This window comes from Chamaesiphon sp. (genome assembly GCF_041738855.1).
Classification (GTDB): Bacteria; Cyanobacteriota; Cyanobacteriia; order Cyanobacteriales; family Chamaesiphonaceae; genus Chamaesiphon.
Window position 1 is genome coordinate 1 of record NZ_JBGSPA010000117.1, and the last position, 57,316, is coordinate 57,316.

The 57,316-nt window shown below is 46.8% G+C and carries 56 protein-coding genes, 3 tRNA genes, 2 pseudogenes and 1 CRISPR repeat array (1 of these 62 cut by a window edge); of the genes and pseudogenes, 32 read left to right on the forward strand and 29 right to left on the reverse strand.

All coding sequences use genetic code 11. From position 1 onward, the window contains the following. Positions 1-124 precede the first annotated feature (124 nt). Positions 125-619 carry a chromate transporter gene (locus tag ACEW9I_RS10690; RefSeq protein ID WP_373540325.1) on the reverse strand — a complete coding sequence of 165 codons (495 nt, stop codon included), beginning with the start codon at positions 617-619 and terminating at the stop codon, positions 125-127. 237 nt (positions 620-856) lie between these two features. Between ACEW9I_RS10690 and ACEW9I_RS10695 the strand changes: the two genes are divergently transcribed. Next, positions 857-940, forward strand: a tRNA-Leu gene (locus ACEW9I_RS10695). Positions 941-1,024: 84 nt separating this feature from the next. Then, the gene (locus tag ACEW9I_RS10700; protein ID WP_373540326.1) at positions 1,025-1,807 is read left to right on the forward strand and encodes a TrmH family RNA methyltransferase; all 783 of its coding nucleotides are present in this window, start codon (positions 1,025-1,027) and stop codon (positions 1,805-1,807) included. Between the two features lie 63 nt (positions 1,808-1,870). Here the strand turns inward: ACEW9I_RS10700 and ACEW9I_RS10705 are convergent, their stop codons facing one another. Beyond that, a complete protein-coding gene (locus tag ACEW9I_RS10705) occupies positions 1,871-2,743 on the reverse strand; it encodes a GNAT family N-acetyltransferase (protein ID WP_373540327.1) in 873 nt (290 codons plus the stop codon). 521 nt (positions 2,744-3,264) lie between these two features. Here ACEW9I_RS10705 and ACEW9I_RS10710 point away from each other — a divergent pair. After that, positions 3,265-4,260, forward strand: coding sequence for a GntR family transcriptional regulator (locus tag ACEW9I_RS10710; RefSeq protein ID WP_373540328.1), 996 nt, complete (start codon positions 3,265-3,267; stop codon positions 4,258-4,260). A gap of 11 nt (positions 4,261-4,271) precedes the next feature. Here ACEW9I_RS10710 and ACEW9I_RS10715 read toward each other — a convergent pair whose 3' ends face one another. Both ACEW9I_RS10715 and ACEW9I_RS10720 read right to left on the reverse strand, forming a co-directional pair. Next, on the reverse strand, positions 4,272-4,847 hold the full coding sequence (locus tag ACEW9I_RS10715) for a flavodoxin family protein (RefSeq protein ID WP_373540329.1): 576 nt from the start codon (positions 4,845-4,847) through the stop codon (positions 4,272-4,274). Positions 4,848-4,912: 65 nt separating this feature from the next. Then, complete coding sequence (locus tag ACEW9I_RS10720; RefSeq protein ID WP_373540330.1) at positions 4,913-6,016, reverse strand: alkene reductase; 1,104 nt, start codon at positions 6,014-6,016, stop codon at positions 4,913-4,915. A gap of 262 nt (positions 6,017-6,278) precedes the next feature. Between ACEW9I_RS10720 and ACEW9I_RS10725 the strand changes: the two genes are divergently transcribed. Continuing rightward, the gene (locus ACEW9I_RS10725; protein ID WP_373540331.1) at positions 6,279-6,605 is read left to right on the forward strand and encodes an ArsR/SmtB family transcription factor; all 327 of its coding nucleotides are present in this window, start codon (positions 6,279-6,281) and stop codon (positions 6,603-6,605) included. A gap of 169 nt (positions 6,606-6,774) precedes the next feature. On the opposite strand, the gene ACEW9I_RS10730 is transcribed toward ACEW9I_RS10725, so the two are convergent. Then, positions 6,775-7,941, reverse strand: coding sequence for a histidinol-phosphate transaminase (locus ACEW9I_RS10730; protein WP_373540332.1), 1,167 nt, complete (start codon positions 7,939-7,941; stop codon positions 6,775-6,777). A 229-nt stretch (positions 7,942-8,170) separates the two neighbouring features. Between ACEW9I_RS10730 and ACEW9I_RS10735 the strand changes: the two genes are divergently transcribed. Beyond that, a tRNA-Glu gene (locus tag ACEW9I_RS10735) sits at positions 8,171-8,243 on the forward strand. 120 nt (positions 8,244-8,363) lie between these two features. Next, a complete protein-coding gene (gene rsmH / locus ACEW9I_RS10740; protein ID WP_373540333.1) occupies positions 8,364-9,236 on the forward strand; it encodes a 16S rRNA (cytosine(1402)-N(4))-methyltransferase RsmH in 873 nt (290 codons plus the stop codon). A gap of 141 nt (positions 9,237-9,377) precedes the next feature. On the opposite strand, the gene ACEW9I_RS10745 is transcribed toward rsmH, so the two are convergent. Then, positions 9,378-9,599, reverse strand: coding sequence for a hypothetical protein (locus ACEW9I_RS10745; RefSeq protein WP_373540334.1), 222 nt, complete (start codon positions 9,597-9,599; stop codon positions 9,378-9,380). On the opposite strand from ACEW9I_RS10745, the gene ACEW9I_RS10750 reads away from it, so the two are divergent. Together ACEW9I_RS10750 and ACEW9I_RS10755 are read left to right on the forward strand one after the other, a co-directional pair. Continuing rightward, on the forward strand, positions 9,588-10,493 hold the full coding sequence (locus ACEW9I_RS10750) for a DnaJ domain-containing protein (RefSeq protein ID WP_373540335.1): 906 nt from the start codon (positions 9,588-9,590) through the stop codon (positions 10,491-10,493). The genes ACEW9I_RS10745 and ACEW9I_RS10750 overlap by 12 nt on opposite strands. A gap of 119 nt (positions 10,494-10,612) precedes the next feature. After that, positions 10,613-11,920 carry an ATP phosphoribosyltransferase regulatory subunit gene (locus ACEW9I_RS10755; RefSeq protein ID WP_373540336.1) on the forward strand — a complete coding sequence of 436 codons (1,308 nt, stop codon included), beginning with the start codon at positions 10,613-10,615 and terminating at the stop codon, positions 11,918-11,920. 19 nt (positions 11,921-11,939) lie between these two features. Here ACEW9I_RS10755 and ACEW9I_RS10760 read toward each other — a convergent pair whose 3' ends face one another. Then, complete coding sequence (locus tag ACEW9I_RS10760) at positions 11,940-12,494, reverse strand: tetratricopeptide repeat protein (RefSeq protein ID WP_373540337.1); 555 nt, start codon at positions 12,492-12,494, stop codon at positions 11,940-11,942. Between the two features lie 521 nt (positions 12,495-13,015). Then, on the reverse strand, positions 13,016-13,369 hold the full coding sequence (locus tag ACEW9I_RS10765) for a hypothetical protein (RefSeq protein ID WP_373540338.1): 354 nt from the start codon (positions 13,367-13,369) through the stop codon (positions 13,016-13,018). 264 nt (positions 13,370-13,633) lie between these two features. Here ACEW9I_RS10765 and ACEW9I_RS10770 point away from each other — a divergent pair, with 264 nt between their 5' ends. Both ACEW9I_RS10770 and ACEW9I_RS10775 read left to right on the forward strand, forming a co-directional pair. Continuing rightward, entirely contained in the window at positions 13,634-14,461 is an 828-nt protein-coding gene (locus ACEW9I_RS10770) for a photosystem II manganese-stabilizing polypeptide (RefSeq protein WP_373540339.1), read from the forward strand. A gap of 240 nt (positions 14,462-14,701) precedes the next feature. Beyond that, positions 14,702-15,904 (forward strand): argininosuccinate synthase, encoded by a 1,203-nt coding sequence (locus tag ACEW9I_RS10775; protein WP_373540340.1) that lies wholly within the window; start codon positions 14,702-14,704, stop codon positions 15,902-15,904. A gap of 80 nt (positions 15,905-15,984) precedes the next feature. Here ACEW9I_RS10775 and ACEW9I_RS10780 read toward each other — a convergent pair whose 3' ends face one another. Further along, positions 15,985-16,374, reverse strand: coding sequence for a DUF2358 domain-containing protein (locus ACEW9I_RS10780; RefSeq protein ID WP_373540341.1), 390 nt, complete (start codon positions 16,372-16,374; stop codon positions 15,985-15,987). Positions 16,375-16,701: 327 nt separating this feature from the next. Here ACEW9I_RS10780 and ACEW9I_RS10785 point away from each other — a divergent pair, with 327 nt between their 5' ends. Beyond that, positions 16,702-17,373, forward strand: coding sequence for a DUF3386 domain-containing protein (locus ACEW9I_RS10785; protein ID WP_373540342.1), 672 nt, complete (start codon positions 16,702-16,704; stop codon positions 17,371-17,373). Positions 17,374-17,553: 180 nt separating this feature from the next. Here ACEW9I_RS10785 and ACEW9I_RS10790 read toward each other — a convergent pair whose 3' ends face one another. After that, a complete protein-coding gene (locus tag ACEW9I_RS10790) occupies positions 17,554-18,159 on the reverse strand; it encodes a DUF4291 domain-containing protein (protein ID WP_373540343.1) in 606 nt (201 codons plus the stop codon). Here ACEW9I_RS10790 and uvrB point away from each other — a divergent pair. Beyond that, entirely contained in the window at positions 18,158-20,161 is a 2,004-nt protein-coding gene (gene uvrB / locus ACEW9I_RS10795; RefSeq protein WP_373540344.1) for an excinuclease ABC subunit UvrB, read from the forward strand. The two genes, ACEW9I_RS10790 and uvrB, sit on opposite strands and share 2 nt — an antisense overlap. A gap of 167 nt (positions 20,162-20,328) precedes the next feature. On the opposite strand, the gene ACEW9I_RS10800 is transcribed toward uvrB, so the two are convergent. Both ACEW9I_RS10800 and ACEW9I_RS10805 read right to left on the reverse strand, forming a co-directional pair. Further along, positions 20,329-20,475 (reverse strand): hypothetical protein, encoded by a 147-nt coding sequence (locus ACEW9I_RS10800; RefSeq protein ID WP_373540345.1) that lies wholly within the window; start codon positions 20,473-20,475, stop codon positions 20,329-20,331. Between the two features lie 18 nt (positions 20,476-20,493). Continuing rightward, a complete protein-coding gene (locus ACEW9I_RS10805) occupies positions 20,494-21,360 on the reverse strand; it encodes a WYL domain-containing protein (protein ID WP_373540346.1) in 867 nt (288 codons plus the stop codon). A gap of 165 nt (positions 21,361-21,525) precedes the next feature. Between ACEW9I_RS10805 and ACEW9I_RS10810 the strand changes: the two genes are divergently transcribed. The 13 genes and pseudogenes from ACEW9I_RS10810 to ACEW9I_RS10870 form a co-directional block, all read left to right on the forward strand. After that, positions 21,526-21,726, forward strand: a complete 201-nt coding sequence (locus ACEW9I_RS10810; protein WP_373540347.1) for a hypothetical protein — start codon at positions 21,526-21,528, stop codon at positions 21,724-21,726. A gap of 103 nt (positions 21,727-21,829) precedes the next feature. Then, positions 21,830-22,081 (forward strand): DUF433 domain-containing protein, encoded by a 252-nt coding sequence (locus ACEW9I_RS10815; protein WP_373540348.1) that lies wholly within the window; start codon positions 21,830-21,832, stop codon positions 22,079-22,081. After that, the gene (locus ACEW9I_RS10820; RefSeq protein ID WP_373540349.1) at positions 22,078-22,434 is read left to right on the forward strand and encodes a DUF5615 family PIN-like protein; all 357 of its coding nucleotides are present in this window, start codon (positions 22,078-22,080) and stop codon (positions 22,432-22,434) included. Before ACEW9I_RS10815 ends, ACEW9I_RS10820 begins: the two co-directional genes overlap by 4 nt. Positions 22,435-22,486: 52 nt before the next feature. Then, entirely contained in the window at positions 22,487-24,610 is a 2,124-nt protein-coding gene (gene cas3 / locus ACEW9I_RS10825) for a type I-D CRISPR-associated helicase Cas3' (RefSeq protein ID WP_373540350.1), read from the forward strand. Positions 24,611-24,868: 258 nt separating this feature from the next. Continuing rightward, positions 24,869-25,357 carry a hypothetical protein gene (locus tag ACEW9I_RS10830; protein WP_373540351.1) on the forward strand — a complete coding sequence of 163 codons (489 nt, stop codon included), beginning with the start codon at positions 24,869-24,871 and terminating at the stop codon, positions 25,355-25,357. A gap of 86 nt (positions 25,358-25,443) precedes the next feature. Then, positions 25,444-28,695 (forward strand): type I-D CRISPR-associated protein Cas10d/Csc3, encoded by a 3,252-nt coding sequence (gene cas10d, locus ACEW9I_RS10835; protein ID WP_373540352.1) that lies wholly within the window; start codon positions 25,444-25,446, stop codon positions 28,693-28,695. Between the two features lie 32 nt (positions 28,696-28,727). Beyond that, positions 28,728-29,759 carry a type I-D CRISPR-associated protein Cas7/Csc2 gene (gene cas7d, locus ACEW9I_RS10840; protein WP_373540353.1) on the forward strand — a complete coding sequence of 344 codons (1,032 nt, stop codon included), beginning with the start codon at positions 28,728-28,730 and terminating at the stop codon, positions 29,757-29,759. Positions 29,760-29,761: 2 nt separating this feature from the next. Next, positions 29,762-30,472: a type I-D CRISPR-associated protein Cas5/Csc1 gene (cas5d, locus tag ACEW9I_RS10845; RefSeq protein WP_373540354.1), complete on the forward strand. Its 711-nt coding sequence runs from the start codon at positions 29,762-29,764 to the stop codon at positions 30,470-30,472. Between the two features lie 164 nt (positions 30,473-30,636). After that, positions 30,637-31,449, forward strand: a complete 813-nt coding sequence (gene cas6, locus ACEW9I_RS10850) for a CRISPR-associated endoribonuclease Cas6 (protein WP_373540355.1) — start codon at positions 30,637-30,639, stop codon at positions 31,447-31,449. Next, positions 31,449-32,039 (forward strand): CRISPR-associated protein Cas4, encoded by a 591-nt coding sequence (gene cas4, locus ACEW9I_RS10855; protein WP_373540380.1) that lies wholly within the window; start codon positions 31,449-31,451, stop codon positions 32,037-32,039. The genes cas6 and cas4 overlap by 1 nt, the downstream gene beginning before the upstream one ends. Before the next feature lie 113 nt (positions 32,040-32,152). Continuing rightward, complete coding sequence (gene cas1d / locus ACEW9I_RS10860; protein WP_373540356.1) at positions 32,153-33,160, forward strand: type I-D CRISPR-associated endonuclease Cas1d; 1,008 nt, start codon at positions 32,153-32,155, stop codon at positions 33,158-33,160. Between the two features lie 6 nt (positions 33,161-33,166). Then, on the forward strand, positions 33,167-33,439 hold the full coding sequence (cas2, locus tag ACEW9I_RS10865; protein WP_373540357.1) for a CRISPR-associated endonuclease Cas2: 273 nt from the start codon (positions 33,167-33,169) through the stop codon (positions 33,437-33,439). 248 nt (positions 33,440-33,687) lie between these two features. Then, a CRISPR array of direct repeats spans positions 33,688-35,412; the repeat unit is 37 nt; unit sequence ATCGAAATCGACCTTAAACCCTTACAGGGATTGAAAC. Further along, positions 35,413-35,680, forward strand: a pseudogene (locus ACEW9I_RS10870) (type II toxin-antitoxin system PemK/MazF family toxin); the annotation flags it as partial. A 328-nt stretch (positions 35,681-36,008) separates the two neighbouring features. Here ACEW9I_RS10870 and ACEW9I_RS10875 read toward each other — a convergent pair. Further along, on the reverse strand, positions 36,009-36,227 hold the full coding sequence (locus tag ACEW9I_RS10875) for an HNH endonuclease (protein ID WP_373540358.1): 219 nt from the start codon (positions 36,225-36,227) through the stop codon (positions 36,009-36,011). Positions 36,228-36,437: 210 nt separating this feature from the next. On the opposite strand from ACEW9I_RS10875, the gene alaS reads away from it, so the two are divergent. After that, complete coding sequence (gene alaS / locus ACEW9I_RS10880) at positions 36,438-39,074, forward strand: alanine--tRNA ligase (protein ID WP_373540359.1); 2,637 nt, start codon at positions 36,438-36,440, stop codon at positions 39,072-39,074. 145 nt (positions 39,075-39,219) lie between these two features. Beyond that, positions 39,220-39,828: an SMI1/KNR4 family protein gene (locus ACEW9I_RS10885; RefSeq protein WP_373540360.1), complete on the forward strand. Its 609-nt coding sequence runs from the start codon at positions 39,220-39,222 to the stop codon at positions 39,826-39,828. A 139-nt stretch (positions 39,829-39,967) separates the two neighbouring features. On the opposite strand, the gene recN is transcribed toward ACEW9I_RS10885, so the two are convergent. Then, the gene (recN, locus tag ACEW9I_RS10890; RefSeq protein ID WP_373540361.1) at positions 39,968-41,710 is read right to left on the reverse strand and encodes a DNA repair protein RecN; all 1,743 of its coding nucleotides are present in this window, start codon (positions 41,708-41,710) and stop codon (positions 39,968-39,970) included. A gap of 188 nt (positions 41,711-41,898) precedes the next feature. Between recN and ACEW9I_RS10895 the strand changes: the two genes are divergently transcribed. Then, positions 41,899-43,500, forward strand: coding sequence for a pentapeptide repeat-containing protein (locus tag ACEW9I_RS10895; RefSeq protein WP_373540362.1), 1,602 nt, complete (start codon positions 41,899-41,901; stop codon positions 43,498-43,500). 166 nt (positions 43,501-43,666) lie between these two features. On the opposite strand, the gene ACEW9I_RS10900 is transcribed toward ACEW9I_RS10895, so the two are convergent. Both ACEW9I_RS10900 and ACEW9I_RS10905 read right to left on the reverse strand, forming a co-directional pair. Continuing rightward, on the reverse strand, positions 43,667-44,032 hold the full coding sequence (locus ACEW9I_RS10900) for a clan AA aspartic protease (protein ID WP_373540363.1): 366 nt from the start codon (positions 44,030-44,032) through the stop codon (positions 43,667-43,669). After that, positions 44,029-44,328 carry a hypothetical protein gene (locus ACEW9I_RS10905; protein WP_373540364.1) on the reverse strand — a complete coding sequence of 100 codons (300 nt, stop codon included), beginning with the start codon at positions 44,326-44,328 and terminating at the stop codon, positions 44,029-44,031. Before ACEW9I_RS10905 ends, ACEW9I_RS10900 begins: the two co-directional genes overlap by 4 nt. A gap of 160 nt (positions 44,329-44,488) precedes the next feature. Between ACEW9I_RS10905 and ACEW9I_RS10910 the strand changes: the two genes are divergently transcribed. Then, positions 44,489-45,037, forward strand: coding sequence for a DUF4351 domain-containing protein (locus ACEW9I_RS10910; RefSeq protein ID WP_373540365.1), 549 nt, complete (start codon positions 44,489-44,491; stop codon positions 45,035-45,037). A 171-nt stretch (positions 45,038-45,208) separates the two neighbouring features. Here ACEW9I_RS10910 and ACEW9I_RS10915 read toward each other — a convergent pair whose 3' ends face one another. The 4 genes from ACEW9I_RS10915 to ACEW9I_RS10930 form a co-directional block, all read right to left on the reverse strand. After that, positions 45,209-45,394, reverse strand: a complete 186-nt coding sequence (locus tag ACEW9I_RS10915; RefSeq protein WP_373540366.1) for a hypothetical protein — start codon at positions 45,392-45,394, stop codon at positions 45,209-45,211. 204 nt (positions 45,395-45,598) lie between these two features. Further along, complete coding sequence (locus ACEW9I_RS10920; protein ID WP_373540367.1) at positions 45,599-47,143, reverse strand: glycine betaine ABC transporter substrate-binding protein; 1,545 nt, start codon at positions 47,141-47,143, stop codon at positions 45,599-45,601. Then, positions 47,144-47,908, reverse strand: coding sequence for an ATP-binding cassette domain-containing protein (locus ACEW9I_RS10925; RefSeq protein ID WP_373540368.1), 765 nt, complete (start codon positions 47,906-47,908; stop codon positions 47,144-47,146). A 134-nt stretch (positions 47,909-48,042) separates the two neighbouring features. Continuing rightward, positions 48,043-48,804 (reverse strand): SDR family oxidoreductase, encoded by a 762-nt coding sequence (locus ACEW9I_RS10930; protein ID WP_373540369.1) that lies wholly within the window; start codon positions 48,802-48,804, stop codon positions 48,043-48,045. Positions 48,805-48,832: 28 nt separating this feature from the next. Between ACEW9I_RS10930 and ACEW9I_RS10935 the strand changes: the two genes are divergently transcribed. From ACEW9I_RS10935 to ACEW9I_RS10945, 3 genes are all read left to right on the forward strand, one after another. Next, positions 48,833-48,979: a hypothetical protein gene (locus ACEW9I_RS10935; RefSeq protein ID WP_373540370.1), complete on the forward strand. Its 147-nt coding sequence runs from the start codon at positions 48,833-48,835 to the stop codon at positions 48,977-48,979. 122 nt (positions 48,980-49,101) lie between these two features. After that, the gene (locus tag ACEW9I_RS10940) at positions 49,102-50,976 is read left to right on the forward strand and encodes a histidine kinase (RefSeq protein WP_373540371.1); all 1,875 of its coding nucleotides are present in this window, start codon (positions 49,102-49,104) and stop codon (positions 50,974-50,976) included. Continuing rightward, positions 50,973-51,596: a response regulator gene (locus tag ACEW9I_RS10945; RefSeq protein WP_373540372.1), complete on the forward strand. Its 624-nt coding sequence runs from the start codon at positions 50,973-50,975 to the stop codon at positions 51,594-51,596. The genes ACEW9I_RS10940 and ACEW9I_RS10945 overlap by 4 nt, the downstream gene beginning before the upstream one ends. Positions 51,597-51,762: 166 nt before the next feature. Here the strand turns inward: ACEW9I_RS10945 and ACEW9I_RS10950 are convergent. The 9 genes and pseudogenes from ACEW9I_RS10950 to ACEW9I_RS10990 form a co-directional block, all read right to left on the reverse strand. Next, a tRNA-Asp gene (locus tag ACEW9I_RS10950) sits at positions 51,763-51,836 on the reverse strand. Between the two features lie 220 nt (positions 51,837-52,056). Further along, positions 52,057-53,475 carry an NADP-dependent phosphogluconate dehydrogenase gene (gene gndA / locus ACEW9I_RS10955; protein WP_373540373.1) on the reverse strand — a complete coding sequence of 473 codons (1,419 nt, stop codon included), beginning with the start codon at positions 53,473-53,475 and terminating at the stop codon, positions 52,057-52,059. Between the two features lie 140 nt (positions 53,476-53,615). Next, positions 53,616-54,137: a DUF177 domain-containing protein gene (locus ACEW9I_RS10960; RefSeq protein WP_373540374.1), complete on the reverse strand. Its 522-nt coding sequence runs from the start codon at positions 54,135-54,137 to the stop codon at positions 53,616-53,618. A gap of 76 nt (positions 54,138-54,213) precedes the next feature. Beyond that, the gene (locus tag ACEW9I_RS10965) at positions 54,214-54,723 is read right to left on the reverse strand and encodes a protein jag (RefSeq protein WP_373540375.1); all 510 of its coding nucleotides are present in this window, start codon (positions 54,721-54,723) and stop codon (positions 54,214-54,216) included. Positions 54,724-54,847: 124 nt separating this feature from the next. Then, positions 54,848-56,038, reverse strand: a complete 1,191-nt coding sequence (yidC, locus tag ACEW9I_RS10970; RefSeq protein ID WP_373540376.1) for a membrane protein insertase YidC — start codon at positions 56,036-56,038, stop codon at positions 54,848-54,850. Positions 56,039-56,213: 175 nt separating this feature from the next. Continuing rightward, the gene (locus ACEW9I_RS10975; RefSeq protein ID WP_373540377.1) at positions 56,214-56,633 is read right to left on the reverse strand and encodes a PH domain-containing protein; all 420 of its coding nucleotides are present in this window, start codon (positions 56,631-56,633) and stop codon (positions 56,214-56,216) included. Continuing rightward, positions 56,623-56,994: a ribonuclease P protein component gene (gene rnpA / locus ACEW9I_RS10980; RefSeq protein ID WP_373540378.1), complete on the reverse strand. Its 372-nt coding sequence runs from the start codon at positions 56,992-56,994 to the stop codon at positions 56,623-56,625. The genes ACEW9I_RS10975 and rnpA overlap by 11 nt, the downstream gene beginning before the upstream one ends. Before the next feature lie 21 nt (positions 56,995-57,015). Then, positions 57,016-57,153, reverse strand: coding sequence for a 50S ribosomal protein L34 (gene rpmH, locus ACEW9I_RS10985; RefSeq protein WP_373540379.1), 138 nt, complete (start codon positions 57,151-57,153; stop codon positions 57,016-57,018). Positions 57,154-57,253: 100 nt separating this feature from the next. Next, a pseudogene (locus tag ACEW9I_RS10990) lies at positions 57,254-57,316 on the reverse strand (TROVE domain-containing protein); its annotated part runs 374 nt beyond the window's last position; the annotation flags it as partial.

A 57,316-nucleotide genomic window follows, 5' to 3' on the forward strand; every position in this document is an offset into this window, starting at 1 on the left:
ACTTGTCGGTACATGAGTATTAACACCTTGGACTAGGCTTTAGACCGATCTTAGCTAATTTTCTGGGACTTCGCTCTTCCCGTTATCGATTGAATTCGTCTCCCTTCGCGGGTTATAGTCTTCTTCAGCAAGCCCTATTTATACCCAACAGCCCAAATAAACCGACCGCGCCGATTCCTGCCAGACCTGTGGGGATGTTTTTAATTGCCGATTTACCTAATTTCCAGGTTGCCTGAAGGGTCAAGATCGCTACCACAGGCTTAATTCCGCCAAAGATCGCGATCGCTTGGGGCAGATCCTGTACTCGATTGTACCCGATCGCCAGTCCCCAGACGATCGCCATCGCTGGCAAAATGAAGCACACCCCACCAATAATTAGACCCCACCAACCAGCTCGGATATAGCCGAGATAAATCGCCAACTCGGTCGAACTCGGCCCCGGAATCAAATTAGTCAACCCGACCAGATCGAGAAATTGTGCCTGACTCACCCACTGGCGACGAGTGACAATTTCTGTTTCCAACATGGCAATGTGCGCCGCTGGGCCACCAAATCCGATCGTTCCCAGTTTCAAAAACACTCCAACTAATTCGGTCAGGCGAGAACGTGATGGCGGCATGTTAGGGATAGGGAAAAGGCAGATCGACAGAACTTGTGGGCTGCGGAAATTCGCTCTATTTTAATCGAACGTTACTCGATGCGACACAGCCGAAGCTGCGCGAACGGAATTTAGCTGGGTAATAGCTTGTAGCAATCAGCTCACCGACGATCGATTCCCTTGGATTTTAGATCTACTTGACAAATATCCCCTACACCTTTGATAATAAGTAATTAGTTTGAAAAAATCAAATAATTTGCGTGACTGGCGGAATTGGTAGACGCGCTAGATTCAGGTTCTAGTGTTCGCAAGGACTTCCGAGTTCGAGTCTCGGGTCGCGCATATTTGTCTAAAGTTAACAATTTCAGTAGGCAGCAACCTAGCGTTGCTGTCTACTGTTTTATGGTGTCTCGATCGATATTAACTATGTTGACTAGTACCCAGAATCCACTCATCAAGCAAATCAAAAAACTCCAAGCCGCCAAAGAGCGGCGGGAAACGCAGTTGTGCTTGCTAGAGGGGACGCATCTCATTCAGGAGGCTTGTGCTGTCCGCTACCCCTTGATGAGTGTCTGTTGTACCCCCACCTGGCAAGCCGCTCATCCCGAGTTATGGTCGAGTGTATTGGCGACTAGCGATCGCGTCGAATTGGTCAGTGATGAAGTAATTAGATCGATCGCGACGACCGTCAACCCCGATGGGATCGTCGCCACCGCACCGCGCATGGCACTCTCCCCACCACCCATTCCGGCAAATTTGACACTTGTCTTGGCAACTATTCAAGATCCAGGTAATTTGGGCACGATAATTCGGACAGCAGCCGCAGCAGGTATCGATGGGCTGTGGGTGAGTCAGGATAGCGTCGATCTAGACAATCCCAAAGTCCTCCGCGCTTCGGCTGGGCAATGGTTTCGGCTAGCGATGGGCGTCAGCGACAATCTCAAAGAACTCGTCACCAGTTACCAACAGCAGGGTGTCAGGGTAGTTGCGACTACTGCTAATGCCAAAACTAGTTACTGGGATGTAGACTGGCGATCGCCGACGCTGATTTTGCTCGGCAACGAAGGTGCGGGTTTGAGTCCAGATCTGTCAGCCCTAGCCGATCTTCAGGTCAAAATCCCCATGTCTGCAACAGTAGAATCACTCAATGTATCGACGGCAGCGGCGTTAATGTTGTATGAAGTTCGCAGACAGCAGCAGCTAAGTTAGCAGCCCCATCTCTGGCTGCTTTTGTGTCTACATATCGCTCATCAAACCCCCTGAAATTCGTCTTCAAAAGAGAATGGAAGGTAGAAAAGCACCTGTGGGTCGATTATAGCTGCCGAAACTCATCAACGTCATCGGCTCGACGATCCGTAGCCCCTGCTGCAAGCACCAGCGGAACAGTTGACCATTGCGTGTCGGTAGTAAAAATCCTTGTCCTGTAAACGATCTGGCGGCACCAATCAGTGCTTTTAGCCCTTCATTGCTTTTGCCTACAGCATGACCGAGGAACCCAATCGAAGTAGCATATCCGACGATCGTATCGTCATTCTCGACGACAGTAGCTGTGCCTTGCCCGATCGCCTGACGGAGATCCCGAGATCGATCGAAGCCATGAATCTGCTGACAGAGCCGATCGCAATCTGCTAAATCGTCGGTAGTTGCCAAACGGACTGGATAACCTGGCATTTCCAGTCCCAGTACTTGTCCTTGAATGCACGCTAGTGGCTCCCGCACATCAAAACCCAGCTTGGTGTATAGAGCCAGAGAGTGGTTATTATATGCTGCCTGAACTAGGCGCACACTAGTAAACCCTTGCTGCTCTGCTCGATCTAGTATTGCCGCCATCAGATGTCTACCGATAGTAGCATTTTGACTGCTGGGAGCCACTGTAATCGGGCCGATCCCAGCCACAATCGTCTCTTCCCACAGGAAGTTGCTGCCGACAATTTGCCCGCCCACCTCAGCGATTATTGAATAAATATCCGATCGGGCAAACAGCGGTGATAGCAAGTGGCAAGCCGCATCAACAGAGGGAAAATCTGATGAAAAGTTGTGCTGCTCGGAGATAGTCTTGAAGGCTTCGTGGCAAATTTTACCGCAAGTCTGAGCATCTTCAGGATTGCCAGTCCGTAGTTTTAAAGTTCGATTTGCTGTGGTCATAGTTATCCCCATCGCAATCGTGATTGATTCTGTCATTGCTACTACTCAGTGGCGTAAGTATAAATCTACGCAGTGGAAATTGCCGTTGTTTTCGAGCCAAAAGCTAATGAGATAACACACCGTGAAGGCTGTTTCACAATTTGTAACATGTGTCCTGTTGTCACAATCCTAACATGCAGTGTATAGCTTTTTAACACTTTGTTTCTGTCCACAGGTTTAATTTAGTCTTTGCGGACAAAAGTCACGATCGATCTGATGAATTTAGATTTGTTGGATCGCTTGGATCTGCTCATTGCCGGACATGGGGTTGAACCAAGATTGGCGAAATTGGCGAAATAGCAATTGAATCTTAATTTAACTGCACTGGTTACTCGATGGCGATCGTGTCACTGCTGGTTGTCGTCAGGGTACTCTGAGGATATCAGCCGACATCGCGATCGGTTGCTAGCAGATGCTAATTGAATGCACCAGCAGTTGACAGGACATTTTTATACCGCTCATCTCAATTGCCACTAGTACCAATGCAATTCCATATCCAAACCGATAGCGAAATCCCCGTCTCCAAGCAACTCTACGATCAAATGTTGTTTGCGATCGCCTCTCGACAATTTTCCCCTGGGCATCGATTGCCGAGTACGCGACAACTAGCCATGCAGACAGGATTGCATCGCAACACGATCGGCAAAGTATATAGTCAACTAGAAGGGACGGGATTGGTAGAATCCGTACCTGGTTCGGGGATCTATGTCAAGTCCTTGGGACATGAGAGCAATCATCTCCTGGCTGATTCCCAGATCGATCCCAATCTCTCCGCCATCGATTTAGTCTCGCAAAGTCTCAACACGCTCCTCGCCCAAGGTTATTCCCTCACCCAATCGCGGGAGTTATTCTTGACCGAAATTGATTGGCGGTGGCGGTGTAGTGCCAGAGTCTTTGTGACCGTGCCCCGCGCAGATAGTGGTGCAGGAGAATTGATGCTCCAAGAGTTGCAACAATCGCTAGGCATCCCCGTACAACTTGTCACCTTGGACAAATTGGCATCCCAACTAGCCCAATCTCTCGCAGCAACAGTCGTTACCAGTCGCTATCATATTGGAGTAGTGGAGGCAACACTCGCCAGTAGCGATGTCGTGACGCGATCGATCCGCGTTATCCCAGTCGATATCCAAGACTATGAACAAGAGCTAGCCCTAGTCAAAACTCTGCCCAAAAATAGCTATGTCGGGATCGTCAGCCTCAGTGCGGGTATTCTCGCCGTCGCCGAGATGATGGTACATAGTATGCGCGGTGACGATCTCTTGGTAATGGCTTGTCAAACCAAAGATACCTACAAGCTCAATGCTACAATCCGCCGCGCACACACGATCGTCAGTGACAAAGCCAGTCTCAACATCGTCCACCAAGCGATCGAAGCTGCTGGCGATGACTTGATGCGGATTCCGCAAGTCGTCGAGAGTGAGACTTATATCGGCTTGAAGTCCATCAATCTCCTCAAGCGGGAGTTGGGTTTGATTTAGCGGCTATTGGCTTATTTCTGCCATCGCTGTGTGGCTGTCGCAATGCGATGTCCGTAGCTTTCTGAAGTCACGCGATCGCCTGGCTCGATCGTGGCTGGTGCCCCGCTCATGTCCATATCACTTTGTCCCATGACGCCCATAAATGAGCCGAGCCGATTCATGCCATCTTGTCCGGGCATTTGACCCGCGCCCACCCAGATCATGCTGTGTTGAGCCGCATTGATGCTCAAGTACAACAAGGTGCCCTGCTTGTCACCACTGAGCGAACTAGAGTGAGTAAATCCACCCGCAATTTTGTCTTTCCAGCCTTGAGCAAACCAGATACTACTAGCAGCATCGACAAATGCTTTGAATTGAGCGGCGACACCGCCCATATATGTCGGCGAACCAAACACGATCGCGTCAGCCGCTTGGAGTTTGGCAAAGATTTCATCATCTTTCCAGCGTCCGTTGACAATCTGTTCGCCAGTGATAGGGATTAATTCGACGTTGGTATCTGCAACCTGCTTGGCACCTGTGGCGATCGCTTCAGCCATCAGGTGAGTGTGTCCGGTACCAGAAAAATAGACAATCGCAATATTAGTCATAAGAAACCGATGTGGTAAAGTAGGCTAAAATTCTGAGCTTTGAGTGATGTAAATCCCGATCGATACTAGGCAACTGCCGCTAATACTGGGTAGTCGATATAACCTACCTCATCACCACCATAAAAGGTGGATCGATCGTAGGGCGTGAGTGGTTGTCCGGTGGCAAATCGCTGTGGTAAATCGGGATTGGAAATATACAATCTGCCATAAGCCACCAGATCCGCGTCCCCATCTGCTAGCGTCTGTTCGGCTGTGGTGAGATCGTGTCCCCCAGCACTAATCATCGTCCCCGCGTAAATAGTGCGAAAATAGTGGGTACTCATCGTCATATCTGGATCTACAGCCGTCTCGTTGCCAGCAACGCGCGGTTCGACGATGTGGAGATAGGCGAGATTCAAGCGATCGAGTTGCTGCACTACATAAGTAAATAAAGCCAGCGGATCGCCGTCCGACATCGTGCCGAATGTTCCGCTTGGGGACAAGCGTACGCCCACGCGATCGCTCCCCCAGACATCGACGACAGCCGCGATCGTGTCTAGTAAAAATTTGGCACGATTGGCGATCGATCCGCCATATTCATCCGTGCGGTGATTGGAGCCATCATGCAAAAATTGGTCGAGGAGATAGCCGTTAGCACCATGCACCTCAACGCCATCAAATCCGGCTGCTAAGGCATTCTCGGCAGCTTGGCGATAATCAGCGACAATTTTGGGGATTTCGGCAGTCTCCAGGGCACGAGGGACGACATACGGCTGCGATCCTGTAAAAGTTGCCACCTCACCCTCTGGTGCGATCGCACTTGGAGCGACAGGGCGATCGCCATTGGGCTGAAAACAGGGATGTGAAACGCGCCCGACATGCCACAATTGCAAGAAAATTCGCCCACCCTGCTCGTGAACTGCTTGGGTAACTAATTGCCAGCCAGCGATCTGTGCGGCGGAGTGAATTCCTGGCGTAAATGGGTAACCCTGTCCTTGCGGCGATATTTGGGTGGCTTCGCTGACAATCAGTCCCGCTGTAGCGCGTTGGCGATAATATTCAGCGTTCATCGGTTGGGGTACATTTCCCTCAATGGCTCGATTGCGAGTCAGCGGTGCCATTACGATCCGATTCTTGAGCGGATATGGCCCTAGTTGGGTCGGTTCGAGTAGCTGTAATGAATTACTCACTAGTTTCTCCTTCTAGTATTTCGATAGTTCGACAATCTCGAACTACTAAACTATATCAACTACTATGAGATAATGCAAGTAGTTACCGACACAATAGTCTTGAGTTTTAATGCCCTCGTTGGCGTAGCCTATGTTTTCAAACCGCGAACATCGGCGTTGGCGTTGGCACCGCCTTACCCTTGAGATTACGCAACAAAAATCGAGACGAACGGTAGTATTAGCCAACCCGTAACGTCCCACTCGCCAATTTTTTCACCACATCATGCGTCCGTTTTATCATCCTCAGTGCGAAGATATTTCGCTAGTTGGTTTGTTCTATGCACTTGGAGATCCCGTCAGATTGCAGATCGTGCAGCGACTAGCTGCAACTGGAGCTTTGACTTGCTCGGATTTGGACTGTGATGTTGCCAAATCTACGATGTCCCACCATTTCAAAATTTTGCGAGAGTCGGGGCTGGTATTTACGCGCAAGGAAGGAACGCAGCATATCAATACGCTGAGAGTCGCGGATCTCGACAGGCTATATCCAGGGCTGTTGGCAGTAGTGTTACGCGCTCCGGTTGGGGCTGTTAAATTAATTGATAATTGATAATTGGGCGTTGCTGGATTGAGGTATGATTTAAGGCGATCGATAGTTGATAGTAATGTAGTGGGACGACACGACTAAAATTGTGGGCATTCAGAATCCTTGGTATCAAATACTGGTGCGTTACGGCAGTCGCCTAACACACCCTACATCTACAATACTTGTCTAAAAATCAAGCTAATTGCTCAGTGATTCTGGCAATAGTCCGATCGTTTTCGGCAGGAGTACCGATCGAGATCCGCAAACCACCCCCAGTATGCCGAATCGAGGTGCCATGTTTTTTCAACTGGATGACTAGATCTGCCATTACTAGATCGGGATGGGCGACTCCCCGTAACCGCACATAGAGGAAATTAGCATCGCTGCGCCATACTTTGAGATCGGGCATCTGAGTCAATGCGCTAAATAAGCGATCGCGTTCGCTAATGAGCTGGGGAATTACTGCCAATAACGACTGGCGATGTTGTAATACTAACTCGGCGGCGGCGAGTGAAATACTCGGGAGATTGTAGGGTAATCTCACTTGCTCCAGCGTAGCGATGAGTTGAGGATGTCCCACGGCATAACCCACCCGATGAGCGGCTAGTCGAAAGGCTTTGGAAAATGTCCGTAATACGACCCAATTGGGATGCTGGGCTAGTGCGGCTACTACCGTCTGTTGGCTAAATTCAAAATAAGCTTCATCGATGACTACCAAAATATCTGACGGCAAACTTCGCATCCAGTCCAACTCCGCTGCTGTGAGCGCATTACCTGTCGGTGAATTAGGATTGACCATAAATACTACCCGAATCGGCACATCTGAAGTATCGATCGCCTGTTGAGCCGCCACCAGATCGACTTCAAAATCAACGGCAGATCGATCGATCCCCACCACCGGAATCCCCAAAGTCTGCGCCAAAATCCCATACATGCTAAAAGTCGGCCCGGCGATCGAGATCCCGCCCCCACCACCCACACAAGTCGCAATCAGGAGCGATCGCAATAACTCATCCGAACCATTTCCCACACTAATCTGGTTGGGAAGTATTCGAGCGTCTAGTCCTGCTGATTCTGCCACATAACCCGCGATCGCCTCCTTGAGCCGATAATGCCCACCATCAGGATAACGATTGCTCTCAATCGATGCTACCCACGTCTGCGCCAATTGGTGCTTTAGTTCTACAGGTAGATCGTAGGGATTTTCATTGGTATCTACTCGATCGATCTCGATCGCTACAGATTGTCCTTCTACACCAGCAGGATGCGGCGTGTAGGCTTGCAAACTCCCAAGTTCGCTCCGAATGAAGGGTAAGGGTATGGTAACGCTAGGAGTGGTATCTAGAGGAGTAGTAGTCATATTAAGCGTGGGCAAAGCCTCTTCGAGAACGAGGAGCAGGTTTGAATCCTCATCATAGATCGATCGACAACCTCAGCGGGTAGATCGACTAAATATTCATCCCGATCCGAGCGAAGGGTGTCGCCACATCATCCACCAGCTCATCTAACTGTTAGAGCGCGAAAATAATCTCATCAAGGTATTGACAGCGATTTAAATATCTCGTATATTGATAAGTGTCTGAAAACGCGGCCCCATCGTCTAGAGGCCTAGGACACCTCCCTTTCACGGAGGTAACAGGGATTCGATTTCCCTTGGGGCTACTTAGAAAATAATTTGGAAAAAGAGGCTAGGCAACTAATGTCCAGCCTCTTTTTGCATTCAAATAATTAGCCTAAAGCCTAAGACCCAAAGCCTAAGACCTAAAGCCTAAGACCTAACTTATGGATGCCGATTTTTTGCATATTCCAGTATTGAGCCAGGAACTAGTCACTGGCTTAGAAGTTGTGGCAGGTGGTTGGTATTTGGATGCAACAGTTGGTGGTGGCGGGCATAGCGAACTAATTTTGCAAGCTGCGGCTGATGTGCGGTTGGTGGCGATCGATCGAGATTTGCAAGCTTTAGCAGCAGCTAGAGCTAGACTGGCACTGTATGGCGATCGCGTCGAGTTTTGGCATGGCAACTATGCCGATTATCAACCAGCAGGACGAAAGTTTGACGGGATTATTGCCGATTTGGGCGTCAGTTCGGTGCAGCTCGATCTCGCCGAGCGTGGCTTTAGTTTTCGGCAGGAAGCACCGCTGGATATGCGAATGGATCGCTCTCAAGGGCAGACAGCCGCCGATCTCGTCAATCAGACTACTGAAGTCGAATTGGCAAACATTATTTTCACTTATGGTGAGGAACGGCTATCGCGCCAAATTGCGCGGGATATAGTTGCTGGACGACCATTTGCGACGACCACCCAACTAGCTTATACGATCGGCGGTGCCGTGCCCAAGTCCTATCGTTATGGGCGCATTCATCCAGCGACACGGACATTTCAAGCTCTGCGGATTGTCGTCAATCAAGAGCTAAGTTCGCTGGAGCAATTTCTCGCAGTTGCCCCGACATGGCTCAAGCTGGAGGGTAAGATCGGGCTGATTAGCTTTCATAGCTTAGAGGATCGGATTGTCAAGCATACCCTCCGCGAAAATGAGAGCCTCAAAGTCTTAACCAAAAAGCCCATCATCGCCACTGAAGCCGAATTAGCTACCAATCCCCGCGCTCGATCGGCTAAATTGAGATGGGCGATAAATACAGGCGGTAAGAAGTAGGGATCGATCGCAGCGTGTTATCGATCCCATCCGGTTCGATTGAGCTTAGATCCTCTCTAGTCTTAGTCCGCGCAGGCGGACTTCGGAGCATTAGCGGCGGTTTTAACCGCTGACTGACCGAACCGGATCGATCGCGAGCGACTAAAATTTGGGACAAAAGTGCATATTTGCGCCCAACTGGGCAATATATATATGATGTACCCTCTCACAGTCTGTGGATCGCCAATGACTTCTGAAGTAGCAGCGTGTTTGAGCATCGATCGTTGTCTTGGAGATGACGATCGTGTCTGACTTGCTATCGATGCGGGTATGCTCGAATCCCCTGATTTGGCGTTGCAACGCACTAAATATATGAGTTTTCAACTAGATCGAGGATTGTTTCAGTTTGACTTTATCGATCGACACGCTATTTTGGGTGTGAGTGTAAATGCTGAAAGTATAGATATTCGAGAACGCTATCAAACCGTTGCCAGATTGTTGCATCCTGATACTGCCAAGTGGAAGACTGAAGCGGAGCGACAGTTGGCAGTGCGACTGTTCTCGCGGCTGATTACTCACGCTTATAGTAAGCTCTCTCGACCATCTGAGCTACAAGAGCAGATGATTATGCTAGAACTCCTGAGCAAAAGATCGATCGTGGAAAATAGTCAACTTCAGATCGCCGATCCGCTCTGCCAACAACTTTATCAAAGTGGCAATGACTTCGAGCTAGTGTACGATCGCCTACTAACTCAGATTGCCACCCAACAATATGTAGAATTAGACCACAGCGAACGAATTATCAATCAAATTAGCGAACTAAATCTGGTGTATCTCTTGCGCCGTCAGTTGCAGTCAGTACGCTCTACCCCGCCAGTGGGTGCGACTAACGCGATTTTAGGTGCCATCAAAGAAACAACACCACCAGAGATTGTCAAAGCATCCCCCATCGAGGGTGCGCTCCGCCGCGCGGAAGATTATGTCAATAATAAAAATTGGGTAAAAGCAGTACCAGAACTCCGCGAAGTCATCAGTGTAGAGCCAAATAACGTTCGTGCTCATGCGTTGTTTGGATTGGTATATCTCCACCAGCAACAAATGACAATGGCAAAACTATCCATCAATAAAGCGATGCAACTTGCGCCGCACGATCCGCTAGCACTGCAAGCCAAACAAGAATTCGAGCGCGCCAATAACCCGCGCACTAGCTCGAAGGGTAAAGCTCCAGCCAAAAAAGCTAACGAAGGTATCTTTGGCGGCTTGTTTGGTAAAAAGTAAATTGAGTTGCTAATTAACGGTAACTTAGGTGAAAAAGTAGGGTTAGCGATCGGGATTTGGTATGCTATTAGTCTAACTATTTACCAGCAACGGCAGTCCTGGTTGCCAATCCCAAACAAATGACCGATCGCACTCCCACTGTCTCAATACCCGCACACAGCGATGATTCCCAGCCGCGATTCATCAGAGCCGAGGCGACACCACCGAACTTTTATGTTCCTGGTGCCAGAGATTTATTGCCCTTGGATGTCGCGCAGAAACGGTGGGTCGAAAAAGGCATCCAGAATATCTTCCATCGTTGGGGTTATCATCGGATTATTACCTCCACTCTAGAACGACTAGAGACCCTGATCGCTGGTGGTGCGGTCGATCGCGAGACTGTGATTCAGATTCCCGCTGCCGAAGGTGGGACACTCGGTTTACGCCCCGAATTGACGGCTTCGATCGCCCGTGCGGCAGTCGCGCGGATGGGAGATCTGTATCCCCAAAGATTGTATTACAATGCCAATGTCTTTCGACGTGCCGATCTCGAACATCACGGACGACAACAAGAATTTTATCAAGCTGGCATCGAACTGCTCGGTATCGGTGGGATTCTCGCTGATGTTGAAGCAATTTCACTGATGATGGATTGCCTTACGGGTTTGGGCGTTCCCAATTGGCAACTAATTTTGGGAGAAGCAGGTTTGAGCCGCGCCTTACTAGCTCAATTCCCCAGCGAATTCCGCACTCAGATTCGCCGCTGTCTGGCACATCTCGATCGCGTCACCCTAGAGCAATTACCCTTACCGCCTCAGCAACAGCAGTTGGCTCTGTCACTCCTAGACTTGCGTGGCAATCCGGCTGTAGTATTGACGCAACTAGCTCGACTCGAATTGGATGTAGATAGCCAAGCGACGATCGCGCATCTCCAAACCGTGGTGGAATTATTGACAGCTAGCAGTCCCACGCCACTCCCACTCATCCTCGATCTGAGCTTGATTCAAACCTTTGATTACTATACTGGGATCGTATTTGAAGCAGTCAGCATTCATGAAGATCGTACCTATATCCTGGGCAAAGGCGGTCGCTACGATCGCTTGCTGGCTCTATATCACCCCCAAGGTCAAAATTTCCCTGGCATCGGTTTTGCCCTGAATATTGAAGATTTGCAGCAAGCTTTGCAAACGAGCACCGCCATGCCTCACCACACCGCCACACCCGACTGGTTGGTAGTGGCGACGACACCCACGGCTACCGCTGCCGCGCTCCGCTACGCTCACAAGTTGAGATCTACTCCCGCGCCGATCCGAGTCGAGATGTACCTCAATGATGGCAACTTGGCCCAAATCCGCCAAATCGCGATCGAGCTTGGTACTACACGGATTGCTTGGGTAAGTGCAGATGGTGTCGAGTTAGAGGAATTGGTTGACAAAGTGCTTACCTAGCTAGACTTTGGGCGATCGCTCAAACTTCGTGGACTTTTTCGAGCGTACGTTGATAATCCCACTCTCGATCTTGTTGGCGAAACAGCTCGGCAGCCATCTGGAGGTCTTGACGTGCGCCTTCTCGATTGCCCAGGTACGCACACACCAACCCCCGATTGTAATAAGCTTTGGGGCGGGTAGCGTCGATTTGAATCGAGAGATTGTAGTCATTCAACGCCCCTTGAAGATCTTCCAAGCGATAGCGAACATTGGCGCGGTTATAGTAGTTGGTCGCACTGCGATCGTCGAGTTCGATCGCCCGATCGTAGTCTGCTAGTGCCCCTTGCCGATTCCCGCTCCGGTCGAGCAGCAATCCCCGATTGGCATATGCTTTGGCATGAGCGGGATCGAGTTGAATCGTGCAATTGTAGTCAGCTAAAGCACCTTCGCGATCGCCACCTAAATCGCGCGATCGACCGCGATTATAATACTCACTAGCAGCTTGTGGATGTTGCTGGAATTCAGGTTGAGCATCAATGGGAATGTCCGATTGGTTATCTAGATTATTAGGCATATTTTCAGATTTTAATGTCATCTCAATCGATAGCGCAATCGCACTTAATCCTAAAAAACGTTGATATTGACGAGAGTCTACCTTGGTTACAGCGGCTCAGACGCAGCAACTCCAAATATAGTGAGGCTGCTGGAAACTTGGCGGTCGAGCGTTTTATTACTGTTTTAAAGACAGCATCCGAGCGAGTTTAGAAACTGCAAACTCAAATATTTACACTTTAAACTTTAACAGTTTCAGCAAATACATTGGTCTTCATGACATTAAGTCCAGCCGAATTGCCTAATCTGACATTCTCCTCTGGCTAGAATTCGGAGATATATTGCTGATTTAGACACATACTTCTTTGCCAGTGTCAGATTGGATATCTAGGGTAGAGGGTGAATAGTGAATGGCGATTCGCGCACGCCTTTGTTTCCCGACGGTTTAGCGGATGCGCTCCCGCCTTTGTTCCCCACTGGTCGGGTCACCCGCCCAGTTGACCATGGAAGCGCACCAAGCAGCGAATCGAGACAGTGGATGGTGGATGTGCCATCCGTGAGTTCCTATGGTTCCGATTTTTCGGTGGCTGCCAAATTGGCAAATAGTTCTTGAAGCTTCCAGCGTTGAATGTAGGGCCAGCCGCCATTTTCCTCGATATCACGGAGGAGGGAGTAGAGAGCCTGACGAGTATTTGGCAGTGCCGACTGAAAATAGCCTTGTTGAATCTCGTGATGGAGCTGTTCTAGCGTCCGCAGGAGTTGGAGCAGTGCGACTGGATCTGCCCGATCGCGATCGGCAATGTCATGTATCTTGGTAGTGATTTCAGCTAGATCGGCGATCGGACTAGTTACATTTGCAGCTAATGAGCTGCTTGCTGCCACTTGAGAGGATAAAAATGAGTTTTTTTCCTGATTCATTTAACTATATTTGTCAATTATTTTTAATATAAATTCATGTATTGGGATCGGTGATGAAACCCGATTCCCAATATTTTCAAATCATTTGTGCATAGATGTGACGTGGACGGCACGCGCGTTGTAAAATACCGATCGACAAGACAATTATCTTACTGTGTCTACGGCTCTCGATCGAGCACAACTTTGAAGATTGATGAGATCTGACGGTGCGCGTAGCAGCAAAGACTGTAATAACATAAAATATATCGAAAATCGAGGTCGAACATGAAATTTCGCGGATTAGTCGCCGCTCTACTCGCCATCTGTGTTGGCTTGTTGACGGCTTGTAGTGATGCTCCTGTATCAGCAACAACTGTACTGACGTACGAAGATATTCGGGGTACCGGACTGGCAAACAACTGCCCAGTCGTCGAGGATACCAGTCGTGGTGCAATTCCGCTGGATGCCACCAAGAGCTACCAGTTCATCGACATGTGTATTCAACCCACCAACTACTTTGTTAAAGAAGAACCTCAGAATAAACGTCAGGAAGCTGAGTTTGTAGCGGGTAAGTTGGTCACCCGCGCGACTTCCAGTCTCGATCAGATTAGAGGTACTGTCTCGTTGACTGAAGATCGGACGCTCACCTTCACCGAAGAAGATGGCATTGACTTCCAAGCGATCACTGTCAAAATGCCAGGTGGCGAACTAGTGCCCTTCCTCTTTACTGTCAAAGAGTTGGTCGCAACTAGCAAGCCAGGTGTCGAGAGCATCAATACTTCTACCGACTTTGCTGGTGAATACAAAGTCCCATCTTATCGTGGTAACGTCTTCCTCGACCCCAAAGGTCGCGGCGTAGCAAGTGGTTATGACAACGCTGTCGCACTCCAAGCCGAATCCGAAAGCCGGACGGGTAATCGCGCCAACACCAAACGCGCCACCGCCTCCAAAGGTAAAATCAACTTTGAAGTTGCCAAAGTCAACAGTGAGACTGGCGAAATCGCTGGTATTTTTGAGAGCGAACAAACCTCCGATACGGATTTGGGTGCTTTAGATCCTAAGGAAGTCAAAATTCGCGGTCTTTTCTATGCTCGTCTAGAAACCAAATCTTAAATTAGGGGTTAGGTTTTAGGCTTTAGGCTTTAGGGTCGGGTTTAGATAGTTTGATGGGTGTTGTATCGACTAGGTATGACACCTTTTTTTAGGAGGTCGATCGATGGTTCAATTTTAACTGGCTGGGCGATCGTCAACATCGAGCAATTGACTCGATCGCTAGCTGCGATACCTTCTGTTCGAGCAGCTAACCTCTATTCTCAATCATATTAATTCTTCATTCACAACGTGATATCACCTATGGGTCGTGCTAAAAAAGTCGTGCTTGCTTATTCTGGTGGGGTAGATACCTCTGTCTGTATTCCTTATCTCAAGCAGGAATGGGGTGTTGAAGAAGTCATTACCCTCGCCGCAGACTTGGGACAGGGAGACGAGTTGGAACCGATTCGTCAAAAAGCTCTCACTTCTGGTGCGAGTGTGTCGCTAGTAGCTGATGCTACTGCCAGATTTATCACTGAGTATGCTTTTCCCGCGCTCAAAGCCAATGCCTTGTATGAAAATCGCTATCCACTCTCTACCGCACTAGCGCGCCCGTTGATTGCCAAATTGCTAGTCGAAGCCGCCGCTGAGTATGGCGCAGATGCAGTCGCTCATGGTTGTACGGGCAAAGGTAACGATCAAGTCAGATTTGATGTGTCGATCGCTGCCCTCAATCCTAACTTGAAAGTGCTAGCACCCGCCCGCGAATGGGGGATGAGTCGCGAACAAACGATCGCTTATGGCGAAAAATGTGGTATCCCTTCACCTGTCAAGAAGTCCTCACCCTACAGCGTCGATCTCAATCTGCTAGGACGCAGTGTCGAAGCTGGTGCGCTCGAAGATCCCTGGGTAGAGCCACTCGAAGAAGTGTACGCGCTCACTAAAGCGATCGAAAATACCCCCGATACACCCGAATATATCGAGATTGGCTTTACTTGTGGTGTGCCAGTGAGCATCAATGGGATCGCACTCACTCCCGTCAGTCTGGTTAGTCAACTCAATCAAACTGTTGGCAATCATGGGATCGGGCGGATCGATATGGTCGAAAATCGGCTCGTTGGCATCAAGTCGCGAGAAATCTACGAAGTTCCGGCTCTATCCGTCCTGATTCAAGCTCACCGCGAACTAGAAAGTCTCACCCTCACTGGCGATGTCACCCAGTACAAGCGCGGCATCGAAGAAACTTATAGCAAAATCGTCTATAACGGTCTGTGGTATTCGCCCCTTAAAGCTGCCTTGGATGCTTTTGTCGAACAAACCCAAGCGCGAGTCTCTGGGACTATCCGGATCAAGCTATTTAAGGGCAATGCCATCATTGTCGGACGTCAGTCAGAGTACAGTCTCTACGATATGGACTTGGCTACCTACGGTGCTGATGATAAGTTCGATCACAAGGCTGCTGAAGGATTTATCTATGTGTGGGGTTTACCCACGCGGGTATGGTCGCAGCGGAATAGGCTTTAGGCTCTAGGTGTTAGGTTTTAGGATGCATTCTGAGGCGGTGATGAGGGGCGTAAGCGTCTTAGACCCCTAAAGCCTAATACCTAAAACCTACCCCCTAACTTAAAGTGTTGCTTCAAAACATCTAGTGGCGATCGATCCCAGTAATCAATGTGACTGATAATCAAATCTAGTTCGTTTAATAACAATTCGGTTCTACCAGTGATTTCGATGCGTGGATGCCAAGGTAGCGGAGTATTCCAGCTCAAAGACCAGCGTGTCAAAATCGCTCTGTCTACGCGATCGATCGTGTACAATTCCAAGTGAGGATTTTGAAACCATTTGCGGATAAACGCGATCGTCTGCTTGTAACGATCGAGTCCCCGAAACCGCGATAGTGGATCTTGAAAGTAGACATCTTCGGCATAGATATGATAGCTTTGATCGATCGGAAATCTTGCATAGTCTTGACGCAGAACGGTAACAATATCCATATTTAATGGTTGATTAGATCTGTTTACCTTTCATTTTCTCCCAAAGCTGAGAATTTAACTTCCGCCCATCGCACTCAAAGTCTAGTAATAGCCAATCTCGATCGATCGGGTTAACTCTGGCATCAGGATTTGCCGTTCGAGGGCGAATGCAGTCGCTACAGCACGAAGATCTTGAGCATTGACATTTATGCTAGTCATCTGACCGAACGGCAAGCGGAGAGCACCGCTGTTCTTGGTAATTCATCATCATCCTAGCTTACCAAAGCGAAAAGCCCGCCAAAAATCCTTAAAATAGAATTAAATACCAAACAATCCGGTTAGAACAAGATGACAGAAGCAAAATCTGCACAGGAACTATTTCAGGCTGCTTATGAGAATCGCTATACTTGGGAGCCAAATTTTCCTGGCTACACAGCCGCAGTCACATTTCAACATGGCGATCGGATTTTGAATGGCACTATTGTCGTCAAAGCCAATCTCAGTGCCGAAGTGATGGGTATCGACGATGACGAGGCGCGCGACTCCATCATCGGACAACTCCGCGAAGTCGCCATCCACCGCGTCCGCCGGAGTTTTGCGGATACTCACAGCAAAAATACCTTCAGCTATGGCGAAACCGACGCGACAGGTGCAGTAGAAATCCTCATGGGCGGCAAATCTACAGGCGATCGCTACAAACTCCGCAATAATGAAGTTTGCCACGTTCACCGTCATATTCATGGGGTTATGGTGACGATCGATACCTTTAGCAGTCACGATACTGGTGCGGGTTATCTCTCTCATCGTTATGACTCGATCTACGCCGATCCTGAAACCGGAGCAATCAAGAGCGGTAAAATCGTGTTTGAAGACAATTATCAAAAAGTCGGTGATTATCAAATTCTCAGCCAACGGACGATCCAAGCTGTCGAAGATGGTCAGCCTGTTACTACTGAGTTTAAATTTACTAAGATCGAGTTATTACCTGCTCAAGTCAAAGCTGTCGCAGCGACAGTGTAGAGTTAAATTCGACACATCCCCCAATCCGGTACGGTAACAGCTACGGTTGCCCCACACTCAATACGGTTCGGTTAAGTCCATTTTCTTAGATATTGTCAGTCCGCGAAGGCGGACTTTGCATCACTAGCGGCGGTTTCAACCGCTACCTAACTAGCTAACCGAACCGTATTGGCCCCACACTTAGAGCGGGGCAACCGCATACATCCGTTCACTCGGGATGATTAACTTATCCAAGTCACCCAAATTTTGATATTGTGCGGAGACAAATGCTGAGATATCCTCGATCGAGACTATCCACTCCCGTGCATACAAAGCTAGCATCTCCCCCCGCAAACCTAACTGAATCGCTTTCCGCTCCAATTTACCCCCAGTTGGGCTGTGGTCGGGGTCCCATTGCAATCGGACATCAGAACGCTTGACTGCGCGTTGCCAGTCTTGTTTAGTGGGGTAGAGATCGGGATCGTAAGTAGAGCAGACAGCGTTAGCCAAGATCGTATCGAAGGCTTCGCGCTTAATCTTCACCGCCAAAACCACCTCCTGACCCTCCTTTTGCCCCCAGCCGGAGCGATACATCATCCACAGGAAACTAGGCTTAATCCAGCTCATCCGCGTCAGGCTAAAATGCTCGCCGCCGAAGTAGCCATGAGTCGCTGCAAAATGCCCGATGGTGGGGCGATATGCCTGGTACACAATTACCCCTTCTTCATCAAACTGCGCTAAAATATAACGACCGATTTTAGGCAACTTGGTCTTTTGTTCGATGTAACTGGTGGTGATAAGACGCATGGACGATAACGAATTTCAACTAGAAGCACCATTTAAACCGACAGGCGACCAACCTGCGGCGATCGCGCAGCTTGTCGCTGGGTTAAGATCCGAGCAGCGGTTTCAAACCCTGCTCGGTGCAACGGGTACGGGCAAGACTTTTACGATCGCCGCGACGATCGCCCAGTATCAGAAGCCGACATTAGTATTAGCCCATAATAAAACATTAGCGGCGCAATTGTGTAACGAACTCCGGCAATTTTTCCCCCACAATGCCGTCGAGTATTTTGTTTCCTATTATGATTATTATCAGCCAGAGGCGTATATTGCTGTCAGCGATACTTTTATCGAAAAAGCATCGGCAATTAATGATGAAATCGATATGTTGCGACATTCGGCAACGCGATCGCTGTTCGAGCATCGGCATGTAATTGTGGTGGCTTCGATCAGTTGTATCTATGGTTTGGGTACGCCTGCGGAATATCTGAAGGCAGCAATTCCGCTCAAGGTGGGGATGGAAATCGACCAACGTGAAATGCTCAAGCAGTTGGTTTCGGTGCAATACAGTCGCAATGATATCGACTTAAAACGCGGTAATTTTCGGGTGCGTGGTGATGTAGTTGAAATTGGCCCCGCTTACGAAGATCGGATCGTGCGGGTAGAATTTTTTGGCGATGAAATTGAAGCGATTCGGTATGTCGATCCGGTGACGGGGGAAATTCTGAATACGGTTGGTGGTTTGAATATCTATCCGGCGCGGCACTTTGTCACACCTGAAGATACATTGCAGGATGCTTGCAATGATATCGATACGGAGTTGAAACAGCGGATTGTTGAACTTGAAACTAATGGTAAATTAATCGAAGCTCAACGCATCGACCAACGGACGCGCTACGATCTAGAGATGTTGCGCGAGGTCGGTTTTTGTAATGGGGTGGAAAATTATTCGCGCCATTTAGCCAGACGGCAAGCTGGCGATCCGCCGGAATGTTTGTTGGATTATTTTGATGATGATTGGTTATTGGTAGTCGATGAGTCTCACGTCACCGTTCCCCAAATTCGCGGGATGTATAATGGCGATCGCGCTCGAAAAACTGTCCTGATCGATCATGGTTTTCGGTTGCCCAGTGCGGCTGATAATCGCCCCTTAAAGGCTGATGAATTTTGGGAAAAGGTGAATCAATGTATTTTTGTTTCCGCAACCCCTGGTGAGTGGGAAATGGGACTCTCAGAGGATCGAATTGCCCAACAGATCATCCGTCCGACAGGCGTCATCGACCCCGAAATATTCGTGCGTCCGACGGAGGGACAAGTAGACGATCTATTAGGCGAAATTCGCGATCGTGTCCAGCGTGAAGAACGCGTCTTAATTACGACGCTGACTAAGCGGATGGCGGAAGATTTGACTGAATATTTCCACGAACGGAGTGTGCGGGTAAAATATCTCCATTCAGAAATTCAATCGATCGAACGCATTGAAATTATTCAAGGTTTACGGAATGGTGAGTTTGATGTATTGATTGGGGTCAACTTATTACGGGAAGGTTTAGATTTACCGGAAGTCTCTTTAGTTGCGATTCTCGATGCCGATAAAGAAGGTTTCCTACGTTCGACACGATCGCTCATTCAAACAATCGGACGAGCAGCACGACACATTCGCGGACAAGCGATCTTGTATGCAGATAAATTGACCGATAGTATGATCGCCGCGATCGATGAAACCGATCGCCGTCGCAATATTCAAACAGCCCATAATAAAATTAATAATATCACGCCCTACTCGATCGTTAAAACAGGTAATAACTCGATCCTCCAATTTCTCGATCTTTCCCGTCGTTTGAATGCTCAACAATTGGAGACAGTTATCGCTCACGTCGATGAATTAACCCTCGAACAAATTCCTGATGCGATTGTTCAATTAGAAGCAGAAATGAAAGTAGCAGCCAAAGAGTTAGAATTTGAAAAAGCAGCCACATTGCGCGATCGAATCAAGCAATTACGAACTAAATTAGTTCGGACATAGTATCAAAGCTATGCACGTTAATACTCGCGCTCGGCCAGTGGAGTCTTGGGGAAAATACTCAATTATTAAGAGTTGATATGTTGTAGCGAGATCGAGTGTCGAGTATTATTAAAATCAGTTTGGTTATTTGGAGAAAACTAATGACTCTAATTACTGCTAAGTGGAGTTTAGATGACTATAGTCGAATAGTTCGGCGGCTGGACAGTGACAAAGCGATCGAGTGCGAATAACTCACTGAGAGTTTGCCACCGCGCATTAGTTATTCCCGTACCCCGCATCATGCGTGTGCCAGATTTTTGCACCGTTGCGTTCATCCGAAAATGAAGGATTTTCTAGTCGATTGCGATCGAGTATTTCGCCGCCAAAGACCGAACTTTTCGACTAAAGCGATCGACTACCATATCCGGTGCCACAACTACACAATCATCCCCGTAGGGCAAAATTTCTCGAAAGAACCAGAAGGTGCTGTTAATTTTGCGAACTACCCGCTTAGTAGGTCGATCGGTATCTAGATCCGTAACTTCAAGATCGTCTTTTCTTCGTTCGTAAGCGAAGGCTAATCCTCCCGTTAGGTGAAACTCAACAGGGATCGTTTCTAGCCCTTTCTTATCCCATTTCTCCGCCATCGGGACGACGATCGCATCCTGAATCCGATCGAGCCTCAAAAACCAGTTGTGTTCCAGTCCAGGGACATCATTATTCCCTTCAGATTCAACGCATTGACAGGTTAAATACTGACGTTTTTCAATCGGGACGACTTCCCCATACAGAACGGTAAAAGTGAATGGTCGATCGGCTGCATCGCGATAAGTCAAGCGAAAGGGGCGATGTTGATAGATCAGTTCGTCGATTTTCTGTCGCCAGGATGGAAGAAGATTTTCGGTAGATTTGAGCAGTTCGGCGCGGTCGGGAATCGTCAATTCGGATCGATCGAGCAAGATTTGCGTGACAATCTGGGCTTCGGCTGTTTTCCCTGCGTCGATGAGAGCTTTGATGGCAATGTTTAAGGCTTGAATCCTGTGTGAGTCCCAATCGTTGTTATGGGCGATCGTTAGCTCTCGTCTAGCGATCGTTTCGATCAGTTTGGAGATATTGGGCTTGTCGCCCCACATCATGCCAAATTCTTGAGCTAGTTGGGTGAGGGCTGCTCGATCGGTTTCATTCAGGGAGATGGTGAGGGCACGTCCAGAGCGAGTCATAAGATTTTGATTTGTCCGTATACTTTGTAATAAAAAAGGTTTGTTATCTTCTATTATAACTGTTAGGATGAGGTTAATTGCTCGATTGCAGACTAATTGCACGGGGTTAACTGCTCCCGATCGAGAGCAAGCTGACCTAGTTGGACATCACTCACTACCAAAACAATGACTAATAATCTCTCCGAACGCACGATCTCGCTAATGTCTGATGGCTGTTGGCACCCTGCCAATGAGTTAGTTGAAAAGATTAGCCACCGTTTCTCTGCAACCATGCACGTACTCAAGAAGAGAGGCTATCACTTTGAAAAGCGTAAAGTAACCGCCCAGCAATATGAGTACAAGATGACTGTTAGAGAGATAGCATAGTACATTTGTTATATACTCGTTGAATGGGAGTTCATTTGCTCTGATTCGATGAGTATCCCTAGTTGGGTTGAAATACTTTAGTACAAAGAAAGTTGGTATACCAATGAACGAACAAGAATTACTCGCACGAATTACTGTCAATCCTCAAATTTTTGCTGGCAAGCCAATTATTAGAGGTAGAAGACTAGCTGTAGAACAGGTATTAGGCATGTTAGCGGCGGGGGATACTACGGAAACTTTGCTAGCTGCTTATCCCTGGCTGGAAGCAGAGGATGTTCGAGCTTGCCTGGTTTACGCTCATCGTCTAGTCGGACACGAGCGTGTCGAACCCCTGTTACTTGAAACCACGTCATGAAGATATTACTTGATACTAATATGTCGTTTCGGGTGCGAGACGACTTAATTGCTGCGGGGTATGACGTAATCTGGACGGGCGATTGGGATGTAGATCCTGGCGATGAGGAGATTTTGGCAACTGCATATCTTGAAAATCGTATTCTCATTACTCAGGACAAAGATTTTGGTGAATTGGCAATAGTTAAAGGTCAACCTCATGCGGGGATTGTCAGATTGTCTAATTTGGCAACAACGCAGCATTCTAATGCTTGTCTAGAATTTTTGAATCGGTTTGAATCTGAGCTATTGACAGGTGCGATAGTCACGATCGATTCTCGAAGAGTCAGAATTCGTCCGGCGGATACACTTTAAAAAAATAAATTTTAGATGAGGTTAATTATTCAAATATGGACGAAAAGTAAATATGTCTGATTATCAAATTCGGCTTAAACCCGTCTACTCGCAAACAGTCCCCACACCAGAGGGTTTGGTATTACCAGCAGGTTGGAATCTAGCTTGGCATCAGTTAGCAACATTAGAAGCTCTCAGAGATCCAGCAATTGATGTGGTGATTAATACGGCGATGACTGGTGATGGTAAGAGTTTGGCTGCTTATTTACAGTCAATGATAGTTAAATGCTATTCCACATTAGCAATGTATCCAACTAACGAACTTGCACGCGATCAGGAGCGACAAGTTAACAACTACAAGACAGAATTTCATAAGCACGATCTTCAAATTTATCGCTTGACAGGGGCAACTTTAGAAAATTTCGTAGAAACTAATAGTCTGCCATCTAAGCAGCAAGGGCTGATTAATCTAGTTGATAACTCAGAAATATTACTAACTAATCCTGATATTTTTCACTACGTCCATGACTTTCGTTATCTTCGACGCGATCCGAAGAATCCAAACAAGGGAGATAATGCCGATAAATTGTTTCGTAAGATCGATGAAATGTATAAGTTATTCATCTTTGATGAGTTTCATATTTTCTCTTCACCTCAGATTGCTAGTGTCGTAAATGCGATGTTGTTGATAAAACATACTGCACTTTCACGGAAATTCTTGTTCTTATCAGCAACTCCGAATGAAATGTTGTTAGAGTTTCTTCACCGTTCTGGATTTAGAACTAAGGTTATAGATCCAGTCAAACATAATTCATATAGATTTGAAGATAGAGATTCGGAACAATGGAGGCAAATTAGCCAGCCGATCGATCTGAGGTTTGTCAGTGACTTACAACCAAATGCTCGATCGGGCTATGATTGGATTGTAGAGAATACAGAGTTAGTAATTCTCAAGTTTTTCTTAGAACATCATGGTAGTAAAGGTGCGATTATTCTCAATTCGATCGCCTCTGTTTACAAGATTCTAGGCATACTCAAACCACTGTTTGAGGCGCATGGATTAAAAGTTATGCCGAATACAAGTTTAACTGGTGAAAGCGAACGGGCACGATCGATCTCAGATGCCGATCTGTTAATTGGGACTTCGACAATCGATGTTGGTGTTGACTTTAGAATTAATTTTCTAATTTTTGAAGCGGCAGATGCGGGGAATTTTATTCAACGCTTTGGTAGATTGGGGCGACATCCAGGATTTCCAACTTATCAAGCTTATGCACTGATTCCAAATTACCTAGTTGCTCGGCTGTTTACAGGTAAAGATAGTCAGATTGCACCTTTAGCAGATTCTCAAGAGTACGATCGAGTATCATTCACTGAATCTATCCGTAATTCTTGGTCGTTTGTGAATCAATTTGAGAACTATCCCAAACGTTGGGGAGTGGTGCAGTCAGTTTGTATGCACAGAGAACTGCGAACGCCACACATGAAAGCAACTTATCCCAATGCAGTTGATGGTTTCGGAGTCGATATCGAAAATACCTTTGGCGTTAATCTTAAATATCAGTACAGCAAGGTTATCCGCTGTATTGATGCGAAACAACACAAAATTATTGATGAAGCGCGGAGTTTTCGGGGGAGCAGTCAGCTTGATTGTGCGATTTATGATGCAACTAATCCCGACGAGCCGGAACGCGATCAATTTAAGACTTATAATCTGCCTGGGTTATTGAGCAATTTTATTTTTGATTCGGAACTAATTAAACGCGATCGATTTATTGCGATGGCTAGAGATCGAGGAGTATCGACGAAGCGATTTGAGGATGCTCTCTGTTATCTACGAGTGATTGATTATCGTGACGTGCGGGAGAACTGGCATTTTTACCATTCAGGGAATGTGGGGGAACTAGCTCGGCTGGGGAAGGTGCAGATTCTCAAAGGGCTAGAAGTGACGATCCCACCGAATGCAATCACTCATGCACTCTCTCGTCGAGGGATTGTTTGCTATATCTCCGATCTTCCTCGTGGGGATTTACGCGCCAGACTGGGGCTACCGATGCAGTTTCAAGCCTATGGATTGAGCGATCGACTAAACGATCGAGATCCACCTTATACGATCGCCTTTGGCAAGTCAGCTTTGATGCTAGAAACCCTAACTTGGCACTGGAAGCCGCAGGCGGATATTGGCTGGATATGTTGAAATAATGAGGAGAAAGGGGGGCTTGCCCGTTATCGGATGGCAATCTTATTTCAATTCCTGTAAGGATTTTGTAGTACAAGTGAGTCCCTTTCTCCCATATATACACTTTATCCGATCTTGCGACTTCTAAACTCAGATAGCTATCTTGACTTAAAGTCGTATGGCTATTTTGACTAAACTTAAACTTGGGCAGATAATGAAAAAGCCCACTAGAGAATTTTTATAATTATTCAATTGAATCGCGAAGATCTAGGAAAAATGCCGCCAGCACTCCGTCACGAATTTCTTGGGTGGATGCAATCTGCCAGTACCTCTTGTAGTTTAGTAGAACTACAACAAGTCGATGAAGATCGAACACCTTCCGATCTAGTAGATCTAGCCGAATCTAGCAAGGTGTCTAGGAATGATGTCCTCAAAGGGGAAGGGCAAGACAAGAGAGATCGTTCTCACGTTCGTTTGTCTCAGCTATTCGACGAAGGTTTAACTAGAGCAGGGATGTCTGTGCGAGTTCGATTGACGCAAGATCGAGCAAAAGAAGTCGGACGAGATTATCTCAACAGTTTAACTATCTCAGCGACAGGAACAATATTTCACGAGGGACAAGTGTTTGATAAGGTCAGTCCTTTGGCTGGAAAGCTGAATGGCTGCACTTTGAATGGTTGGGAATATCTTGAAGTCAAAAAAGATGGAGAGTGGATTAAGTTTGATACTTTGAGACGACAGTTGAGACAAGAGAATGGAAATTAACTAGCCCGATAGGAGCGTAAATATTATGAATTGGGCGATTCGAGGTAAAAATATTCGGGAATATCGATCGATTACAACTGAGGAGAATGACAGTGAGTGATTTTGATGACTTACCATTATTCAATCTTGACCTAGAGCCTAGTAATGAGTTAGCACTAGAAAAACCAGAACTTTTAACAATTAGGCTCTTTAAAAAAGCTATTGTCGAAACAGCCGGAAATCAAGATGATGACATATTAATGCGGTTTGCAGAATATGTATTGCCTAATTTAATGCGGCTATTAGTAGGTATGACTGCTAAAGGTGGACAGTTTACTGAAGATCGACGTGCGGAAGGTAAAAATGTAGAACGAAGTAAGGAAGACCAATCTTTTACCGCTCATCTACTCAATGGTTTATTTCCAACTTATCGAATTTTTAAAGTATTGCAGACATTGGGAACCAATCCCATCAAACGTTTGTGCGATAGTTTAGAGGCTGTGATTTACATCGCAGCTTATATTCTCCACGATTATGATAAATTTCCCGATTATGCTGACTGGTTGATAGCAAACGATCGAGATGGTCGATTCCGCGATCGAGATTGGCGAAAACATTCACCAAAAAAGTCTGATGCTCTAAACTTTGGCAGAGAATATGTCAGTTACAAGATCCAAGAATTAGGCTTAGATCTGCTCATTGGTAATGATTGGGCATCGTATATTGATGACATTATCTGGATTAGCAATAACGCTGGAGAAAAATGGGATGCAGATCTAGGGATGAAGCAGCGCGGCTTGGATAAATGTCAGGTTGACGATCGAATTCAACAACTACTAATCCGGCTAGTACGGCTCTCTGACTTGTTTGCATCCGTCATCAAACATCCAGGTGATTGTGAAGCGGATAGCCTCTCAAGTCTTCTTAACGATTTGAGTAATGGACAACTCAAGTTTAGCTATCACGCGCTATCTGATAATCGAGGTGTACTAACCAATATCATTAATAATGGGTTGATGGATATTCATCCCGACGAGTTTTATACACCGCTGCTCTATTTACCCGATGGGGTGGTTTATCTTGCAAAGCCAGATACGCCGCAGATTGAAGTTGAGGATATTCCAGATCGCGTAATTCAAAAAATTAAAACCCTTTGCAGCGAACAGCTTAGGCACAGGCAAACTGGGTTTGCGAGGGATGGTAAAGGATTCAAGTTCGCTGCTTATTATTGGTTCTTTTTTGATGTAATCCAGTTAATGGAGACAGCCATTCAAGCGGCTTGTCGGATTATCCCATCAACTAAAGCTTCGATCGCTAAAAAGCGGAGTGATAGCCTGATAAACTTTCGTGATAATGGCGAACTTCCAGCATCAATCGAGCCATTTGATGATGATTATCGGATCGATCGACTGAGTGAATTTGGAGATATTATTTGCCGAGGCATCTGGCGCGGATGGTGTGAGAAATTTACCGATTGGCAGAAACAGCAACCTAAAGCCGAGCGGAAGAATTTACCAGAACTAGATTTAACCCAAAAACTAGCTGAATATCTAGGGTTGTCCGCAGAAATACCGGATATGAGAGCAATTCAGGCTCTCAAGAAAACAGGGGGTGTGCCGCTCGATTGGTATTACCTAGCAGCAAGATATATTCAGCAACATCCAGATCTAGAGGATGGGCAAGTCCAGTCTGTGATGTTAGAGATAGTTAGTTATGTTGCACAAATTATCGAACCATTAATTCAGGAATTTAGCTTACCAGATGGCTGGGATGACCTTCGCACCTACGTTCGGGCGGTAGTAGTCTTGCCGACTGGTGCGATTACTACTCCCACTAACGAGCCATTTTTGACCGAACTCGATCGATATAAAGCAGCTAAAATCAACGGGAAAGGACGAAAAAATGTCTGTGCCATGTCTAGTTCATCCTATACGGTGAGCGAACAAATGGAATCAGCGACATTGTTTTCCCCCCAGATTTACAGTAATCGTCAAATTCTGTTTAATGCTCAGGCTGCCAAACGTCAAATTTGTGCAATTTGGTCGATCGAGATTATGCTCAGACAAATCTTGATGAACCAAACTAATGCAACGGGAGGCGACTTTGAGGGACGTAAATATCGCTATTTATATCTCTATCCAGCTTATTTCTTCACTCCAGAAACTAACACCTTTCTACAAAAAGCCTACTCTTGGATTCGGCGTACCCGCTTTGATGCAGATATTCGGAAACACCTCGTACCCGATAAACAACCTGCTCAATTTAATCTTGCCACTTATCAGTCGGTCGATTCCCTCCTGCTCCAACCGGAATCTGAAGTAGATCGAACTTTTAAGCTCAGTTATACCAACGAGCCGATGACGTTCTTCTTCATGGCTCTCCCACCAGGGCGAGATGCCAGCGATACCGAATCGTGGGTGATGCCATCTTGGTTGGCTTTTGCTTTGCCATTGATATTGGATGTCAAAGTTGTGGCATCTGAGTCACCCGTACCGCCGTATATCAGCGGTGCCGACTTTGAACAAACCACCATTCTCGATGGCGAACATCAGGCAATCTCCACCCTAGTTAAACGCGACACTTATCGATTGGATGGGATTTTACCGCGCCAACCCAAACAATTTTCGCCGCTCAACGCGCTGAGTGCTGCTTACTGTATCCATCTGGAAGTCAACCGTAAAAAAGATGGCGATCCTGATTGGGGAAAACTGGCGGCTCTGGCGAGAGATTTAGAGACTAGCCCACTATATGTTTTTCACTATCTCTCGAAACTGCTGCGGAAATTGGATTGGGATACAGCCCCAGTCGAGAAAATCAAACTCTATCAACAATTCTATTACTGCTTCGATCCAGAAGGAAAAGATATGACCCAATTACGTGAACTAACCCGACTGTATCGACGTTTTTATCGGGCGAAAAGTCAATATGCAAAGCCCAATGCTGTGCTAAAACCTATCGATGAAGCTGCTGATGTTATCCTCAAAACCGATCGAGCATTAGTCTCCGATTCCGAATCTCTGACTGAGGTTGTAGCTGCCAGAATTGCCAGATTGATGACCAACGTGCGCCGCAGAACAGCCGAAGGTAAGCCTACTTTAGTTTTCGTTGATGGCAAATGGAAATCTGCTTTAACTTCTGAAGAGGAACGGCAAGCCATTCATGAATTTGCCAAATTTTTCGTCAAGGATTTATTTGAAAATACCTTCAAAGGCGATCGGGCGCGTCTGGCGGGGACACAAATCAATCTAATTCGAGATACATGTGACTATATCTATCGATTAGAAGATGATGAAGCTCGACGAACTATTACAGTCGTAGAGCCAGAAGATCTGCCAGAAGCCGAAACTGTTAACGTTTAAATATCTAACAACCAACAATCAAGGATTAAATTATGAAATTCCTAACAACTGTCGATGCGAAACATTTTCACACCGAAATTCCTGCCAAACCGATGGGCAAATATGTCCACTTCATCACAATGCGGATTACTGAATCTTATCCACTATTCCAAACCGATGGCGAACTTAACAAAGCACGGGTACGTGCAGGGGTAAATAACTCAGAAGCTATTAGCCGTCTGGCAATGTTCAAGCGAAAACAATCAACTCCCGAACGTTTAACTGGACGAGAACTGCTCCGCAACTACAAAATTGGTGACTGGGAAAAGTGCGATTACAATGTTGACTTTAGTAAAACTACTCCTGACTGTATTCTGTATGGGTTTGCGATCGGTGACTCAGGTTCCGAAAAGTCAAAGGTGGTGGTTGATACCGCATATTCGATTACCCCTTTCGATGATGCTCATTTAAACTTCACACTCAACGCCCCATTTGAGAATGGCACAATGAGCCGGAATGGAGAAGTTACCAGCCGAATTAATAGTCAAGATCATATCCTACCTCAAACTTTTTTCCCTAGTATCGTCACCATCAAAGATCCGACAGAAGCGGGGTTTTTATATGTATTTAATAATATTCTCAGGACTCGTCACTACGGCGCACAAACTACCCGTACTGGTCGCGTACGGAATGAGTTAATCGGTGTGATTTTTGCTGATGGCGAAATTGTCAGTAATCTGCGCTGGACACAACACATCTACGATCTAATGAAGGATGCACAACCAACTCAAATTAATTCTCCCGATCCGCTAAATGAAGATGATGTTTTGAAAGCGGCTAAAGCAGCGATCGAGCAAGCCATGAAAAATGAATATATCCCATTCATAGCATCTATTGGTGATAAATTCGATACTCTGCTTGCTGAAGTGAAACAGATTACTGGTGATGAGTCAAAGCTTAAAGAACTATTAGAACAGGCTAATAATGAATCTACTGCTTATGCGAATAAGCATATTACCAAATCTGGAGATAAAGCCAAGAAAGGTGCTAAAAAAGCTACTAGTACCGCCACACCGGAGTCATAACTATGACTGTTATTTATCGCTGCTCGATCGAGCTTCACGATAGTCTCTACTATGCCACGCGCGAGATTGGTAGATTATATGAGACAGAACCAATTCTCCATAACTATGCTCTTTGCTATGCGTTGGGATTAGTAGATAGCGATCGCTATTCAACCACAGTAGCAGAAGAACACTCATATCGTTATTTCTGCCCCGAACAAGTGCCAAAATATGCCGAACATTTAACGGCATTAAATCAGCAAGGAATCTACGTTACTCCAGCTCGATCGATCCACCATACATCGTTTCTCAATACCTGGAAATATGCTAATAATAATTACCATGTTGAGATGGAGAAAACTCAGAAAAACATCCCTAGCTTTGGTCGTGCTAAAGAAATTGCACCAGAAAGTATCTTTGAGTTTTTCTTGATTTCCACTCATCCGTTATCGCTAGCTAAATGGATTCGTTTAGGTAAATGGATGAGTAAAGCAGAGGTTAGGATTGAAGAACTCACCGACTTCGATCGAACTACTAAAGACTTTATCTGCAAGTATCCACTAAATCCCTTAGATGTGATGTTTACTCATCAAGTAATTAGCTATGACACTCTCAATATGCCGCCTGTTAGCTTGATTCGGAATGTTCGATTTTTGAGCGGACAACACTACCGTATCCGAGATGGTCAAGAAACGATCGTTCTTCCTGCAAATATGGAATATCGATTCAGTTGATGAAATAAACTGCAACCATCGATCGCAGAAATGGCATAAGCAATAAAACGATCAGTCTCGATCCATAACTTTCCGCTCTACCCATATTTAAAACTCGTACCATTGGTGCGAGTTTCACTTCAGCATGGCTCTCAATCCAGATCGACTAACCCTAATCCTCACTCATGCCCCACAGTCTAGTTTTAAACCTCATCCCGCGATCGCCAATATATCCCGACTTTCTAACTGGGCGACACATGCACGCCCTCTTCCTCACCCTCGTCAGTGCTGTCAACCAAGAACTCGGCGATGCCCTCCACGAAGTCAAGACAGATAAATCCTTCACCCTCAGCCCCCTCCAAATCCAATCTGGACGAATGAATCTTACCCTTCAATATCAACACTCCAAACCCATTCCCGCCGAAACCCCCTGCTGGTGGCGCATCTCTCTCTTAGACGATCGATTATTCGGGCAACTTACCAAATTGTGGCTAAATCTCAATCCTCAACAATCTTGGCATCTCGGTGCGGCAGATTTGACAATCGCCAGCATCCAGGGCACCCCCCAATCTACCCAACCTTGGGCGAATGCCTGTAGCTATCAAGAGTTATTCGATCGAGCCTCAGATAGTAATCGCACACTTAGATTAGCTTTCACCACCCCAACTAGTTTCCGTCAAGGCAAATATGATAGTGCCTTACCGACGCGAGAATGTATATTTAATTCCCTCCGATCTAGATGGAATAAATATAGCGGGGTCGAACTCGTAGACTTCTCAATCGAGTCAATCTTTCCTAGTGCATTCGATCTTCGGACTGAAGTTTCTAATGACTATATTGGTAAATTTATCGGCACCGTTGGCGATATCAAATATCAGATTATGGATGAGGTTACGTCATTGCAAATCAAACAACTTAACGCCCTGGCAGATTTTGCTCTATATGCTGGAGTTGGGCGGAAGACACCGATGGGGATGGGGATGACACGACGATTATGATAACTGAAATCGATTATATCTCGATCGCATCTCTCAACCAGTACAACTACTGTCCCCACCGCTGTTGGCGCATGTTTTGCGCGGGTGAATTTGTCGATAATCAATACACGATCGAAGGCACCAGTCTACACGATCGCGTCCATACTCTTGGTGATAGTCATCGGGAAGAAACTTGGCAAGTCAGAGCGATTTGGCTCAAATCCGATCGCTATGGATTAATTGGTAAAGCCGATCTAATTGAAGAACAAGATGGTCGCATTTATCCAGTGGAATATAAACGCAGTGCCAAAGGTGACTTCGCTAACGACGAATTACAAGTTTGCGCCCAGGCTCTGTGTTTGGAAGAAATGACTGGACAAATAATCGATCGCGGTTATGTCTATTATTGCCAATCGCATCAGCGGCAATTAGTCGAACTTACGCCAGAGTTAAGAAATTTGACGATGGGATCGATCGCCTCCGTCCGCAAACTTTTAGGTACGGGTAAAATGCCCAAACCCATCTACACCTCTCGCTGTCAAGGCTGTAGCCTCCAATCGCAATGTCTACCTAAAGCAGCTAGTAAAGTTACCAAGTATCGAGAAGATTGACTAATTAGAGAAAAAGGGGAAAATATTTTGAGTATTTCCCCCCTTCTCTAATCCCTAATCTCTATTCCCTCTTCCCTTTAACCTTTTCCCTTTAACCTTTCCCCTATATTAAGATGGGCACAGTTTACGTTACACAACAAGACTCATTCGTGGGCAAAACCGACGAACGATTACACGTTAGATTCGAGAAAACCCTCCTCCTAGATGTCCCGCTCATTAAAATTGAGGGACTGGTAATCATGGGTCGAGCGACAGTTTCACCAGCTCTGCTGATTGAATTACTAGAGCGGAAAATCCCGCTAACTTTTCTGACAGGAACGGGTAGATATCTTGGTAGTTTGGAACCACCTTTAACTAAGAATATCTTCATTCGATCGGCACAATGGGCGGCAGCGCGAGAGGATAAATCGAAAGCAACTCATGTAGTTCAAGGTTTCGTGCGCGGCAAACTCAAAAATTATCGCATCGCTCTACTCCGCGCCCAGCGAGAGCATGAGGATACCCAGCTAGCAGCGGCAATAACCCGATTGGATAACGCGATCGAGCCAATCGAGCGAACGGAGAAGATCGACTCCTTACGAGGCTTAGAAGGGGCTGGTAGTGCGGCTTATTTTGGAAGCTTCGACAAGTTGATTCGGGCGGATGGATTTAAGTTTGAATCTCGCCGTCGTCGTCCGCCAACAGATCCAGTGAACGCGCTGTTGAGTTTTGGCTATTCACTCCTGGCTCACGATATTCAAAGTGCGGTAAATATCGTCGGTTTCGACCCTTATTTGGGCTATTTGCATACCGAACGTTATGGGCGACCATCGCTAGCTTTAGATTTGATGGAGGAGTTTCGCCCATTGGTAGTTGATGCGATGGTGCTATCAGCAATAAATCGCAGGGCGTTGGTAGTTGCAGATTTTACTACGGAGCCATTGAGTAAAGCTGTTTCGTTGTCGAATGAGGGGAGAAAGACTTTTTTGCGATTGTACGAGCAGAAGAAACAGTCAAAGTTTAAACATCCTGTGTTGCAAAAGCAGTGTACTTATCAAGAAGCCTTTGAGATTCAAGCGCGGCTATTGGGGAAATATCTGATGTCAGAAACTGACAAATATCCACCACTCATTCTGAAATAAATTTCTATGTTCGTGGTGATTTCTTACGATATTTCTGAAGACAAGCGACGCACGAAAATTCACAAGATGCTGAAGTCTTACGGTCAATGGATGCAATATAGCGTGTTCGAGTGCGATCTCACAGATAGCCAGTATGCAAAATTGAGGGCGCGATTGAGCAAGATGATTAAGCCGGAGGAGGATAGTATTCGGTTCTATTTTCTCTGCGCTTGTTGTCACCCCAAGGTGGAACGCATCGGTGGAGAGGAGGTACGGGATGAGACAATTTTTTTCGCTTGATGCGCGAATGGGTAGGTGTTGAAAATGGATTTTAAGAAAAATGGCTGGATGCTTGGGTAGATATTGCGTTGGGGGATTATCGATCGATAGCGATCCGCGCAGTGGTTGAATCTATTGATGGTAATCGGTTTGAGGCTCGATCGAATAATTTGATTTTTAGGCGATCTTGGATTTGAGTGTTATGATTTACTAGATCCGCGATTTTGCACCTTGAAAACCAAATATAATAACGTTTTCAGGCTCCCGCTATCGAAATCGACCTTAAACCCTTACAGGGATTGAAACCGCATCTTTGAAAACGACCATTACTACCGAGCAAATGATCGAAATCGACCTTAAACCCTTACAGGGATTGAAACATAAAACAAAGTAGTTTGCAGATAATCGAACTCGAATCGAAATCGACCTTAAACCCTTACAGGGATTGAAACTTCACATCTGCATCCGACAGGGAGCTGCGATATTGCTCATCGAAATCGACCTTAAACCCTTACAGGGATTGAAACAAGTCACCTCTACTGATTCGACTCAGATCTAGTCCATCGAAATCGACCTTAAACCCTTACAGGGATTGAAACATAGATAACCCGTAGCTGTTCGCCTTTTTTGCGGCATCGAAATCGACCTTAAACCCTTACAGGGATTGAAACGTCGAGCTGGGTAGGTTACTAGCTGATATCCCGAATCGAAATCGACCTTAAACCCTTACAGGGATTGAAACGTAAAGGATCGCGTACCAATGCACCCGTCAGCGGGATCGAAATCGACCTTAAACCCTTACAGGGATTGAAACATCGTATCCATAGTGTTTGGAGTTCCCCACCCCGTTAATCGAAATCGACCTTAAACCCTTACAGGGATTGAAACCGATTACTACACCGATATTGTCGCGCCGACGATCGACTATCGAAATCGACCTTAAACCCTTACAGGGATTGAAACGCAACCCAATAAGCCAAATATTCCGCAACCTGCTCATCGAAATCGACCTTAAACCCTTACAGGGATTGAAACTAATCGAGGGTGAAGACAAAATTATCTATCTCGATACCGATACGATCATCGAAATCGACCTTAAACCCTTACAGGGATTGAAACGAAAAAGTTCTTGTACGAGGTACCCAAATCGATAACAATCGAAATCGACCTTAAACCCTTACAGGGATTGAAACTTGTAGGCACTACAGTACTGTTGTTAGTTACCGCAGCAATCGAAATCGACCTTAAACCCTTACAGGGATTGAAACCAATCAGCGGAAATGGCAGCGGGCGAGGCTACACTAGATCGAAATCGACCTTAAACCCTTACAGGGATTGAAACAGCGCGGCGATCGCGTACTAAAAGGCAAAGTTGAAAAAATCGAAATCGACCTTAAACCCTTACAGGGATTGAAACGGGGGTTAAATGGCCCCTGACTTCTGGCACGATCTTATCGAAATCGACCTTAAACCCTTACAGGGATTGAAACTATAAGACGACTAGCAGTGCGAATACCGCCACCCCATCGAAATCGACCTTAAACCCTTACAGGGATTGAAACAAGGTTTGCGCCGCGAACTCGCAAGCTAGAATGATCGAAATCGACCTTAAACCCTTACAGGGATTGAAACAAGAGCAATCGCTTCAGCCAGTACTTGCGCTGATCGAAATCGACCTTAAACCCTTACAGGGATTGAAACCACTTAGCAACCACACATTATCGCTTTTGTTACGATATCGAAATCGACCTTAAACCCTTACAGGGATTGAAACATGCAATGACAGGGCTAAATAGCGTCGTAGAAATCCCATCGAAATCGACCTTAAACCCTTACAGGGATTGAAACGAGAGTTAGCAGACCCTCTGCCACTGGCTAGTGCATATCGAAATCGACCTTAAACCCTTACAGGGATTGAAACGCGGTCGATCGAGTGAATCGCATCGAACCCTCAATTATCGAAATCGACCTTAAACCCTTACAGGGATTGAAACATCATTCATCACGTTTTACCGCTAAGATCGGAAATCTGGTTAGTTAACTTAAATCCAACGATCGGATCGGAAATTCGCAAGACTCGTCCGGTAGTGGTAATTAGTGTTGATTCGATGGGCAAATTACCACTTAAACTAACTGCCCCTCTGACTGATTGGAAGCAGCATTTTGAACTCAATCCTTAGCAAGGTTCGAGTAGAGCCAGATGTAAGTAATGGGTTGACGAAAATCTCTGCTGTAGATGTCCTGCAATTACGGGGAGTGGACTCAATACTTCTCGTTTAAGAACTGCTAGCGACTGAAGTCGCCGCTAGTGGTGCAAAGTCCGCCTACGCGGACTAACTAGTTTTTAGATTAACCGAGAAGTATTGGGAGTGGACTTACAGCGATGTGTTCGCAAGTTAGGCATTTTACCTCCCGAAATCATGAGAGAAATCAATTTAGCGATCGCTTTAGTTGTAGATTTTGATTGACGATCGAGTCTCAAGAATCTAGAGGCTCGATCGAATCACTGACCTTGTAAATTAATCGATTAAAATGCTTGAATCAATTACTGTATCTAGGTTGAAAGTGGTGGGCAATGCCCACCATCCTTCTATGAAGAAGCCAGCTTAGTTCGATCGCTGGGAGGAAGATTCATGTATTGAGACTCTAAATATTCGATTAAATCCCATGCCCTTACATTTGTCCACTTTTGATGATTACATTTTCCGTGAGCAAGTTGTAAATTAGTGCGTTCATTACCTCCTCCATAAGTAAAAGGAATGATATGGTCTACCTGTATTAGTGACTCTTCTAACTCAGTATGACACAAAGCACATAGTCCATTTTGAGCTAAGTTGACAACTGGGATAGCCCTGTAAATAATTTACAGACAATGGAGCCATACACCATTAACAGTGCTCCCAAATGGAGGACGCGAATTAGCTACCAATTGAAAGATATTCCATTGTTACCGCCGAAGCCAAAAATGGCACAATAGAAAGAGATAGCTATTATACTTGCCTCCCTATATTAAAGTCCTATGTCTGCTCTCAAACTCAGTGGTGCCGAGATCCGTCAAGCCTTCCTCGATTTTTATCGCCAGCGGGGACATCAGCCGTTGCCGAGTGGTTCGTTGGTGCCGGAAGATCCGACGGTATTATTGACGATCGCGGGGATGTTACCATTTAAGCCGATATTCTTGGGTCAACGTCAGCCTGATTTTCCCCGTGCGACGACTTCCCAGAAATGTATCCGTACCAATGATATCGAGAATGTGGGACGGACGGCGCGGCATCATACGTTTTTTGAGATGTTGGGCAATTTTAGCTTTGGGGACTATTTTAAGGAACAAGCGATCGCATGGGGTTGGGAAATCTCGACGCAGGTGTTTAAGCTTCCCCCTGAGCGGTTGGTTGTCAGCGTGTTTGAGGATGACGACGAAGCTTTTGCAATCTGGCGGGACAAAATTGGCGTGAATCCCCTGCGAATTAAGCGATTGGGTGCTGACGATAATTTTTGGGTGTCGGGGCCGACAGGGCCTTGTGGGCCTTGCTCTGAGCTTTATTATGATTTCCATCCCGAATTGGGGAATGACAATATCGATTTGGAGGATGACAGCAGATTTATTGAGTTTTACAATCTGGTGTTCATGCAGTACAACCGCGATGTCGATGGCAATCTGACACCGTTAGCGAATAAGAACATCGATACGGGAATGGGTTTGGAGCGGATGGCGCAAATCCTTCAGGAGGTGCCGAATAATTATGAGACGGATCTGATTTTTCCGATCGTTCAAACTGCGGCGGAAATTGCGGGGATTGATTATTTTAGTAGTGATGAAAAAACCAAGACTTCGTTGAAGGTAATCGGCGATCACGTTCGGGCGGTTGTACACATGATCGCCGATGGTATTCGGGCTGAAAATACTGGGAGGGGTTATATTTTACGACGCTTAATTCGGCGGGTGGTGCGTCATGGCAGGTTGATTGGGATTGATGCTGAATTTACGACGAAGGTTGCTGAAAGTGCGATCGCGATGTCGGAAGTTGCTTATCCTAATGTGCGGGGAAAGGCTGACAAAATTAAGGCGGAACTTCAACGGGAGGAAGTCCAGTTTTTAAAAACGCTAGGAAATGGCGAGAAGTTACTGGCAAATATTATTGCGGACGCGCTCAGTCAGGGCGTGAAGCAGATTTCGGGTAAGGATGCGTTTACGCTATTTGATACTCATGGTTTCCCACTGGAATTGACTCAGGAAGTCGCAGAAGAACAGGGTTTAACTGTTGATGAAACTGGATTTAATGCCGAGATGGAGATCCAGAAAATTCGATCGCGTGGTGCGGTAGAATCGATCGATCTGACAGTTCAAGGTTCTTTAGACAAACTTGCCGAACACATCCATGCTACTCAATTTTTGGGCTATGCTCACGCTACTAGTCAGGCTGAAGTTGTCGCCTTATTAGTTGCAGGTGCATCGGTAGCTGAAGCAGATGCAGGAACGAGCGTGCAAATTGTCTTAGATAAAAGTCCCTTTTATGCGGAATCTGGCGGACAAGTTGGCGATCGCGGGTACTTGTCGGGGGATAATTTATTAGTCCGCATTGATGATGTGAAAAAAGAGTCTGATTTCTTCGTTCACTTTGGATCGATCGAGCGTGGAAGTTTGCGGGTAGGTGATACAATTACCGCCCAAATCGATGCGGCTTGTCGTCGTCGCGCTCAATCCAATCATACGGCAACGCATCTATTACAAGCAGCCTTGAAAAAACTGGTCGATCCTGAGATTTCTCAAGCAGGTTCCCTGGTTTCATTCGACAGATTGCGGTTTGATTTTAACTGTCCCCGCGCTCTGACACCTGCGGAAGTCGAACAGGTAGAAGGATTGGTAAATACCTGGATTACTGAGGCGCATGGAGCCATAATTGAGGTCATCCCGATCGCTGAAGCTAAGGCTAAAGGTGCCGTCGCAATGTTTGGCGAAAAATATGGTGCCGAAGTCCGTGTCATCGATTTCCCTGGTGTATCGATGGAATTGTGCGGCGGTGTTCATGTCACCAATACCGCCGAGATTGGTGTATTTAAAATAGTCAGCGAAGCGGGTGTAGCTGCGGGAGTACGACGGATTGAAGCAGTGGCGGGTAATGCTGTTTTGGATTATCTCAATGTACGGGATAAAGTAGTCAAAGAATTGAGCGATCGGTTTAAAGCTAAACCCGAAGAAATTCTCGATCGAATCTCGACGATGCAAACTGAACTTAAAGCTAATCAGAAGCAATTAGAGACAGTCAAGGGAGAATTGGCGATCGCTAAATCAGAACAATTACTAACTCAAGCAATATCGATCGGCGAGTTTAAAATCATTATCGCCGAACTGGGTGATGTCGATCCTACTGCGCTCCAAACTGCGGCGGAACGGTTATTAAATAAACTCGGAGAAGGCGCGATCGTCCTGGCATCAATTCCCGAACCGGATAAGGTTAGTTTGGTGGCGGCTTTTAGTAAAGGGGTAAATGCGAAGGGTTTACAGGCTGGGAAGTTTATCGGGAATATCGCCAAAATCTGCGGCGGTGGCGGCGGTGGGCGACCGAATTTGGCTCAGGCTGGGGGACGGGATGCAAGTAAGGTGAAGGAGGCTTTGGCGGTGGCTTTGGCGGAGTTGGAGGCTGATTTGGGTTAGTTTGGTTAGTCAGCGGTTGAAACCGCTGCTTGTGATGCAAAACCCGCCTTCGCGGGTTGGGGATATTAGTCCGCGTAGGCGGACTTTACAACATGAGCGACGATTTCGATCGTGCGGTATTCGATCGTACTATTTACTAGAATCTATGGATACTCAATCATTGTTTAGAGAATTACTCGAATTAATTGGATCTACACGGCCAGAATATGTTGAAGCATTGGGAAAAGGGTATTCAAGAAAGGAAATTGAAGATTTAATAGATATTCGTCCAATCCCTGAAGCCTTGATTGCTATTTACTCATGCGTTACAGGTTTAGCATATGATAACTATAATTCATATGATTTAGTTCCAGCTTATGATTTAATTTCTCTGGATAGAATTAATGAATACATTGAAATGTATCGAGAAATGAGATCCGATCTAATCGATGAAATAGGTGAAGAAGAATATCATGAATTTGGGAATTGGGAACCTGATATGATTCCTTTTCTTCATGATGGTTGTGGATATACAGTTCATGTTAGAACCTTACCGGACGATGAATCTGTGTGGGTTAGACCCAAAGTAGACGATCTTCACAAAATTAATAGTAGTCTCGATCGATTTATCTTAACTGCGATCGAATGTTATCGACAAGCTGCATATTATCAACAAATTGATGAAGATGTACCGATTTGGTATACGGATGAGGATCTCGCTCAAGAGATTGTGAGAAAAATCGATCCAGAAATAGAAGATTATTCGCCACCATAATTTAGATGAGTCAGCGGTTGAAACCGCCGCTCATGATGCAAAACCCGCCTTCGCGGGTTAAGAAATCCCAGTCCGCGAAGGCGGACTTCGCAACACCAGCGACGATTTCAATCGTGCGGCATTCGATCTCCCCAAATACCTACTTCTGACTCTGTTTAACAGCCTTTTTCCTAGTCTTCGCTTGAGACAACAAAGATGTCGCAAACGAGATCGCTTCCTGCGCTGATTGTCCCCCCGCAATTTGGGCAATTTCATCGCGGCGTTGCTGTTGGGAATGTAGCTCCTCAATCCGCACGATCGTCCGTTCCTGCTCTGAGTTACCATTATCTTGACCGATCGTTTCTTTAGCTACTCGAAAATGTCGATCGGCCATTGCGGCGATCAGCGGCTGGTGGGTGACGCAGAGTACTTGCTGAGACTGGCTGAGGTGATGGAGCTTACTCGCGATCGATTGAGCGACTTTTCCCGATACGCCAGCATCGATTTCATCGAAAATCAGGGTACCTGCGCCACCATTATTAGAGAAGCAAGCTTTGAGGGCGAGGAGGAAGCGGCTCATTTCACCACCAGAGGCGGTATCAGCTAGGGGTTGGAGGGGTTCGCCGGGATTGGGGCTAAATTGGAAGGTGATGCTATCTGCACCTGTAGCTGTGGGCGGTTGAGGGGCGATTTTGACTTGAAATTTGACTTTATCCATCGCCAGGGGTTTGAGTTCGCGGATCAGATGTCGTTCGAGATCGATCGCGGCTTGTTGGCGGAGGGTGGTAAGTTGTTGGCAAGCTGTGGCTAGTTGGGTGCGGAGATCGTGGGCTTGATGTTCGAGTTCTTCGAGGGATACTCCTGCGGCTGTAAGCTGGGTTAATTCAGTTTGAATAGCAATTTCGTGTTCGATCGCGTCAGTCAGGCTGGGGCCATATTTGCGGCAGATCGGCTTGAGGGTGCGAATCCGGGCTTCGATTTCGAGGAGTCGATCGGGATCGGCTTCGAGTGCGTCGCCATAATAGTTGATTTCTCGTCCCGCTTCAGTGACATTGGCAAGGGCAAGGCTGACGAGATCGAGGCTGGATTGGAGGCTAGCATCGATTTCTACCATATCGATGAGAGTAGATTCGGCTTTGCCCAAGAGATCGGCAACGGCGATCGCACCTGTATCATTTTGATAGAGTAATTGGTAGACGGCGTAGCTCTGTTGTTGGAGATCGACGACATGGCTGAGGCGTTGGCGTTCGGTTTCGAGATTGAGGAGTTCGTCGGGGGTAGTTAGCTCGACTTCAGCGAGTTCTCGCGCTTGATATTCGAGCAAGTCGAGCCGTTGGAGGCGTTGCTGTTCGTTTTGCTGGCGATCGAGCCAAGTTTGATAAGCTTGCTGGTAGGCAGTAGCGATCGTCGCGATCTGGGCGCGTTGTTGAATCAGGGGCGTACCGCCATACAAATCGAGTAATTCTCGCTGGTGGATGGTATTTGTCAGTTGCACTGTCTGCCCTTGAGCGGTAATCTCGATCAGGAGTTCGCGGAGTTCTTGGGTGAGCTGACGATTGCAGATTGTCCCATTGACGCGCAGCCGCGAGCGCAAGTGAGTCCCACTGTAGCTCAAGTCCCGACTACAAATCACCGTATCATCGTCAGTTAGCTCAAATTCGCGATCGATCAGCCATCCTCGTACGCGCTCCGTAGTATCGAAGGTGCCTTCGATGGTGGCTTTCTCCATCCCCGTGCGAATCATCCGCACGGTAGCTTTGCCACCCAATACCAGATCGATCGCATCGAGAATAATCGATTTTCCCGCACCAGTTTCCCCTGTCAGTACATTCAATCCCGCCCCAAATTCAAGTTCCAACTCATCGATGAGGGTAAAGTTTTGAATACGCAGAGACAATAGCATCGGGACAGAGGATTAAAGGACAAGGAATCGGGAAGCGGAGGTAGGGTGAGATGAGGGAGTAACACAACTATTTTCCCATTTCTCTCGCACCGCGATCGCCCTTGCGCTCACAATTCCGCCGGATGATGGAAGCGATCGCGATGAGGGATGTATTAAAGTAGACAAATATCTCTATTCAAAATGCTGCCATGAATGAGTTGGACGATGCTGCACCTGTTAGTGGGTCGTTTGTGCAAGCCCAGAGCGATCGTCTACCTGACTTGAATATCTATGGTTACCAGGTATCCGCACAATTGTCCACGCATGGAGGTGGTTTACCGTCTGCTGGAGGGAATGGCGATCGGACTACCTATCTGGCGCAAGATCTGAATGGCGATCGATCGGTCGTCATCAAACAGTGGTATCTACCCGAGTCGGACATCTCATCAGACTATGCTCATTATTTACCAGAAATCACCCGTTTACAACAGCTCGACCACCCGAATATTCCCCGTTACCTAAATTCCTTCACCACCCCAACGGGATTTTGTGTCGTGCGCGAGTATCAGCTAGGTATCTCGCTTGCCGATATCGGCACACTTCCACCTTCAGATATTCGTCTAGTCGCAGATCGAGTGTTGGCGATCCTCAACTATCTTCATCAGCTCATCCCAATCGTCATTCATCAGAATATTAAGCCAGAAAATATCATCGTCAATACTGCTCCTGAGTTGATGATTTATCTGGTCGATTTTAGCATCTATCCCTACAATGATGTGCAGCCTACGACTGGAACACCTGGGTTTATGCCGCCAGAGCAGCTACTCGATCTGGGCATCACTTCCAGCTCCGATATTTATAGTCTGGCAATATCGCTGATCTGTCTGCTTACTGGTACACCTACCAGCCAAGCCCCATCCTTGATGGATGAAAAATATCACCTGCAATTTCGACACCTCATCCCAGCGGATACCGATCCAAAGCTGATGCTCTGGCTCGAATCAATGGTCGAACCCAATCCTCAGCAGCGGCTGGCACTGATGAGCAGTCGTGAATCCGTCCCACTGGCACCACCCGATCTAAGTCCCAACTTACCGCTCGAACATCCTCAATTAAACTTAGCATTTAATCTACCCAAACCTCCCAAAAAATTGCGGTGGTTGCGCTGGATCGTTGCTGTTGGTGCCTTACTGAGTTTGGTACTCATCGGGCTTCAGATCCTCGCTCCAGGCGAGGAAGAACTCAGTCCCGCTCAAATTGCCAAAAATCAAGCGATCGCCAAGGAAGCCATATTTGCCGCATCCGATCGCGGTAAGTTACTGAAAGAAAATCGTTGTGATGGTTGCAATCTCAATTATCAGAATTTTAGTAAAGCCGAACTCACAGGGGCGATTGTACCTCAGTCTAGTTTGATTGGAGCTAATTTTACTGGTGCCAATCTTACTCTCGCCATATTTCGCGATACCGATCTGAGTGGCGCAAATTTGACTAAAGCAAATCTCGATCGCGCTGCTTTGTACGGAGCCAAACTCATCGGGACTAACTTAGTTGGTACGAACTTAACTCGGGCGAAACTAGTTTATGCCAAGCTCACAGGATCTTTGTTGCGCGGTGCCAATTTGACCAACTCAGATCTGAGATTTGCTGAATTTCAACAAGTCGATCTGACCAATACCAATCTCACAGGTGCCGATCTGAGTAATGCCGATCTATCTTATGCCAATCTCCGTCAAGCCATCTTGGTTGGCACCAAGCTAGATGGTGCCAAGTTGACTGGAGCAAAGATGCCAGATGGTTCTACACATCCTTAGATACTCCTTTCCCAGTATCAAATTAGATATCTAGGGCAGGGGGTAAATGGTGGATGGTGAATGGCGATTCGCGATACGTAGGGTTCCCCGAGGGTTTAGCGCGATTCTCCTGAGGGAGAGGCTACGCCAACGAGACAGTGAATGGTGAATAATTACACCTACCTGCTTACAAAGCTTCGATACTGAGAATACTACCGTCACTAAAATCGATATTCAAGTTGCTATTATTTAGTAACAATGTGCCGATTTGTGGACGAATACCCATTGCTAATACTGGTACTTCTAGCTCCACTTCATCCCACAATACCGTAGCGCGATGTACTGGGGTAATGATGTTTTCATTATTAGCTAAGTTTGTATGGACACTTGCTACATAAGGTAGTTGTAACTTCGCGATCGCCGCAACAGGCAAAGCCAAAGCTCCTTCAAAACCCGTATTAATTACACAGCCAATTTCTAGATCTGGGTAGCCGGATATTCTGATGATGACTTTTACCTGTGGTTGTCGTCCGATGACAATGCCATTAATCACGATAATTCTACCTTTGTTAAAGTACCACCGACTGCATAAACAGCATTAAAACCAATGCGTTCGATCCAAATAGCTGCATCGGAAAATTGAGATAGGAGTCGATCGCTAGCTTCCAATAAGTTATCATCAATTTCATAGTTACCTGTGATGATATCGATCGCGATAATCTTCCCGATATTGTCTCGTACTTCTACCTGGGTACGGAGCGATCGATCGTACAGATCCCGTCCGCGTTTGGCGATCTCGCGATCGCTCTTAACCCGAGCATTTGCTCGATCGCTATTTGATTGAGTCATAATCCCCGTAACTGCGCTACATTTCGATCTCTTACTATCATTATACCAAAGTCGATCGAATGATAAAATGCGATCTGTTGTTATTACGAACATTTAATTTTACAATGCGATCGATGCTAAGATTAGGCTGAATAATTCACCCAGCGATCGAGGAGTCGGGATGTTCGATAATGTATCCAAGTTTTTAGTCGAACACTACTCGGCTGAGTTTGCGACTTGGTTATTGGGTGAATCGATGTTTAGATTAGAGAATTTGGAGTGTCGATTTAATGTGGTGCGGATTTGGGATGTCGAGCCAGAGGTGTTTCTAGCTACGCCAGGATTGTTACCTTATGCGGTGTTGAGTCGCACAGATGCGCTAGAGGGGATGTTAAGACAGGTGGTGAGTAGATTGGATGAGTTACCAGATTCGGCTAGTAAAAATGACTTGATGGCGGCGACAAGTATTCTCGGTGGGTTAAAATTAGAGGGGGATACGATTAGACGAGTAATTCGGAGTGAGATGATGCGTGAATCTGTTATCTATCAAGAGATCGAACAGCAAGGTGAATTAAAGCAAGCTCAGTCTTTGATCTTGCGGTTGTTAAATCGGCGGGTGGGGAATTTATCGATCGAGTTAGAAACGCGGTTGGATGATTTGGGTGAGGCGTTGTTGGATTTTAATCAGATGGGTGATTTGGTGGGTTGGTTGGATGCGGATCGATCCTAGAAGCAGCAGCTTTAAATCACCAATACGATCGAGTAAATTAAATTAGATCGATCTGGAAACAATCGAACAAATAGCGATCGAGTATGCAGCTAAATCGATCGAGTGAATAAGTCGAAGTTGCTTCTCTGCTTAGGGTTGAGTGGTGGGAAATGCCTACCCTACTTTTGGCTACTAACCTTTAAAATAAGTCCAGTTTTCAATATCAAATTTTTCCGTATAAATAAGGCTAGGTAATCGATAATAATATGCGCTTGGGAAAATATCAATAATTAGCCAATTAAAAATTGCTCTCTTGTCTACACTTCCTTCGCAGATTCCTGCTCCTTCTAAACAACTATCGATACTTTTCGCCGCCATCAAGAAGTTGCAGCAATTTCACTGTATCTGATTTTAATTCACCTTTGACTAGAGTACTTTTGTCAAAAAAATCGTCCTCACATAATTCATAGTAAGATTTATTCCACAAATGCAATAATTCATTCTCTAGCTGTGATGTTGCTTTAAACCATTCTGGTAAAATAAAATTATTAAGCATAGTTCTACCTAATCAAGATGATAGCTTTAAACTAAATTTTTAGATTTGAGCCACGCTCTTACAACTTGAGCAGCAGGCATCGATCGATTGTCTACTTGATAATTCATCTTTTGAATATCTTGGGTGGAAATTAAACCCGCTAATTGGTTGACTGCTGTGCGGAGTTCTGGATATTTTTTGAGAGTTGCTTGATTGAACACTGGGACTGCTTGATAAGGTGGAAAATACTTTTTGTCATCTTCTAAGACAACCAAATTCAAAATCGGAATCAAGCCATCTGTAGAACTTGCGGCAATTAAGTCCACGCTTTTATCTTTCAATGCTTGATACATCAATCCAAACTCCATCTGTTGAGTCTTAGCAAATTTCAATCCATACGTCTTAGCTAAGGCTGGATAGCCATCTTTGCGTTCGAGGAATTCATATCCAAATCCGCCGCGCATTTGAGGTGTGTATTGTGCTGCTTCGGACAGATTTTTGATATTGAGACGTTTGGCATCCTCATTTCTGACAATGAAAGCAAAGGTATTTTCAAAACCTAATGGTGACATTACCTCTAATTGAAACTGGCGATCGTATGCTTGCTTGACATTATTGAAGACTACTTGTGAATCTTTGCTGACTTCCTGCTTTAAGATTGCCGTTAGAGATGTCCCAGTATATTCGACATACCCAGCAATTTGTCCAGCTTTAACTGCCTCATGACAGATGAATGTACCGCCTAAATTTAATTGTCGCTCGACTTTGATATTAGTATGGGATTCAATTTGTTGGGCGAGTAATTCTCCGAGAATAATTTGCTCGGTAAAATTCTTGGAACCGATCGCAATTGTCGGCGGTGCTTGTTGATAATTTATACCGATCGCTCCTGCTAATAATAAACCTAATATGCCTGCAATGACAGCAACTCGACGATCGATCTTGCTCCAGAAAGGTAGTTGCTGTGTCAGCTTTGTTTCCAACCATCCTAATCCCAAATCTGCACCTAAAGCGATCGCGGCAGCGGGGATCGCTCCAGTCAAAATCAACTGACTATTGACAGTCGCCAGTCCCCTAAAAATAAACACACCCAACCCGCCGCCGCCAATCGCTGCGGCGATCGTAGCAATCCCAACTGATATCACTGTGGCGACTCTAATCCCCCCCAAAATCACGCCTGAAGCGAGGGGAAGTTCGACTTGGGTCAATAGTTGCCAATCGGTCATTCCCATTCCTACAGCCGCTTCTCGCACCGCTGGATCGACATTATTAATCCCGATATAAGTATTCCGAATTAGCGGCAATAAAGCGTAGAGAATCAAGGCAACGATCGCTGGATTTTTGCCAATCCCTCCCAAAAATGGCACAGAAATCAGGAATCCAAAAATCGCTAAACTGGGAATAGTTTGAAGAGCATTGGCAATGCCGAGAATCGGTGGAGCTAGTCTCGGTCTACGGGTAATGAAAATACCTAATGGAATGCCGATGGCGATCGCTACTAACATCGCGACCGTCACTAAAATAATATGTTCGCCACTCCGTAGCAAGATTTCCGGTGCAGAGCGATCGATGACTGAGATGAGGTCTTTCAATTATACTTTGGCTCCATATTGCCACGGATTCAAACAAGCAATAAAAGCTCGTGCTTCTGGGTGTTGAGATGCGAGAAATTCTTCTCTGGTTCCTAATAGGACGAGATTACCTTCAGCCATTAGCCCAATCCGCGTTCCCAAGAATAAAGCTTCTTGAATATCGTGAGTGACGAAGATGACGGTCTTGCCGAGTTGCTGTTGTAAATATTGAAATTGCTGTTGCAATTCGAGTCGCGTAATCGGATCGAGGGCACCAAAAGGCTCATCCATTAATAAAATCGGCGGATCGGCAGCTAGAGCGCGGGCGATCCCGACTCGCTGACGCTGACCGCCAGAGAGCTGATGAGGATAGCGGTGGGCAAATATGTCTGGATCTAAACCAACCAAATTCAACATTTCCTGGACGCGGGACTGAATCCGCTGTGCTTGCCATTTTTCTAATGAAGGTACCAGTCCGACATTTTGGCTGACATTGAAGTGCGGAAACAAGCCGATATTTTGGATCGCATAGCCAATTCGCCGCCGCAGTTTGATGACATCCCAATCGGTAGTAGGGCGACCGTCTACCAAAACCGATCCAGCGGTGGGGGTCAGGAGTCGATCGATCAGTTTCAATGTAGTAGTTTTGCCGCTCCCACTCCGCCCCAATAAGACGATCGCTTCGCCCTGATAAATGGTGAGATTGAGGTGGGATAGGAGTTGACGGCGATCGATTTCGAAGCTGACATCGCGAAATTCGACGGTAATTGGTGGGGGGTGGGGCATGAGGGTTGAGCGGGGGGAATTAATCGATCGGATGGGGTGCGGCATTGGCTCCATCTTAGATTTTAGTTGGGAGTTCCTAAAAATGAACATCCCTCGATTCACCACCGCCATATTTCTTACGCATTTGCCTATTTCTAAGCGTTGGTACCTGCTAATTGCATCCCTGGCAAGAAACTCGCCATGTATTTCTCCACCCCCTTGGGATCGGCTAGTAGTTGCGCCGAAACCTGTGCCGCCTGTTCGCCAGGATAGACATCTTCCGCCTGGTCGATAACCGCCTGGAGTGCAGCTTTGGCAACTTCGGCAGGTGCAACTTTCGGATCTGGCCATACTTTAGCTAGATCTGTATCTACAGTTCCTGGCATCACGCCCACCACCAACGTGTTTTGAGCGGCTAGTTCGGCCCGAACGCTCTGAGTCATCGAAATCGCTGCTGCCTTGGAAGCACTATAGGAGCCGCTAAATGGTAAATTTACTTTACCTAATAGGGATAAAATATTGACAATTGCACCACCGCCGTGCTGCTTGAGGATCGGTGCAAAAGCGCGACACATTGCCGCCATGCCAAAGTAATTTACGTCCATTTCCGCTCTGGCTGCTTCGAGATCTGGTGCCGAAATCATCCCGTGATTTAGTGAGGTACCAGCATTATTAATCAGGATGGTAACGTCGGGACAGCTTGCCGCTGCTGCCGTGACAGACTGGGGATTAGTAACATCTAATTCGATCGGGATAATCTTGGTTGGATCGAGAGTGACTAAAGGCTGGAGCTTGCTAATACTCCGCGCGCAGACATAAATCTTGGCGACTTGCAACTGGAGCAGTTGCGCCACAAAATGCGAACCGATACCACCATTAGCACCTGTAACGAGTACGACAGCATTGTTAATTTCCATGATTACTCCACGCGATTGGTAATTGTAGTTGCGACGATTAAATTTGGCGATCGTCATATTCTTGGCAATTGGCGATCGCACCGATTTGAGTCTTGACAGATTTGGTAAAGATCGATTGAAAAATAAACTTCCATTGAATTTACAACAACTATACCCAGATGTCCCCCTGCCCTAGATTAGTTCTCAACTAGTCCAGTAGACAGGGGATAAACTAGACTGTGGTACAGGTCAAAACTAAGCGATCGATCGGTTCGGTTTGGGCTAGAAACCTCGATAATATTCCTCACACATGCGCTTATGGATACGAGCAAGGAACAACCGGATGTGTTAGCTCAATACCAGCAGCAAACAATCGAGTTATCAGCAGAAATAGTGCGACTTCAACAGGAAAACGATCGATTGATTCATGACTCGGCAGCTCGTTCTCAATCTGTGGAGTCAGAAGATAACTGGATGCACCAAAGTCGAGATCGGCTGTTAGAAGCGGCATCCGCAGCTACTAATATTTTGCTGACCGTCGACAACCTCGATGAGGCGATCGATACTGCCTTGAGAATACTGGGTGAAGGATCGGGTTGCGATCGAATTAATGTGCTCGAAAATTTTTGCGTGTCTCCCGCGACGTTGCCCACATACCATACTGTAATTTATGAGTGGACGAGATCGGGTATCGTCAGCCAAATGTCTCACTTGGAGTCGGGGTGTATTTGCACCGCAGGCATCGAGCCATTCCTCGAACGATACTACGTCAATGGAGATGGATTTGGTGGGTTGCTGGCGGAATGGGAAGAGCCGCTGCGGAGCGCATTTGCAGCAATTGGGGTCGAGTCGAGTTATGCTGTGCCGATTCGGGTGAAGGAGCAGTGGTGGGGCGTGTTAGGTCTTGATTATTGCCAATCCCCTGTTTGCATTAGTCCGGCTGAAATTGCCGTATTGAGGACGATCGCGGCTTGTATCGGTAGTGCGATTCAACGCGATCGCACTACCACAGCCCTTTTACAAGCAGAGCAAGCTCGTGCCGCCGAATTAAAAAAAGCCAACGAAGTATTGAGAAAGTCCCTCGATTATCTAGCTACAGAGACAAGTTTAGAGAAGTTTTTAGGACAAATACTCGGTGCGATCGCCGAGCAATTTGACTCCCCCCTCGCCGAATACTGGTATCACCCAGACGACACTGCTTACATTGGCATGATGAGTTGGCATGGGCGAACATACAATCGAGCCGAAATATTGCAGCAATATCCAAATCATCTCGGAGTTGATGGGTTTCCCATCCCGCCTGAAATGATGTCAACTGAGGATCTTCCGCCTCACAAACAATATTTCATCACCGAAGATTGGCTTACCGATCCCTACTTCCAACATGTCAAGTGGCTGCCAGCAGACAGTCTGTACAAACAGATTAATGTACCCCTAGTGCTCGGTCATAAGTGTATCGGTGCCTTAGTCGTGCGGATGCCCAGCGGACATCAGATCGCTACCGAGCAGATCGAATTAGCCCAAGCTTTAGCGCATCAAGTAATCCTGGTAGTCCAATTCACTCGACTTGCCCAAGAAGCCCAGCAAGCGGCAATTTATGAAGAACGGAACCGTTTGGCTGGTGAAATTCACGATACCCTCGCTCAAACCTTTACAGGTATTTCCGTCCAACTCGAACTTGTCAAATACCTGAACCCGCACCACTCCCCCGAAGTCCGCTCCATCCTCGATCGGATTAGTAGCCTCGCCCAGACGGGACTGGGTGAAGCCCGCCGTTCGGTATGGTCGATTTATTCAGCAACCGAAGACTTTGCCGATCTGGCACAGCAACTTGCCGATTGTGTCGAAAATCTGACTGCTGGCACGGACTTACATACCCAAATCGAAATCGTAGGCGCACCCGTCCCGTTATCGCATTTCGTGGGGATCAACCTCCTCCGCATCGGTCAAGAATCGATCGCCAACACCCTCAAACACGCACAAGCTAATACGCTGACGATTCAGCTCGAATATAGTCCCCACCAAGTTAGCCTGTGCATTCAAGACAATGGCTGTGGCTTCTCCCCACAAGTTCAGACAGAAGGTTTTGGTCTAATTAGTATTTCCGAACGTGCAGACCGCATTGGCGGTCAACTGCGGATTACGACCCAACCCGGACAGGGCACAGAAATTTTCGTACAGGTACCCCTATGACTGCGCCGATTCGAGTTTTGATTGCTGACGACCATGCGATCGTGCGAAATGGTTTAGTCCGCATGGTGGAATTGACCGATGGGATGGAGGTAATTGCTGAAGCAGGGACGGGTATTGAAGCAGTAGCATTATTCCGCCAACATCAACCCGATGTCACTTTAATGGATTTGCGGATGCCAGAGCTGAATGGGGTAGAAGCGATCGTCGCTATTCGCCAAGAATTTCCCAATGCTCAGATTGCCATTCTGACTACCTACGATACCGATGAAGATATTTTTCGCGGTTTGCAAGCAGGGGCTAAAGGTTACTTACTTAAAGACAGCAAAATGAGCGAACTGCTCGATGCCATCCGCACCCTCCACAGTGGGCACCGCTATATTCCCCCCGCCGTCGGTGCCAAACTAGCCGAGCGGATGTCCCAACCGCAATTGAGCGATCGAGAGTTGGAAGTACTGCGGCTAATTTCCGCAGGCAAAACGAACCCAGAAATGTGCAACGATCTGTGTATTAGCGAGAGCACGATTAAGTTTCACATCAACAATATTTTCACTAAGCTGGGAGTGAGCGATCGCACTCAAGCCGTCGTCATTGCCATCAAACGTGGCATTACTAACTTATAAATCATCCTACTATCCACCACTGCCAAAATAGGCGGTGCTGAATTCAGGGATGATTTTCTGTAGAGATTTCGGGCATTGACGATCGCACTTAAATTCAGCACCGCCTAAACACAAAAACTCCCATTTAATAACGGAAGCTTTTATCTACATCTGACTTTCACTAGGACGGGACTGACGGGACTCGAACCCGCGACCTCGCGCGTGACAGGCGCGCGCTCTAACCAACTGAGCTACAGTCCCATTTATTCAACAGATCTCATTATGCACTTTCTTTGCCGATATGTCAACTAGTTAGTTTACTCATCTGTGACACCGATATCTAGTTGCTATTTGTGATGAGGGGAAAGAGGGGTAAAAAGATAGATGGGAAGCCATTGTTCCTCGTGTGGATGGAGGTGGGGGATCGAGACGAGAGTCGGTCAAAGATCGATCGTCTCCTGTCTCCCCACCCCCTGAGCAATTAGGCTTCCTTCACCCATTCGGTATGGAAGGCACCTGGTTTGTCAATCCGGGCGTAGGTGTGGGCACCAAAATAGTCCCGTTGCGCCTGAGTCAGGTTTTGGGGGAGCGTGCCACGGCGGTAACTATCAAAGTAGTCTAGCGATGCGCTAAAAGCCGGAACGGGGATGCCCATTTTTGCAGCTTGAGCGATAACTTCGCGCCATGCGGCTTGGCGATCGAGGATCGTCTGTCTAAATTCAGGAGCGAGGAGCAGATTGGCTAAATCTGGTTCGGCTTTGAAGGCGTCCTTGATTTTGTTCAAGAATCCCGCCCGAATGATACAACCACCCTTCCAGATCCGTGAAATCTCACTCAGATTGAGATTGTAGCCCTCAGCTTTGGAAGCAGCACTCAGTAATGCCATCCCTTGAGCGTAGGAACAGATTTTAGAGCAATAGAGCGCGTCCCTTACCTGGTCGATGAATACTTGAACATCGCCTGTAAACTTGCCATCTGGCCCCGTCAGGACTTTAGCCGCTTCGACCCGCTCGGTCTTGATTGAGGATACGATCCGCGCATTTACAGCAGCAATGATCGTTGGAATCGAGACGCCTAGTTCCAAGGCACTTTGGACAGTCCACCGTCCGGTACCTTTTTGCGCCGCAGCGTCAAGAATCATTTCCACTAGTGGCTGGTTGGTTTCAGGGTCGATATACTTGAAGATATCAGCAGTAATTTCGATCAAGAAGGAATTGAGTTCGTCGGTTTTGTTCCACTGGGTGAAGACTTCATGCAATTGCTTGTGGTCTAGACCTGCAACGTTTTTGAGCAAGTCGTAGGCTTCGGCGATCAACTGCATATCGCCGTACTCGATCCCGTTATGCACCATTTTGACGTAGTGGCCAGCTCCACCTTTGCCGATGTAGGTGACACAGGGGCCATCGTCTACCTGAGCGGCGATTTTGACCAGAATGGGTTCGAGGTTGCGATAGGCAGTTTCGGTGCCTCCTGGCATCATACTAGGGCCGTTGAGCGCGCCTTCTTCACCACCACTGACACCCATGCCGATGAAGGTAAATCCTTGCCCTTCGAGGTACTTGGTACGGGTCTCGGTATCGGTAAATAGGGAGTTACCACCATCGATGATGACATCGCCTTTATCTAAAAACGGGATCAGTTGCTCGATCGTGTCATCAACAGGTTGACCTGCTTTGACCATGATCAGGATTTTACGGGGAGTTTCTAGGGCGGCGCAAAATTCTTGGTATGAATAGGTATCTTTGACTTGTTTCCCGACGGCGCGGGTTTTCATGAATTCCTTGGTCTTGGTATCCGTTCGATTGAAAACTGCGATCGGAAAGCCATTGCGTTCGACATTGAGGGCGAGGTTTTCACCCATGACTGCTAAACCAATCACACCAAAGCTTTGTAGAGACATAAATACTGGAGATGTAGGGTTCGATCGGACTCCACCTCACCTTAGCTCGATCCCCATTTTTTGGGGTAATTTAGATAAATATTTGTAAAGTTGGGGATGAGTTGAGTAACAATCGACGAGAAATTGTACCATCCACCAATTTAATTGTTGTCGAGTCGCTCTTTGAGCGTTTCCAGGATACCCCACCGATTGTCCACTACTTGAGTTTTAGCTGGTGTGGGGATCGGTGTCTGGATGGGGGCAATTCCCGCACAATCTAGATTGCAAAGCTGTCGCTGTGGGACGGCTAGGCACAATTGCTCGTACAGCCACACATCCGGCTGGAAGTGCCCATCTGGTGGCAAAGAATCAACCAAGTCTTCGAGATCGTTTTTGATCTCTACCCCGTAACGGGCGGGTTCTTCAGATTCGGCTTCCAACCAGATAATTTCAGAGGCATCTAGTACCAGGCGGTGGTTGTACTGTTGCAAGCAGCGATCGCATTTGAGGGTGATAATCGTCTCTGTCTGGGCGGATACATCCAAGTATGTCCCCCCATGTTTGACAACGATCTTCCCTCTGACAGGGGTGAGTGTCTCAAACTCAGGAATCGATCGATCGACAATAATCTCCAGGGTGCGATCTTGTCGATTGGCTAGTTGAGGAATAAAAAGTGGTTCCATCGATCGGCAGTAAGTAATGGGTGACAGGTAATAAGTAATAAGTAATCGGGCGACTTAATCCCTATGTGCCGATTGCTTACGCTTCGGGTGCTTGGGCTAATTTTACGACTAGGCAGCGATCGGGTTCTTGTCCGCGACTGTAAGTGGAGAGGTCACTGTAACTGGGATCGCTATCAAAAAAGGTGTGCATCTGACGGCGTTCGGCGGAGGACATCGGTTGCAGGACGACTTCGGTGCCATTTGCCCGCACTTGGGTGGCGGCATCATCAGCAATTGCTTTGAGAGCGATCGCTCGCTGTTGGCGATAGCCATTTAATTCGATCGTGTAACCTGCTTGGAGATCGGCTTCCTGATTGATGTTTAGGCTAGCATTGGCGAGATATTGGATCGCATCGATCGTTGCACCTTCAGTACCGATCAGTAGTTCGCTCTGAGCGGGTGTAAGTGGGGTCGGATCGATCGTCAGCCAGTAATTAGGGGCACTAGCTCCGTCTGGTTGCTGGGTATCTACAGCAGTCGCGATACCTGATAGGCTCAGTAGTTGTTCCAACCACTGTTTGCCACGGTCTAGACGTTGGTCGATCATGAGGGGATAGTGACTGGTGAATAGTGAATGGTGAATAGTGGATCGGATAGTCGGTAGGTAGGTATTAGGTTGCGATCCAATATCCCTCAACCATCCACCATCCACCATTCACTATCCACTGAATTTATGTTGCTTTCTTCTTCGACTTGGGCTTCTCGAACGGGATTTCCTCGCGTTCGGTATTTTCTTTGGCTTTGGCTAGCTCTTGTTGGTCTACCAGCTTTTGGAGTTCTGGGGGGAGCGGTTCGCGGTTGACAAAGTAGGTTTGACCGAGTTGGAATAAGTTACCGATCGCCATGTACATCAAGACTCCAGCCGGGAGTGGGAAAAATAAAAACATCCCTGAAAAGATAATCGGTGTGAATTTATTGACCGCTTGCTGTGCTTGTTCTTTTTCGGCACTGGTATCACCTGCGCCTGCGCCCGCGAGTGCTGGCGTCGGGGAGGCGTTGCTCGATAAGTTTTGGCTGACATACAGACTCAAGCCAAAGAAGACGATCATCGCAATGATATCCCAATGGATTTTGCCGTCAGGATCGATCGCGCCGACATGTCCGAGCGCATCGATAAATAAGAACCCAGTATTGGCAGCAATTCCAGGAATTGTCCCCTTAATCGTGACATCTCCAGGTGCGATCGCTTCAATTTGACCATCTGGTGTCACCTTAACATTTTCCATCCCCTTGGTGACCGTCCATTCGGGGGTAAGTTGGGAATCTGGATACTGTGCGGCTAGTTCGCCAAAGGGTTTACCGTCGATGCCTTTGAACTCAACCTGAGCTTTTTGTCCTACACCGACAACATTCCCCGTTGGGATACTGGCAATCACGGGCGTGTGAATGTTGGTGTTGAAATAAATACTATGCGGTTCGCTACTAAATACCTGCGGCTGCACCTGGGCGATCTGTTCGCTGGGTAAGACTTGCAAGTTGACGTTGTAATCGACATTGGAAAATGGCGATCCGCGCAAGGTGGCGAACAGTGCGAACAAGACGGGCATCTGAAGCACTACAGGCAGACAACCCGCCAACGGGTTACCAAACTCCTTATAGACATCACTCATCGCTTGCTGCTGCTTGGTCGGATCGTCTTTGAATTGCTGTTGAATTTCCTTGACCCGTTTCTGCATCAATGGTTGAGAGATCTTGGTCTTCCGCATGTTGCGAATCGAACCAGCCCCCAACGGATAGAGCGCGAACCGAATTACCAAAGTTAGCGCGACGATTGCTAGTCCATAGCTAGGCACGATGCCATAGAAAAAATCTATGATCGGCAGCATGATGTTGTTGGAAATAAATCCGATTCCGAAGTCCATTGTGAGCTAGGTGTTAGGTATTAGGTGTTAGGTGTTAGGTGTTAGGTGTTAGGTGTTAGGCGTTGGGTGTTAGGTGTTGAGTGTTAGGTGTCGGGTCAAAAATCGACCATAACCCCTAAAGCCTGAACCCTAAAGCCTGAACCCTAAAGCCTAAAGCCTAAAGCCTAAACCCTAATTAAGTAGTTTGAGCGGCTGCTTCTGCTTTTTCGATCGCGCTCAACAACGGTTGTCCATTTTTGGCGATTACTCGCTCGTTGATATAATTATATATTTCCCGATAGCGAGGGAGCGATCGTAATTCTAGACGACTACCATCTTGAAGGGTGAGTACCATGTCTCCCCAAAATCCTAACCCACGGGGGATAGTTAGGGCGTCCGTAATTTCCGAATAAACAAGATCGGTGCGATCTCTACCCATCCACCCACCAGTCACTGAGACGCGGCGATCGGTAATTTTGTACCTCAACCAAATCGCTCTAACGATCGAGCCAACCGTTAGCGGGATAAACACCACAAATAATGCTAAAAAGATATGAAAAATCAGATCCCCGATATGTGGACCACCTTCATAAAACGTTTCTTCTTTAATTCCCATCAAGTACCTCTGCGGCTGTCAACAACTGCTCTAATTCTCGCAAAATTTGGACATATTCGCATCCCTGCGCTGAAGGTCGGACTCCGATGATTACCGACCAGCCGCTGGTAATCTGCGGTAACAGTTGACGGAGAGCCGCTTTCACTTGTCGTTTGAGCAGATTGCGAACTACTGCTTTTTTACTCACTTTTTGACTGACAGAGATCCCAAACCGAGTAGCAGGTAGATTTTCAGTCGCGGTATTTGGCAGATGTCGCAAACTTCTGAGTGTCAAATGCACCTGTTGATGAAATTTACCTTGCTGATAAACTTTTTGAAAATCTTGCCTGCGTCTGAGTCGATGGGGTCTAGGCAATGACACTTGCTATCTGGCGATCCTAACCTACACACACAAGCGATGCCGTCCTCTAGCTCTGCGGGCTTTGATCACTTTTTGTCCTGTCCGCGACCGCATCCGCGCTCTGAACCCAGATGTTCTTTTTTGTTTGCGGTTAGTACCGCCGAGAGTACGCTTGGTCATAACTTATATCCGCTCGATTTGACTAATTATTAATATTGTGGTAAGCAAAAAAGCCACAGTGTATCATTATAACAGCTATTACGCTCGATCGCGCACGTTGCTAGACATTCCCGATCGCGATCGTTTGGATGACTCTAGTCATCGTCGGATCGAAGCCGCCTAA

Excerpts from the sequence above, each read along its gene's own strand:
- ACEW9I_RS10690 (WP_373540325.1), bottom strand. The coding sequence starts at position 619 with ATGCCGCCATCACGTTCTCGCCTGACCGAATTAGTTGGAGTGTTTTTG.
- ACEW9I_RS10700 (WP_373540326.1), top strand. The coding sequence starts at position 1,025 with ATGTTGACTAGTACCCAGAATCCACTCATCAAGCAAATCAAAAAACTC.
- ACEW9I_RS10705 (WP_373540327.1), bottom strand. The coding sequence starts at position 2,743 with ATGACCACAGCAAATCGAACTTTAAAACTACGGACTGGCAATCCTGAA.
- ACEW9I_RS10710 (WP_373540328.1), top strand. The coding sequence starts at position 3,265 with ATGCAATTCCATATCCAAACCGATAGCGAAATCCCCGTCTCCAAGCAA.
- ACEW9I_RS10715 (WP_373540329.1), bottom strand. The coding sequence starts at position 4,847 with ATGACTAATATTGCGATTGTCTATTTTTCTGGTACCGGACACACTCAC.
- ACEW9I_RS10725 (WP_373540331.1), top strand. The coding sequence starts at position 6,279 with ATGCGTCCGTTTTATCATCCTCAGTGCGAAGATATTTCGCTAGTTGGT.
- ACEW9I_RS10730 (WP_373540332.1), bottom strand. The coding sequence starts at position 7,941 with ATGACTACTACTCCTCTAGATACCACTCCTAGCGTTACCATACCCTTA.
- rsmH (WP_373540333.1), top strand. The coding sequence starts at position 8,364 with ATGGATGCCGATTTTTTGCATATTCCAGTATTGAGCCAGGAACTAGTC.
- ACEW9I_RS10750 (WP_373540335.1), top strand. The coding sequence starts at position 9,588 with ATGAGTTTTCAACTAGATCGAGGATTGTTTCAGTTTGACTTTATCGAT.
- ACEW9I_RS10755 (WP_373540336.1), top strand. The coding sequence starts at position 10,613 with ATGACCGATCGCACTCCCACTGTCTCAATACCCGCACACAGCGATGAT.
- ACEW9I_RS10760 (WP_373540337.1), bottom strand. The coding sequence starts at position 12,494 with ATGACATTAAAATCTGAAAATATGCCTAATAATCTAGATAACCAATCG.
- ACEW9I_RS10765 (WP_373540338.1), bottom strand. The coding sequence starts at position 13,369 with ATGAATCAGGAAAAAAACTCATTTTTATCCTCTCAAGTGGCAGCAAGC.
- ACEW9I_RS10770 (WP_373540339.1), top strand. The coding sequence starts at position 13,634 with ATGAAATTTCGCGGATTAGTCGCCGCTCTACTCGCCATCTGTGTTGGC.
- ACEW9I_RS10775 (WP_373540340.1), top strand. The coding sequence starts at position 14,702 with ATGGGTCGTGCTAAAAAAGTCGTGCTTGCTTATTCTGGTGGGGTAGAT.
- ACEW9I_RS10780 (WP_373540341.1), bottom strand. The coding sequence starts at position 16,374 with ATGGATATTGTTACCGTTCTGCGTCAAGACTATGCAAGATTTCCGATC.
- ACEW9I_RS10785 (WP_373540342.1), top strand. The coding sequence starts at position 16,702 with ATGACAGAAGCAAAATCTGCACAGGAACTATTTCAGGCTGCTTATGAG.
- uvrB (WP_373540344.1), top strand. The coding sequence starts at position 18,158 with ATGGACGATAACGAATTTCAACTAGAAGCACCATTTAAACCGACAGGC.
- ACEW9I_RS10790 (WP_373540343.1), bottom strand. The coding sequence starts at position 18,159 with ATGCGTCTTATCACCACCAGTTACATCGAACAAAAGACCAAGTTGCCT.
- ACEW9I_RS10800 (WP_373540345.1), bottom strand. The coding sequence starts at position 20,475 with ATGAACGCAACGGTGCAAAAATCTGGCACACGCATGATGCGGGGTACG.
- ACEW9I_RS10805 (WP_373540346.1), bottom strand. The coding sequence starts at position 21,360 with ATGACTCGCTCTGGACGTGCCCTCACCATCTCCCTGAATGAAACCGAT.
- ACEW9I_RS10810 (WP_373540347.1), top strand. The coding sequence starts at position 21,526 with ATGACTAATAATCTCTCCGAACGCACGATCTCGCTAATGTCTGATGGC.
- ACEW9I_RS10815 (WP_373540348.1), top strand. The coding sequence starts at position 21,830 with ATGAACGAACAAGAATTACTCGCACGAATTACTGTCAATCCTCAAATT.
- ACEW9I_RS10820 (WP_373540349.1), top strand. The coding sequence starts at position 22,078 with ATGAAGATATTACTTGATACTAATATGTCGTTTCGGGTGCGAGACGAC.
- cas3 (WP_373540350.1), top strand. The coding sequence starts at position 22,487 with ATGTCTGATTATCAAATTCGGCTTAAACCCGTCTACTCGCAAACAGTC.
- ACEW9I_RS10830 (WP_373540351.1), top strand. The coding sequence starts at position 24,869 with ATGCCGCCAGCACTCCGTCACGAATTTCTTGGGTGGATGCAATCTGCC.
- cas10d (WP_373540352.1), top strand. The coding sequence starts at position 25,444 with ATGACAGTGAGTGATTTTGATGACTTACCATTATTCAATCTTGACCTA.
- cas7d (WP_373540353.1), top strand. The coding sequence starts at position 28,728 with ATGAAATTCCTAACAACTGTCGATGCGAAACATTTTCACACCGAAATT.
- cas5d (WP_373540354.1), top strand. The coding sequence starts at position 29,762 with ATGACTGTTATTTATCGCTGCTCGATCGAGCTTCACGATAGTCTCTAC.
- cas6 (WP_373540355.1), top strand. The coding sequence starts at position 30,637 with ATGCCCCACAGTCTAGTTTTAAACCTCATCCCGCGATCGCCAATATAT.
- cas1d (WP_373540356.1), top strand. The coding sequence starts at position 32,153 with ATGGGCACAGTTTACGTTACACAACAAGACTCATTCGTGGGCAAAACC.
- cas2 (WP_373540357.1), top strand. The coding sequence starts at position 33,167 with ATGTTCGTGGTGATTTCTTACGATATTTCTGAAGACAAGCGACGCACG.
- alaS (WP_373540359.1), top strand. The coding sequence starts at position 36,438 with ATGTCTGCTCTCAAACTCAGTGGTGCCGAGATCCGTCAAGCCTTCCTC.
- ACEW9I_RS10885 (WP_373540360.1), top strand. The coding sequence starts at position 39,220 with ATGGATACTCAATCATTGTTTAGAGAATTACTCGAATTAATTGGATCT.
- recN (WP_373540361.1), bottom strand. The coding sequence starts at position 41,710 with ATGCTATTGTCTCTGCGTATTCAAAACTTTACCCTCATCGATGAGTTG.
- ACEW9I_RS10895 (WP_373540362.1), top strand. The coding sequence starts at position 41,899 with ATGAATGAGTTGGACGATGCTGCACCTGTTAGTGGGTCGTTTGTGCAA.
- ACEW9I_RS10905 (WP_373540364.1), bottom strand. The coding sequence starts at position 44,328 with ATGACTCAATCAAATAGCGATCGAGCAAATGCTCGGGTTAAGAGCGAT.
- ACEW9I_RS10910 (WP_373540365.1), top strand. The coding sequence starts at position 44,489 with ATGTTCGATAATGTATCCAAGTTTTTAGTCGAACACTACTCGGCTGAG.
- ACEW9I_RS10915 (WP_373540366.1), bottom strand. The coding sequence starts at position 45,394 with ATGGCGGCGAAAAGTATCGATAGTTGTTTAGAAGGAGCAGGAATCTGC.
- ACEW9I_RS10925 (WP_373540368.1), bottom strand. The coding sequence starts at position 47,908 with ATGCCCCACCCCCCACCAATTACCGTCGAATTTCGCGATGTCAGCTTC.
- ACEW9I_RS10930 (WP_373540369.1), bottom strand. The coding sequence starts at position 48,804 with ATGGAAATTAACAATGCTGTCGTACTCGTTACAGGTGCTAATGGTGGT.
- ACEW9I_RS10940 (WP_373540371.1), top strand. The coding sequence starts at position 49,102 with ATGGATACGAGCAAGGAACAACCGGATGTGTTAGCTCAATACCAGCAG.
- ACEW9I_RS10945 (WP_373540372.1), top strand. The coding sequence starts at position 50,973 with ATGACTGCGCCGATTCGAGTTTTGATTGCTGACGACCATGCGATCGTG.
- gndA (WP_373540373.1), bottom strand. The coding sequence starts at position 53,475 with ATGTCTCTACAAAGCTTTGGTGTGATTGGTTTAGCAGTCATGGGTGAA.
- ACEW9I_RS10960 (WP_373540374.1), bottom strand. The coding sequence starts at position 54,137 with ATGGAACCACTTTTTATTCCTCAACTAGCCAATCGACAAGATCGCACC.
- ACEW9I_RS10965 (WP_373540375.1), bottom strand. The coding sequence starts at position 54,723 with ATGATCGACCAACGTCTAGACCGTGGCAAACAGTGGTTGGAACAACTA.
- yidC (WP_373540376.1), bottom strand. The coding sequence starts at position 56,038 with ATGGACTTCGGAATCGGATTTATTTCCAACAACATCATGCTGCCGATC.
- ACEW9I_RS10975 (WP_373540377.1), bottom strand. The coding sequence starts at position 56,633 with ATGGGAATTAAAGAAGAAACGTTTTATGAAGGTGGTCCACATATCGGG.
- rpmH (WP_373540379.1), bottom strand. The coding sequence starts at position 57,153 with ATGACCAAGCGTACTCTCGGCGGTACTAACCGCAAACAAAAAAGAACA.